Annotated in this window: 49 protein-coding genes, 1 tRNA gene and 1 pseudogene (2 of these 51 cut by a window edge); 28 read left to right on the top strand and 23 right to left on the bottom strand. The window is 69.4% G+C overall.

Annotated elements, in window-relative coordinates; all coding sequences use genetic code 11:
- The 4 genes in view from ACFP1K_RS02000 to ACFP1K_RS01985 are tightly spaced (at most 8 nt apart) and all read left to right on the top strand, a layout consistent with a single transcriptional unit that may run on beyond the window.
- Positions 1-326 carry the 3' portion of a hypothetical protein gene (locus ACFP1K_RS02000; RefSeq protein ID WP_380746431.1) on the top strand. Its footprint begins 178 nt before the window's first position, so 326 of the gene's 504 nt are visible here — the last part of the coding sequence; its start codon lies off the left edge, out of view; it ends in the stop codon at positions 324-326.
- An 8-nt stretch (positions 327-334) separates the two neighbouring features.
- Positions 335-1,390, top strand: coding sequence for a peptidoglycan-binding protein (locus tag ACFP1K_RS01995; RefSeq protein WP_380746429.1), 1,056 nt, complete (start codon positions 335-337; stop codon positions 1,388-1,390).
- Positions 1,387-2,094: an ABC transporter ATP-binding protein gene (locus ACFP1K_RS01990; RefSeq protein ID WP_380746427.1), complete on the top strand. Its 708-nt coding sequence runs from the start codon at positions 1,387-1,389 to the stop codon at positions 2,092-2,094. The genes ACFP1K_RS01995 and ACFP1K_RS01990 overlap by 4 nt, the downstream gene beginning before the upstream one ends.
- Positions 2,091-3,284 carry an ABC transporter permease gene (locus ACFP1K_RS01985; RefSeq protein WP_380746425.1) on the top strand — a complete coding sequence of 398 codons (1,194 nt, stop codon included), beginning with the start codon at positions 2,091-2,093 and terminating at the stop codon, positions 3,282-3,284. Before ACFP1K_RS01990 ends, ACFP1K_RS01985 begins: the two co-directional genes overlap by 4 nt.
- 88 nt (positions 3,285-3,372) lie before the next feature.
- Here ACFP1K_RS01985 and ACFP1K_RS01980 read toward each other — a convergent pair whose 3' ends face one another.
- Both ACFP1K_RS01980 and ACFP1K_RS01975 read right to left on the bottom strand, forming a co-directional pair.
- On the bottom strand, positions 3,373-4,029 hold the full coding sequence (locus tag ACFP1K_RS01980; RefSeq protein WP_380746423.1) for a response regulator: 657 nt from the start codon (positions 4,027-4,029) through the stop codon (positions 3,373-3,375).
- On the bottom strand, positions 4,026-5,537 hold the full coding sequence (locus ACFP1K_RS01975) for a sensor histidine kinase (protein ID WP_380746421.1): 1,512 nt from the start codon (positions 5,535-5,537) through the stop codon (positions 4,026-4,028). The genes ACFP1K_RS01980 and ACFP1K_RS01975 overlap by 4 nt, the downstream gene beginning before the upstream one ends.
- Positions 5,538-5,612: 75 nt before the next feature.
- Here ACFP1K_RS01975 and ACFP1K_RS01970 point away from each other — a divergent pair, with 75 nt between their 5' ends.
- The 7 genes from ACFP1K_RS01970 (at position 5,613) to ACFP1K_RS01940 (ending at position 9,031) form a co-directional block, all read left to right on the top strand.
- Entirely contained in the window at positions 5,613-5,843 is a 231-nt protein-coding gene (locus tag ACFP1K_RS01970; RefSeq protein ID WP_380746419.1) for a DUF1918 domain-containing protein, read from the top strand.
- Between the two features lie 10 nt (positions 5,844-5,853).
- Entirely contained in the window at positions 5,854-6,261 is a 408-nt protein-coding gene (locus ACFP1K_RS01965; RefSeq protein WP_380746417.1) for a secondary thiamine-phosphate synthase enzyme YjbQ, read from the top strand.
- A 135-nt stretch (positions 6,262-6,396) separates the two neighbouring features.
- Positions 6,397-6,825 carry a DUF3052 domain-containing protein gene (locus ACFP1K_RS01960; RefSeq protein ID WP_380746415.1) on the top strand — a complete coding sequence of 143 codons (429 nt, stop codon included), beginning with the start codon at positions 6,397-6,399 and terminating at the stop codon, positions 6,823-6,825.
- Positions 6,826-6,929: 104 nt separating this feature from the next.
- Positions 6,930-7,388 carry a peroxiredoxin gene (locus tag ACFP1K_RS01955; RefSeq protein ID WP_380746413.1) on the top strand — a complete coding sequence of 153 codons (459 nt, stop codon included), beginning with the start codon at positions 6,930-6,932 and terminating at the stop codon, positions 7,386-7,388.
- Positions 7,389-7,437: 49 nt separating this feature from the next.
- Positions 7,438-7,752, top strand: coding sequence for a hypothetical protein (locus ACFP1K_RS01950; protein WP_380746726.1), 315 nt, complete (start codon positions 7,438-7,440; stop codon positions 7,750-7,752).
- Between the two features lie 198 nt (positions 7,753-7,950).
- Positions 7,951-8,934, top strand: coding sequence for an ROK family protein (locus tag ACFP1K_RS01945; RefSeq protein ID WP_380746411.1), 984 nt, complete (start codon positions 7,951-7,953; stop codon positions 8,932-8,934).
- A gap of 22 nt (positions 8,935-8,956) precedes the next feature.
- Positions 8,957-9,031 (top strand) — tRNA-Val (locus tag ACFP1K_RS01940).
- A gap of 64 nt (positions 9,032-9,095) precedes the next feature.
- Here the strand turns inward: ACFP1K_RS01940 and ACFP1K_RS01935 are convergent.
- Positions 9,096-9,443 carry a tyrosine-type recombinase/integrase gene (locus ACFP1K_RS01935; protein ID WP_380746409.1) on the bottom strand — a complete coding sequence of 116 codons (348 nt, stop codon included), beginning with the start codon at positions 9,441-9,443 and terminating at the stop codon, positions 9,096-9,098.
- 67 nt (positions 9,444-9,510) lie between these two features.
- Here ACFP1K_RS01935 and ACFP1K_RS01930 point away from each other — a divergent pair, with 67 nt between their 5' ends.
- From ACFP1K_RS01930 to ACFP1K_RS01920, 3 genes and pseudogenes are all read left to right on the top strand, one after another.
- On the top strand, positions 9,511-9,939 hold the full coding sequence (locus ACFP1K_RS01930; protein ID WP_380746406.1) for an NUDIX hydrolase: 429 nt from the start codon (positions 9,511-9,513) through the stop codon (positions 9,937-9,939).
- 1,990 nt (positions 9,940-11,929) lie between these two features.
- A pseudogene (locus tag ACFP1K_RS01925) lies at positions 11,930-12,388 on the top strand (DUF6221 family protein).
- 91 nt (positions 12,389-12,479) lie between these two features.
- Positions 12,480-12,893, top strand: coding sequence for a helix-turn-helix domain-containing protein (locus ACFP1K_RS01920; protein ID WP_380746404.1), 414 nt, complete (start codon positions 12,480-12,482; stop codon positions 12,891-12,893).
- Between the two features lie 602 nt (positions 12,894-13,495).
- Here the strand turns inward: ACFP1K_RS01920 and ACFP1K_RS01915 are convergent.
- The 9 genes from ACFP1K_RS01915 to ACFP1K_RS01875 form a co-directional block, all read right to left on the bottom strand.
- Positions 13,496-13,651: a hypothetical protein gene (locus ACFP1K_RS01915; RefSeq protein ID WP_380746402.1), complete on the bottom strand. Its 156-nt coding sequence runs from the start codon at positions 13,649-13,651 to the stop codon at positions 13,496-13,498.
- Complete coding sequence (locus ACFP1K_RS01910; RefSeq protein ID WP_380746400.1) at positions 13,630-13,866, bottom strand: hypothetical protein; 237 nt, start codon at positions 13,864-13,866, stop codon at positions 13,630-13,632. The genes ACFP1K_RS01915 and ACFP1K_RS01910 overlap by 22 nt, the downstream gene beginning before the upstream one ends.
- 435 nt (positions 13,867-14,301) lie before the next feature.
- Positions 14,302-15,540: an iron-containing alcohol dehydrogenase gene (locus ACFP1K_RS01905; protein ID WP_380746398.1), complete on the bottom strand. Its 1,239-nt coding sequence runs from the start codon at positions 15,538-15,540 to the stop codon at positions 14,302-14,304.
- Positions 15,541-15,725: 185 nt separating this feature from the next.
- Positions 15,726-17,186: an NAD-dependent succinate-semialdehyde dehydrogenase gene (locus ACFP1K_RS01900; RefSeq protein WP_380746396.1), complete on the bottom strand. Its 1,461-nt coding sequence runs from the start codon at positions 17,184-17,186 to the stop codon at positions 15,726-15,728.
- Between the two features lie 192 nt (positions 17,187-17,378).
- On the bottom strand, positions 17,379-18,455 hold the full coding sequence (locus tag ACFP1K_RS01895) for an ABC transporter ATP-binding protein (protein WP_380746394.1): 1,077 nt from the start codon (positions 18,453-18,455) through the stop codon (positions 17,379-17,381).
- Entirely contained in the window at positions 18,455-19,522 is a 1,068-nt protein-coding gene (locus ACFP1K_RS01890) for an ABC transporter ATP-binding protein (RefSeq protein ID WP_380746392.1), read from the bottom strand. The genes ACFP1K_RS01895 and ACFP1K_RS01890 overlap by 1 nt, the downstream gene beginning before the upstream one ends.
- Entirely contained in the window at positions 19,522-20,433 is a 912-nt protein-coding gene (locus ACFP1K_RS01885) for a carbohydrate ABC transporter permease (RefSeq protein WP_380746390.1), read from the bottom strand. Before ACFP1K_RS01885 ends, ACFP1K_RS01890 begins: the two co-directional genes overlap by 1 nt.
- A complete protein-coding gene (locus ACFP1K_RS01880; protein WP_380746388.1) occupies positions 20,433-21,299 on the bottom strand; it encodes a carbohydrate ABC transporter permease in 867 nt (288 codons plus the stop codon). Before ACFP1K_RS01880 ends, ACFP1K_RS01885 begins: the two co-directional genes overlap by 1 nt.
- Before the next feature lie 80 nt (positions 21,300-21,379).
- The gene (locus ACFP1K_RS01875) at positions 21,380-22,723 is read right to left on the bottom strand and encodes an extracellular solute-binding protein (RefSeq protein ID WP_380746386.1); all 1,344 of its coding nucleotides are present in this window, start codon (positions 22,721-22,723) and stop codon (positions 21,380-21,382) included.
- Between the two features lie 349 nt (positions 22,724-23,072).
- Between ACFP1K_RS01875 and ACFP1K_RS01870 the strand changes: the two genes are divergently transcribed.
- The 3 genes from ACFP1K_RS01870 to ACFP1K_RS01860 all read left to right on the top strand — a co-directional run bounded on the left by ACFP1K_RS01870 (position 23,073) and on the right by ACFP1K_RS01860 (position 25,313).
- A complete protein-coding gene (locus ACFP1K_RS01870) occupies positions 23,073-23,807 on the top strand; it encodes a GntR family transcriptional regulator (RefSeq protein WP_380746384.1) in 735 nt (244 codons plus the stop codon).
- A 95-nt stretch (positions 23,808-23,902) separates the two neighbouring features.
- Positions 23,903-24,472 carry a DJ-1/PfpI family protein gene (locus ACFP1K_RS01865; RefSeq protein WP_350738673.1) on the top strand — a complete coding sequence of 190 codons (570 nt, stop codon included), beginning with the start codon at positions 23,903-23,905 and terminating at the stop codon, positions 24,470-24,472.
- A 19-nt stretch (positions 24,473-24,491) separates the two neighbouring features.
- Positions 24,492-25,313 carry an alpha/beta fold hydrolase gene (locus tag ACFP1K_RS01860; RefSeq protein WP_380746381.1) on the top strand — a complete coding sequence of 274 codons (822 nt, stop codon included), beginning with the start codon at positions 24,492-24,494 and terminating at the stop codon, positions 25,311-25,313.
- A gap of 46 nt (positions 25,314-25,359) precedes the next feature.
- Here ACFP1K_RS01860 and ACFP1K_RS01855 read toward each other — a convergent pair whose 3' ends face one another.
- From ACFP1K_RS01855 to ACFP1K_RS01835, 5 genes are read right to left on the bottom strand one after another with little or no spacing between them, the layout of a single operon-like run.
- A complete protein-coding gene (locus tag ACFP1K_RS01855) occupies positions 25,360-25,974 on the bottom strand; it encodes a dihydrofolate reductase family protein (RefSeq protein ID WP_380746379.1) in 615 nt (204 codons plus the stop codon).
- The gene (locus ACFP1K_RS01850) at positions 25,971-26,102 is read right to left on the bottom strand and encodes a hypothetical protein (RefSeq protein ID WP_380746377.1); all 132 of its coding nucleotides are present in this window, start codon (positions 26,100-26,102) and stop codon (positions 25,971-25,973) included. Before ACFP1K_RS01850 ends, ACFP1K_RS01855 begins: the two co-directional genes overlap by 4 nt.
- Positions 26,103-26,110: 8 nt before the next feature.
- A complete protein-coding gene (locus ACFP1K_RS01845) occupies positions 26,111-26,575 on the bottom strand; it encodes a pyridoxamine 5'-phosphate oxidase family protein (RefSeq protein WP_380746375.1) in 465 nt (154 codons plus the stop codon).
- Between the two features lie 5 nt (positions 26,576-26,580).
- The gene (locus ACFP1K_RS01840; protein WP_380746373.1) at positions 26,581-28,077 is read right to left on the bottom strand and encodes a DUF6298 domain-containing protein; all 1,497 of its coding nucleotides are present in this window, start codon (positions 28,075-28,077) and stop codon (positions 26,581-26,583) included.
- Positions 28,078-28,104: 27 nt separating this feature from the next.
- Complete coding sequence (locus ACFP1K_RS01835) at positions 28,105-28,641, bottom strand: dihydrofolate reductase family protein (protein ID WP_380746371.1); 537 nt, start codon at positions 28,639-28,641, stop codon at positions 28,105-28,107.
- A 152-nt stretch (positions 28,642-28,793) separates the two neighbouring features.
- On the opposite strand from ACFP1K_RS01835, the gene ACFP1K_RS01830 reads away from it, so the two are divergent.
- The 6 genes from ACFP1K_RS01830 to ACFP1K_RS01805 all read left to right on the top strand — a co-directional run bounded on the left by ACFP1K_RS01830 (position 28,794) and on the right by ACFP1K_RS01805 (position 39,627).
- Positions 28,794-31,481, top strand: coding sequence for a helix-turn-helix transcriptional regulator (locus ACFP1K_RS01830; protein ID WP_380746369.1), 2,688 nt, complete (start codon positions 28,794-28,796; stop codon positions 31,479-31,481).
- A gap of 60 nt (positions 31,482-31,541) precedes the next feature.
- Complete coding sequence (locus tag ACFP1K_RS01825) at positions 31,542-32,273, top strand: DUF7873 family protein (protein WP_380746367.1); 732 nt, start codon at positions 31,542-31,544, stop codon at positions 32,271-32,273.
- A gap of 755 nt (positions 32,274-33,028) precedes the next feature.
- A complete protein-coding gene (locus ACFP1K_RS01820) occupies positions 33,029-34,066 on the top strand; it encodes an endonuclease domain-containing protein (protein WP_380746724.1) in 1,038 nt (345 codons plus the stop codon).
- Entirely contained in the window at positions 34,015-34,641 is a 627-nt protein-coding gene (locus ACFP1K_RS01815) for a hypothetical protein (RefSeq protein ID WP_380746365.1), read from the top strand. Before ACFP1K_RS01820 ends, ACFP1K_RS01815 begins: the two co-directional genes overlap by 52 nt.
- 2 nt (positions 34,642-34,643) lie before the next feature.
- On the top strand, positions 34,644-37,802 hold the full coding sequence (locus ACFP1K_RS01810; protein WP_380746363.1) for an ATP-binding protein: 3,159 nt from the start codon (positions 34,644-34,646) through the stop codon (positions 37,800-37,802).
- A gap of 385 nt (positions 37,803-38,187) precedes the next feature.
- A complete protein-coding gene (locus ACFP1K_RS01805) occupies positions 38,188-39,627 on the top strand; it encodes an alpha/beta hydrolase-fold protein (protein ID WP_380746361.1) in 1,440 nt (479 codons plus the stop codon).
- A 125-nt stretch (positions 39,628-39,752) separates the two neighbouring features.
- Here the strand turns inward: ACFP1K_RS01805 and ACFP1K_RS01800 are convergent, their stop codons facing one another.
- Positions 39,753-40,529, bottom strand: coding sequence for an IclR family transcriptional regulator (locus tag ACFP1K_RS01800; RefSeq protein ID WP_380746359.1), 777 nt, complete (start codon positions 40,527-40,529; stop codon positions 39,753-39,755).
- Positions 40,530-40,799: 270 nt separating this feature from the next.
- On the opposite strand from ACFP1K_RS01800, the gene ACFP1K_RS01795 reads away from it, so the two are divergent.
- The 5 genes from ACFP1K_RS01795 (at position 40,800) to ACFP1K_RS01775 (ending at position 46,174) form a co-directional block, all read left to right on the top strand.
- Positions 40,800-41,939: an ABC transporter substrate-binding protein gene (locus tag ACFP1K_RS01795; protein ID WP_380746357.1), complete on the top strand. Its 1,140-nt coding sequence runs from the start codon at positions 40,800-40,802 to the stop codon at positions 41,937-41,939.
- Between the two features lie 62 nt (positions 41,940-42,001).
- Entirely contained in the window at positions 42,002-42,946 is a 945-nt protein-coding gene (locus ACFP1K_RS01790) for a carbohydrate ABC transporter permease (RefSeq protein WP_380746355.1), read from the top strand.
- Positions 42,946-43,776, top strand: a complete 831-nt coding sequence (locus tag ACFP1K_RS01785; RefSeq protein WP_380746353.1) for a carbohydrate ABC transporter permease — start codon at positions 42,946-42,948, stop codon at positions 43,774-43,776. Before ACFP1K_RS01790 ends, ACFP1K_RS01785 begins: the two co-directional genes overlap by 1 nt.
- An 8-nt stretch (positions 43,777-43,784) precedes the next feature.
- A complete protein-coding gene (locus ACFP1K_RS01780) occupies positions 43,785-44,966 on the top strand; it encodes a mandelate racemase/muconate lactonizing enzyme family protein (protein WP_380746352.1) in 1,182 nt (393 codons plus the stop codon).
- Complete coding sequence (locus ACFP1K_RS01775) at positions 44,963-46,174, top strand: fumarylacetoacetate hydrolase family protein (protein ID WP_380746351.1); 1,212 nt, start codon at positions 44,963-44,965, stop codon at positions 46,172-46,174. The genes ACFP1K_RS01780 and ACFP1K_RS01775 overlap by 4 nt, the downstream gene beginning before the upstream one ends.
- Before the next feature lie 49 nt (positions 46,175-46,223).
- Here ACFP1K_RS01775 and ACFP1K_RS01770 read toward each other — a convergent pair whose 3' ends face one another.
- From ACFP1K_RS01770 to ACFP1K_RS01750, 5 genes are all read right to left on the bottom strand, one after another.
- Positions 46,224-46,703, bottom strand: coding sequence for a hypothetical protein (locus ACFP1K_RS01770; protein WP_380746350.1), 480 nt, complete (start codon positions 46,701-46,703; stop codon positions 46,224-46,226).
- A gap of 265 nt (positions 46,704-46,968) precedes the next feature.
- Positions 46,969-48,624, bottom strand: coding sequence for a M28 family peptidase (locus tag ACFP1K_RS01765; RefSeq protein WP_380746349.1), 1,656 nt, complete (start codon positions 48,622-48,624; stop codon positions 46,969-46,971).
- Between the two features lie 250 nt (positions 48,625-48,874).
- Positions 48,875-49,534, bottom strand: coding sequence for a response regulator (locus ACFP1K_RS01760; RefSeq protein ID WP_380746348.1), 660 nt, complete (start codon positions 49,532-49,534; stop codon positions 48,875-48,877).
- 14 nt (positions 49,535-49,548) lie between these two features.
- Entirely contained in the window at positions 49,549-50,757 is a 1,209-nt protein-coding gene (locus ACFP1K_RS01755) for a sensor histidine kinase (RefSeq protein WP_380746346.1), read from the bottom strand.
- A gap of 34 nt (positions 50,758-50,791) precedes the next feature.
- Positions 50,792-57,074 carry the 3' portion of an RHS repeat-associated core domain-containing protein gene (locus ACFP1K_RS01750; RefSeq protein WP_380746344.1) on the bottom strand. Its footprint extends 2,879 nt past the window's final position, so only the last 6,283 of its 9,162 coding nucleotides appear in the window; the start codon falls outside the window, past its right edge; its stop codon occupies positions 50,792-50,794.

Below are 57,074 nucleotides of genomic sequence, written 5' to 3'. Positions count from 1 at the left end.
AGGCCAACGGCAGGCTCAGCTTCCCGGTCCCGGAAGGCGAGGGCAAAGTGCCGTCCAACAAGGCGACGGAAGCCTGCAAATCCATCCTGCGCAGGATCCCCGGGATGAAGGGGGAGACGATCCCGGCCGCCGAGCTGGCGAAGATGCGCGAGTTCTCCAAGTGCATGCGGGACAACGGCCTGCGCGACTGGCCCGACCCCACCACCGAGGGCGCCTTCCCGCTGTCCAAACGACTGCGCGACCTCGGCAAGCGGGGATTCGTCGAGCAACTGCGGAAATGCCGGAGCATCCTGCCCGGCAAGGGCATCCAGATCACGGAAGGATGACCCCGGCGATGACGAGAACCGTCGGCGTCTCCCTGGCCGGCATCGTGGTCCTGGCCGCCGCGGGCGGCGGCTGGGTCCTGCTGCGCGAACCGCCCCCGGCGCCCCCCGCCGCGCCTCCCGCGGGCGGCACCGTCCCGGTCACGGCCGGCGACGTGGTGCAGCGGCAGCAGGTCAACGGCACCCTCACCTACGACGGCGCGTACGCGGTCACCGGCCACGGGGGCACGGTCACCCGGCTGCCCAGGATCGGCGCCACGATCAAGCGGGGCCGCGCCCTGTACGAGGCGGACGGTCGGCGGGTGCCCCTGATGTACGGCGGGCGCCCCGCCTGGCGGCCCCTCGGGCTCGGCATGACCGACGGCGCGGACGTGCTTCAGCTGGAACGCAACCTCCGGGCCCTCGGCGAACGCGGCTTCACCGTGGACCGCCACTACGACCTCGGCACCTACTACGCCGTCCGGCGCTGGCAGCGGGACAGCCACCTGCCGATCACCGGCACCGTCCCCCTCGGGCAGGTGGTCTTCCTGCCGGGGGCCATCCGGGTCACCGGCCACGACGTCAAGACCGGGGAGTCCGCGGGGGGCCAGGTGCTGCACGGCACCGGCACGGCGCCCGTGGTGACCGCCGAGCTCGACCCGGCCTCGTCGCCGCCGGTACGCAGAGGCGACAAGGTGCGCGTCGTGCTGCCCGACGGCGCCACCCGCCAGGGCCGGATCACGCGGATCAGCCCGGTCGCGCAGACCGCGCAGGCCGAGCCGGGCCAGGGCCCCGGCGAGGCGCCGTCCACCATCCCGATCACCATCCGGCTCACCGGCAAACCGTTCCGGATGCTGGACCAGGCGCTCGTCCAGGTGGACATCACCTCAGAGGAACGCAAGAACGTTCTCACCGTGCCCGTCGTCGCCCTGCTCGCCCAGCCCGGCGGCAAGTACGCCCTCGTGACCGTGGACGGGACGCGCCGCACCACGGTGCCGGTCGAGACGGGCCTGTTCGACGAGGTCGACGGGACCGTCGAGGTCACCGGCGTGCCCGAGGGCACCCTGGTGGAGGTGCCGGCCGGATGACCGTGACAGACGACGACCCGGAGGTGCTGCGGCTCTCCGAGGTCTGGAAGGTGTACCCGGGGGAGCCGCCCGTGGAGTCGGTCCGCGGCGTGTCGCTCACCGTCCGGCCCGGCGAGATGGTGGCCCTGCTCGGGCCGTCCGGCTCGGGCAAGAGCACCCTGCTCCACCTCATGGCCGCCCTGGACCGCCCTACCTCGGGGTCGGTGCGCCTCGCCGGGCACGATGTCGGGCGGTACCGCGACCGGCGGCTGGCCGGGCTGCGGGCCCACCACGTCGGGGTGGTGTTCCAGCAGTTCTTCCTGCTGGACGCCCTCACCGCCCTGGAGAACGTGGCGACCGGCCTGCTGTACCGCGGGATGCCCCGCGCCGAGCGGCGGCGCCGGGCCACGGCGGCGCTCGCCGGGGTCGGGCTCGCCCACCGCGCCGGGCACCGCTCGGCCAAGCTGTCCGGCGGCGAACGGCAGCGGGTCGCCATCGCCCGCGCCCTGGTCGGCGGCCCCGACATCGTGCTGGCCGACGAACCCACCGGCAACCTCGACTCGGTGAGCGGGGCGGGGATCATCGCGCTGCTGCACGAGCTGAACGACCAGGGCGCGACCCTGGTGATCGTCACGCACGACACGCAGGTCGCGGACGCCTGCCCGCGCCGGGTGGAACTGCGCGACGGCCGCGTCGTCGGCGACTCCGGGGCGGTGGGCCGATGAACGAGCTCAGCAGGATGCGCGTGGCCGACCTGCTGGCGGCCGGGACGCTCGGGCTGCGGTCACGGCCCCTGCGCGCCGTGCTGTCCGCGCTCGGCATCGCGATCGGGGTCGCCTCGATCGTCGCGGTGCTCGGGGTGACCCGGTCCAGCCAGTCGGCCCTGCTGGATCAGATCGACCGGCTCGGCACCAACCTGCTCACCGTCGCCAACGGCAGGGACATGGGCGGCGCCGAGGCGGCGCTGCCGCAGACCGCGAGCAGGATGATCCGGCGGCTGCCCGGGGTGGACCACGTCGCCCCCACGACCCGGCTGAACGGGCCCAGCGTCTACCGCAACGACATGATCCCCGTGGGGCAGACCGGCGGGCTGGACGTGCGGGCCTGCGACACGGCCCTGCTGGCCACGCTGGACGCGCGGGTGGCGACGGGGCGGTTCCTGGACGCCGCGAGCGCCGAGTACCCCGTCGCGGTGCTCGGCCACGAGGCGGCCCGCATGCTCGGGATCACCCGGGTGGACGCGACGACCCGGGTGCGGCTCGGCGACCACTGGTTCGGCGTCGCCGGCGTCCTGGAGCCGCTGACACTGGCGCCGGAGATCGATCGCGCCGCGCTGGTCGGGTTCCCCGTCGCCGCGCGGCTGCTCGGCTACGCCGGGTACCCGAGCCGGCTTTACGTGCGGACCGCCCAGGACCGCGTGGCGGCCGTCGCCGCGCTGCTCGCCCCCACCACCAACCCGGCGTTTCCCGAGCAGGTGGACGTGAGCCGCCCCTCGGACGCGCTCACCGTCCGCCTGTCGGTCGCGGAGGCCGGCGCCGCGCTGTTCCTCGGCCTCGGCGCCATCGCGCTGCTCGTGGGCGGCATCGGCGTCGGGAACATCATGGTGATCTCCGTCCTGGAACGCCGCGGCGAGATCGGCCTGCGCCGGGCACTCGGCGCCGGGCGGCGGCACGTGGCCGCGCAGTTCCTCGCCGAGTCGTTCCTGCTGGCGTCGGTGGGCGGCGTCGCCGGGGTGCTCGCGGGATGCGCGGTGACGCTGGGACTGGCCCGGTCCCGGGGCTGGGCCGCGCTGATCCCGCCGGAGGCGCTCTGGGGCGGCCTCGGCGTCGCCGTGGTCGTCGGCGCACTGGCGGGCCTGTATCCCGCCCTGCGCGCCGCCCGCCTCCCACCCACCGAGGCGCTGCGCGCGGTGTAGCCCACCGGGCCGGTCCCGCACCGCGGGGCCGGCCCTCCTGTTTCCGGGCGGGCTCGTCGCGCGGGCCGTGGCCTCCGGATGGGCCGGGTCAGCCGTCGGTGTCCAGCAGGGCCTCGTCCAACGGGACGAGGCCCTGCTGCAGTCCCACGATGGCGGCCTGGGTGCGGTCGGTCACCCCGAGCTTGGCGAGGATGCTCGACACGTGGGTCTTCACCGTCTCCTTGCCCAGGGACAGCGTCCGGGCGATCTCGCCGTTGGAGCGGCCCCTGGCCAGCGCGGTCAGCACCTCGCGCTCGCGGGGTGTGAGCACGTCCAGCGGGTCGCGCCGCTCGCCCTGGCGCATCCGGCGCACCAGCATTCCCGCGATGCCCGGCTCCAGCACACTGCCGCCGTGCGCCGCGGCCCGCACCGCCTCCACCACCTGGTCCACCGCCGTGGTCTTCGGCAGGTACGACAACGCCCCGAGGCGGATGGCCTCGACGATCCGCTCGTCCTCGTGGAACGACGTGAGCACGATCACCGCGGGCCGGTCCGCGCCGAGCCGCCGCAGCACCTCCAGGCCGTCCAAGCCGGGCATCACCATGTCCAGCAGCATCACCGCCGGGCGCAGCGCCGGGACGACCGCGAGGGCCCGTTCCCCGTTGGCGCACTCGCCGACCACCTCGATGCCGTCCTCCTGGTCCAGCACGAAGCGCAGCCCCTGCCGTACGACCTCGTGGTCGTCGACGATCAGTACGCGGATCACGTGACCGCCGCCCGGACCGGCAGCGGGACCGAGGCCGTGACGACCGTGCCCCCGGCCGGGCCGCTGGTCACCGAGAAGACGCCGCCGAGCTCCTCCACCCGCTCCCGCATGAGCCGCAGGCCCATCCCGTGGCTCGGCGGAGGGTGAGACGGGTCGAACCCCCGGCCGTCGTCGGCGATCCGGAGCCGCACCTCGCCGGGGGTGCCGTGCAGGCGGACGTCGACGGTGCCGGGCGCGCCGTGCTTGACCGCGTTGCCGAGGGCCTCCTGGGTGAGGCGCAGCAGCGCGTGCTCGGCGGCGGGCGGCAGGCACACCTCCTCAAGCGCGGTGCGCACGGTGATGCCGAGCCTGGACTCGTACGCCCGGCACAGTTCCTCCAGGGCGGGGATCAGCCCGGCGTCCTCCAGGGCCACCGGGCGCAGCTCCAGCAGCAGGGCCTGCATCTCGCGCAGGGTGCGCGCGGCCGTCCGCTCCATGATCTCGGACTCGCGGCCGAGCTCGGCGGGCGCGGCCCGGCGCATGCCCGCGGCGAGGAGGCTCAGGGAGAACAGGTCCTGCGAGATGGAGTCGTGCAGCTCGCGGGCGATCCTGGCCCGCTCGGCGTGACGGGCGTCCGCCCGCGCCGCGTGACGCTCGGCCTCCACGGCGGCGCCGAGCCTGCCGGTCATCCGGTTGAACCCGTCCTCCAGGCGGCTCACCTCGTCGTCGCCCCGCACGGGGACCCTGCGGGTGAAGTCGCCCCCGGCCACCGCCGTCGTCATCTCGGCCAGCCGGGTGATCCGGGAGATCAGGCCGCGGGTGCTGAGCATCCCGAACACCAGGCCCACCGGGACCACCAGCGCGAGCACCAGCGCCCCCGGGGACAGCAGCGGGCCGACGGAGTCCATGAGCGGGCCCAACCGGAGCTCCGGCGGCGCCTCGACGTATATGTAGCCGATCACCACGAGGCCCTTGGCCGCCGTCTTGCCCTGAATCTTTCCTTGAACGATCGGGTCGTCGGCGCCCGCCGCGAGGATCGGGCTGACCCACCAGAGGGCCGTGCCCAACGGCGTCAAGCCCTTCCCGCCGGTGCCCTGCGCCTCGGACGGGAGGGCGACGGGCAGGGCGGTGCCGGGAGCGTAGACGTCCGGGGAGGTGCTGCTCACGATGCGCCCGTGGGAGTCGATCAGCACCTCCACCGCCCCCGGATCCAGTTCGGTCCGGAAGGGCACTTCCTGCGCCTTCTTGTCCGTCCTGCCGAAGCCGGTCTCCGGGTTGGAGGCCTTCATCGCCGCGAGCAGGGTCTGCCACGGGTCGAGTTCCGGCATGCTGCGGGAGATCTTGTCCGTCGTCGCGCCGAGGATCTTCGCGTCCTTGCCGGCCTGGTTCTGCACCCGGCGCACCAGGTCGGATCCGCTGGCCGAGGTGATCACCAGCCCGAGAAGCACGCCTTCCACGATCAGCACCGCCGCCGCGGTGACCAGCACGTAGGACGCCGCCGTCCGTGTCCTCAGCCCGAACCGCCACATCTTCGCAGAGTAACGTTTCAGTACTTATTTCCCCTCCCTCCGCCGGGGGAGGGTCCCCCCCTCTTCTCGCCGGGCATGAGGTCGTACGAACCTGGAGGAAGGAGGGAGACTGTGTACGCGACCATAGGGGATCGGCTCGTCGTGCATGGAACGACCGTGGGGGACAGGGACCGGCCAGGCTTGATCATCGAGGTCCGCGGCCCGGACGGATGCCCGCCCTACGTCGTCCGTTTCGACGACGGGCATGTCGGATTGGTGTTCCCCGGGCCGGACGCGATTGTCGTCCCAGCTCAGCGGGGATCATAAGATCCGTTAAGTGAGATCTCAGACGTTCGAGGTGAACACCGGGAGTACGGAAAGGGTGCACGACATCACCCGGCGGTGCGAGGAGTTCGCCCGGGCCTGCGGGGGAGACGGGCTGTTGCACGTGTTCGTCCCGCACGCTACGGCGGGCGTTGCGGTGCTGGAGCTCGGGTCCGGCAGCGACGACGATCTCCTCGCCCAGCTGCGGGAACTGCTGCCGGCGGACGACCGGTGGCGGCACGCCCACGGCTCGCGCGGCCACGGCAGATCACACGTCATGCCGGCGCTGATCCCGCCGTACGCGACCATTCCGGTCATCGACGGCCGGCTGGCGCTCGGCACTTGGCAGTCCGTCGCGATCGTGGACCTCAATATCGACAACCCGGAACGACGTGTTCGTTTGTCGTTTTTGTCGAACTAACAGATAACGGTGCGGGTCACCGGCCGTGGCGACCGTTGACGACGATGGGTCACAGCGTGTGGACTGTGCCGAAGCGGCCTCGCGGAGGCCGGTAAGCCGCATACGTGCGGGGCCATCAAAGCAGGAGGGACAAACGTGAGCGCGACCGCGGGTCAGGCGCAGGGCGAGCGCGGCCTGGCCGAGCGACTCGGTCTGAAGCCGGGTCAGGTGGTGCAGGAGATCGGCTGGGACGAGGACGCCGACGAGGAGCTCCGGCAGTCGATAGAAGAGCTCACCGGTAACGAGCTGCTCGATGAGGACGCGGAAGACGTCGTCGACGTGGTGCTCATGTGGTGGCGGGACGGCGACGGGGACCTGTTCGACGCACTGAGCAACGCGACGACCGGGCTGGCCGACGGCGGCCAGATCTGGCTTCTCACGCCGAAGGTGGGCCGGGACGGCCACGTTGAACCCAGCGACATCGGGGAGGACGCCGCCACCGCGGGCCTCTCGCAGACCAGCAGTGTCAGTGCGGCCCGGGACTGGTCGGGGACGCGGCTCGTCACGCCAAAGGGACGCCGCTAGAGACTTCACTCCTTCGCCGCCATCCCTGCCGTACGGCTGACCTGGGCCGTACGGCAGCCGGATGTGCCCGGTCCGTGGTTCATATCGTGTGGGGAGAGAACGGTATGGCGGTCGACGTGGGCGACAAGGCCCCGGACTTCGAGCTGAGGGACCAGCACGGCGCGCCCGTCCGGCTCGCCGACTTCCGAGGCAAGCGCGTCGTGCTCATGTTCTACCCGCTGGCTTTCAGCGGGGGTTGTCACGGGGAACTCTGCGCCATCCGCGACGATTTCCTGGTCGCCGCGCCCTCGGACGTGCAGGTGCTGACGGTCTCCGTCGACTCCATGTTCAGCCATCGGGCCTGGGCGGACCGGGAGAAGTTCACCTTCCCCCTGCTCTCCGACTTCTGGCCGCACGGCGCGGTGGCTCAGGCATACGGTGTCTTCGATGTGGAGAAGGGCTTCGCGGTGCGGGGCACCTTCGTCATCGACGGCGAGGGCGTGGTCCGCTGGAAAGCGGTGAACCCCGTCGCCACGCCGCGCGACATCTCCGAGTACCTCCAGGTACTCGACGAAATCTCGTAGTGAAGGCCGCCCTGGGGGCGGTCAGGCGAGGATGAAGGCGGTGGCGACGATGCCCTGCTACCGATGCGGGATCCGCCAGACGGACCCGATCCGCGGCGCGAGCCCCTGGCGACGTGCCGTACACCACGACTCCCAGGTCCTGATCTGCCCCAACTGCCAGCGCGAACACGACCTGGACCTGGACCGCTGCGCCAACTGCAACTCCACGACCCTGATCTGCCGCCTGGGCGAAATAGAATGCCGCACCTGCGGCACCACCCGGAGCGCCACCCCCCCACCCCCCACCGACCCCACCCCTCCCGGCCTCTCCGAAGAGGTGGCCGCCGCCCTGACCCGAGTTCTGGGCACCCACCCCACCCCCTGATCCCTCTCACCACTCCGGTCCACGTGATCCAGCCCGATCGCGTTTCGTCCTGTAACGAGCCACACCTGGGCTGCTTTGACGTGCGCGCTCCCATCCGCGACACTGCGCGGGTAAAAAGCGCGACCCGCGGCAAGGGAGAAGAACTTCGGTGCACCGCTCCACCCACTGCGGTTCCTCCGGCAAGACGAGGCCACACGCATGAGCACCTACGTCGTGGCCCTCGACGTCGGCGGCACCTCCATGAAGGGCGGCCTGGTGACCGCCGAAGGCGAGATCCTCCTGACGGACCGCCGCCCCACCTCCCGCACCGAAGGCCCCCTGAGGGTCATCGAGAAGATCCGCGATTTCGTCGAAGACCTCTCCGCGGCGGGCAAAGGCACCACCGCGGCCGTAGGCATCGTCGTCCCCGGCCCCGTGGCCGGCAACACCGCCGTCTACTCCGCCAACATCGGCTGGAAGAACGTCCCCGCCACCGACTTCTCCCCCCTGAACGTCCCCGTCAGCCTGGGCCACGACGTCCGCACCGCCGGCCTGGCCGAAAGCGTCCTAGGCGCCGCCCGCTCCCAGCCCGACTTCCTCTTCCTCTCCATAGGCACCGGCATAGCCGCCGCCCTGATCCTCCAAGGCGACCCCTACGCGGGCTCCACCGGCTGGAGCGGCGAAATAGGCCACATCCCCGTGATCCCCACCGGCGAACGCTGCACCTGCGGCCAGATCGGCTGCCTGGAAACCTACGCCTCCGCCGCCTCCATAGCCCGCCGCTACACCGAACACCTGACCCGCGCCAGCTCCATAACCCCCACCCCCCACATCACCGCCCCCCTGACCGCCGAAGACGTAATAGCCCGAGCCATGCGAGGCGACCCCCAAGCGGCCCTAGTCTGGGACGAGGCCCTAGAAGCCCTCTCCCTGGCCCTGGCCACCTACACCCTCCTCATGGACCCCTCCTCCATAGTCCTAGGCGGCGGCCTGGCCGAAGCCGGCCACCCCCTCTACTCCCCCCTGGCAGAACGCCTCCAAGAAAAACTGACCTGGCGCCAAGCCCCACCCCTCCACCACGCCGCCCTAGGCATGAACGCCGGAATGCTAGGCGCCGCCCTACTGGCCTGGCAGTCAGCAGGCCACCAAAACCCCGGCACCACCTGGCCACTCGATGCACCCACCCCCCCACCTGTACCGTAAGGTTATGGTCCACCCCCACAGGGGGCGCTTAGCTCAGCGGTAGAGCACTCGCCTTACAAGCGAGGGGTCACTGGTTCGAACCCAGTAGCGCCCACCAGCCCAAACAGCCCCGTCTCCCACCTCGGAAAACGGGGCTCGTGCCATTACCGTGCCACTAGCACTCATCGATGATCTCGCTCGGTGAGCACTCGCCTTGGCGGAACCACACTCGCGATCTTGCTGTCCATCACATCGGCGATCTTCCGGTCCGCCTCCGCCGTACTGTGCTGATAGATCATCGCGGCCCGCACGCTGTCATGCCCCATCCGCTCCATGAGGTCCCGCAGGCTCGCCCCCGAGCCGGCCGCGAGCGTGTTGCCGGTATGCCGGAGATCATGGAAATGCGGATCCGGGAAACCAGCCTTGCGCGTGACGCTCGCCCACTTGGCCGCCCGCCGAAAGTTGCACGGAACACTGCCCGATCGCTGGTCGGGTCCAGATCCGGCAACGGCAGCTCGGCCACGACCCAACTCCTCGACTCGTACATACGTGTATCGCCGACGAGAATAGCGACCAGCACCGCCGGAGGTAATCCCGATGGATCACCACAACACGCACTCCGTCAGCGTGGCAGGCGTGATCATCGACGACCGAGGCCGAGCCCTCCTCAGCCAACGCCGCGACAACGGCCACTGGGAAGCCCCCGGCGGCATCCTCGAACACCACGAAGACATCCACACCGGCCTACGCCGCGAAATCCGCGAAGAAACCGGCCTCGACGTCGACCCCATCACCCTCACCGGCGTCTACAAGAACATGAGCCGCAGCATCATCGCCCTGGTCTTCCGCTGCAAGGTCATCGGCGGCACCCTCACCCAGACCGACGAGGCCCGCTCATACCGCTGGGTCACCGCAGACGAGGTCCGCACCCTCGCATCCGAAGCATTCGCCGTCCGGGTCCTAGACGCCATGCGCGACGACCAGACGCCAGCCATCCGCCACCACAACGGCACACACTTGCTTTGAAGCAGTTGCCCCGATGGGCACACTGGATCTTGCCGAATTTCGCTATTCAGTATCAAGGGCGGCGCTCCGCGCCGCTGTGCGGCCCGAGCCCAGGCCGCACGCTGCGCGTGCGGCCTGGGGGCCGTTCTCGCGCGCGCCTGTGCTCGGGCCGCACACTGATAGTTACTTCGATCGCAAGGGACTGCTATCGGCTAGATGGAGCTCCTGAGTCGCCAAAACACACCGGACTTCTTGTAGGGAGGCATGGTTTTGTGCTTAGCGATGAAGATGACCACGGTCGGGTAGCCGCCAGGCTCCCAGTGACCAGTCTCGGGGCATCGTTGCCCCGTCTTAGCCGTTATGTCGCTATCCCGGCACACGTTGCCTCCAGTAGTCGATCGGGTGAAAGCGCTTTTCGCCCGTGACCACGCTGGAGCCTGACCAGTCGCACCCCTTATAGCAGAATGCGTCGCTTAGCTGCTAGAGTCGCCAACTGCCAAGTATGACAAGCCCCGGCTGCTGCGATGGTCAGGCACCGCCCCGGCCTCCTGTAGCCGGGTTTTTGCGTTGCAGAAACTCTAGTGGTGCGCAGGGTGGTAGTTGGGCGAGGGTGAAATGAGTGACACTCACATTTTCGCCGGAGTGGAATCCTGTGACCTGCGGGTTTGCTTAATTCCATGATCATCACAATGTCGGAATTAGGCGTATCGCTACGATTTGCGACAAGTGTGGCGTTACCAATTCGTTGTAAGAATTCACTTTGAAGCGCCATCTTCGAGAGGCGAACGTTCGCGTATGCCTCCAAAAGCAGCCAATATGCGCAGTGTGTGAGTGTATACAGCTTGGCCTTTTTGTCCTCCTCGCTGGTCGAGTGTCCCGGTTGAGGCCATCGAGTCAATGGGTGCCTTCGGCGTCGCTTCGCGATCAACTTTGTTGACCCTTGACACGATGACCTCGCCCTGGGGTTGGCAGCTACGAGGAGGACGGGGGAGGAGCAGGGGACGAGCGGATACTGCAATGCGTACTGCGACAGCCCTCACGCAACCACCCACGATCGCGCTGTCGGCCGTCGTAGCGAGGCAGATCGCAGGTCCAGGACAACGGGCGGGCAGTTTTAACAGAGAAGTAGTTACCTGGCCGATCCTGCATGTTGGGGCACTCCGGAATGCCATTCGTGTGCCTGAGTCCGTGCCGCAGCGTGCCATTCAGAGTGATTGGATAGCAGATTACGGCCGTGATCACCGTGCCATTAGTGTGCCATTAGGTCGGGTCGGGGATGGTGGTTCACGGTTTGCGTACTGTGGCGCGCCGCAGGTTGGAGGACCAGCGAGACGAGCATGGCTCCCTTACAAGCGAGGGGTCACTGGTTCGAGCCCAGTAGCGCCCACGCAGGTCAGCCCGTCTTCTTGAGTCTGTCCCGAAGATCGGTAACAGCGGCTTGGGAGAGATTCGGGAGATCAACTCTCCCGGGCGCTTCCCGGAGCGGTCGTAGCAACTCGTCGAGCATGGCGACGGGAGAGTGCGGAGCCATCGCGAACCGCTCCGCTGGTGACGTCTCCCACCGGTCCTGAAGGCGGCCGACGATCCTGCGGAGCATCCCCTCGGACGTGTGCGAGTAGGTGCCGATGATCCCATGCAGATCGTGACCGAGACGCTCCTCGGACGCGACGGTCCTCCCGGCCACCGCAGAGGCGAGGCACTGCGTCGGTGAGCATGTTGGATCCTGGCTTCGGAAACGCCGGCGGGGTACCACTGGGAATTTTGACCGTCGGCGCCTTGTGGGATGCGGTGATGGAACAAGGGTGAGGATCGGCGTTTTTCGCGGTACTAGCCGCCATTTCGTTCTACGTGGGCGTGGAATGGCTGCGCGAGCGCTGGGGTGTGACGGTTAAGGGCCGTCAGCGCGCTGCCGGGCGCGGCTGAAGGCTGAGGTTGGGATCGTGGTCATGAAGCCCAAGGAAGCCGTACAAGCAGCCCACCAGGCGGCAGAAACCGATCCCGGGACGGACGTGTGAGCGCCGACACAGAGGCCCTCGTGGCGTTCCTCCGGGCACGACTCGGCGCCGACGAGCAGGTTGCGCTGGACTGGCAGCGCCACAAGCGCGCCTTGACTGATGCGTACCTGGCCGATCCACGCAGACAGCATGTCCGCACGTTGCGTAAGCCCGTAGAGGCCGCCCAGGTGGCAGAGTTCGCGTACAAGAGCCGGTTCGACCCGCCCCGTACGCTGCGTGAAGTCGAGTTCATGCGGTGGTTGCTGAGCGAGCGTGAGCAGTAACCGATCACCGACCCGGACGGGCGTGAGCGCCCGGACTGGCCGGAGCGGGTGTGCTCGATCGACGGTGATCAGTGGATGGGCACGCCTGGATGGGCAATGGAGGGTGAGGCGGAGTCCGCGTACTGCGCGCTCCGCCGGCTGGCCCTTGTCTACGCCGGCCACGAGGACTACCAGGAGGCGTGGTGCCCATGAGCGAGGTCCCGGCCTGGCCGCTGTCCGGCGGCGAGGAGCGGCAGCCTCCTGGCCCATCAATGGCGCCGGTGGCCGTACCTGAGGAGGAGCATTGAGCGACGAGTTGTCTGGGCCCGCTGCGGCGTTCGCCCAGCGGGTGGAACGCGAACGAGTCAACAAGGGCCTGTCCAAGACGCTGCTCGTCGAGCGGGCCGGGATCGGCCGTGTGACCCTGGACCGGCTTGGCACCCGAACAAGAGAGCCGCGTCCTTCGACGGTGATCGGTCTAGCGGACGCACTGGACATCGACCACGACGAGGCGTTCGAACTCGCCGGGCTGGCTACCCATGCCGAGCACCAGCGCGAGGCTTCGGACCCGTCCAGTTTGGCGGAGGTGCTCGCCCGGCGGATGCCCGACGTCGACGAGGAAATCCTCGCCCGTGTGGTACTCAACCTGGCGGACATCGTGCGGGAGGTAGCCGAGGAGTTGTTCGACCGCGCGAAGAAGGGCCGGGAGGATGCGTGAGCACCAGCTCGGCGGGTCCAGGCGGGGTGACTAGTCGGTGCCGGAGCCGGCGCGACGGCATGCGACCGCCGCGTCATCAGAATTCACCCCAGTGCCGACCAGGTCGCTTATGCAAGCCCAGAAGCCGTACCCGTGTGGCCTGGCGCCCACTTGGCACGCCAAGGTACGAGGGCCGGTGATGGCGTAGGGCAGATATGTTCACGATGTCCGTACGTTTGAGCGCTGTACAGGGCCCGTGCATGACCAGAAGCGGTCAAATAAGGTCATCAAGGAAGTGGAGCGGGAGGACGTGTGAGCAACGCCCGGTCCCGGTGTTCGAGACTCTCGATTACCTCGTCTTTCTGCTGATAGCAGCCCAGGCCAAGCGGATAGCTCGTTGACGGGCGCTCAGCCCGTGGGGTGACGACGGCAACGAGTGGTCGGGCAACCGCCGTTGGACATCCGCATCGTCCACGCTGGAAATCTCCTGGCCTGACATCGACGACGTCGACATCACTGTCCTGGTGGACCCCATCACCAAGGCCGACCAGACGCAGCATCTCCCACCGCTCGTGGTCGCCCGTCTCCTCCTCGAAGAACTCACTGATGATCAAGGCAGGTTCTTACCAGCCGGCGGAGGTGGAGGAGGAGCGGGACAGGCGGCTGTGGATGCGTTTCGGCGCGGCGAGGAACCGGCGGGCGCGGTCGGTGGCGGCGGGAAGCCCGACCTGGACGAGCCCGCTGAGCCTGCGGTCGCCTAGGAGACCTGGTAGACCCACAGGCCCCAGTAGTACCTCTGATCGACGGTGTCCCACACCGACTGACTGCAGTAGTACGACGAGAACTGAGGGCTTTGGGTCAGGCTGTTGCCGAAATACTGGCAGGCGCTCAAGGTGTAGTACACGCCGAACCGCCACCAGCCGAGGGCTGCGACTTTGGTGACGGTGGAGCGGTCCGCGGGCGCGGCGGCCTGGGCCGGGGTCCCCAGGCCCATCAGCAGTCCGGTGGCGATGCCGGCAATTGCAACAGCCGTGCGAAGTCGACGCATCATGTCCCCTCGGTTAAGGTCTACGACCTGCCGAGCAGGACCCTAGGAGCGACGCCGGCGCGATGGCGATGATCGCCGCTCGGGACAGCGGCGCTTCCTCACGGAGCTCGGCCACATCCGCAGTCCTTATTTCACGCGCTCCCCCGTGCGTCAACTTCACCGGACAGTCCAGGAGGAATCCCCACGACAGCCGTGAAAACTTCAGCACAGCCCCTAGTACGTCGGGCAGACGAACCGACGCAAGGATCTTCGCCGACTTGGCCCTGCCGAACCCCTCGGGATGGTCCGGCGAGGGGAGAACCGCTGGGCGGTGAGGTCCACCAGCCTGGCCTCCGGTACTCAGGGTGGGGCGGGGAACTCGTCGGTATGTGAGAGGCCCGGTCACTGTCTCTGCTTCGGAGTCAGGGGGTGTCGGGTTCGGTCGCCGGTCCAGGCTGCTTCGAGGATTGCGGTCAGGCTGGCGGGGTCGGTTGGGCCTGGATGGTTTTGGATCAAGCGGGTGACGCCGCTGGCCATCTCTGCGAAGCGTGGGAGGTCGGCGCGTGCGACGCCGATGTCCGCCAAGGTGGTGGGGATGCCGATGTCGGCGAGGAGTTCGTCGAGCCAGGTGAGGAATATATCTGCGGCCTCGGCATCTGAGGCGTCGGCCACGTCGAGGCCGCACACCCTGGCGAGGATGGTCAACCGGTCGCCGATGGCATCCCTGGCCGCGTCCAGCGCGTAGGGCAGCAGCAGGCCGACGCCGAGGCCGTGTGGTGTGTGGGTGGCTGCGCCGATGGGGTACTGGAGGGCGTGCGGAGCCGCGTTGCCCGCGTGGGAGAACGCGAGCCCGGCCAGCATGGACCCGTAGGACATGTCCGCGCGCGCGTCCTTGTCGCCTCCGTCCCTGACGACATGGGGCAGGCTGCGGGCGATCCGCTCCGCGGCAAGGAGCGCGTAGTGATCGGTGATCGGGTTGCGGCCGAGGAAGACCTGCTCCACCGGGTCGCGCGGTCCGTGGGGCCGGGGTCGCGCGGTGTAGCTCTCCACGGCGTGACAGAACGCGTCGATGCCGGAGTGGGCAGTGACGGTCGCGGGGCAGGTGTAGGTGAGCTCGGGGTCGACGATGGCGAAGTCGGGCACGATGTGGACGCTGGAGACCCCCACCTTCAGCTCGCGGTCCGGGTCGGTCAGCACCGAGACGGGCGTGAGCTCGGAGCCGGTGCCTGACGTCGTCGGGACCGCGACGAGAGGAATCGTCGGCCCCGGCACCTTCGACTCGCCGTAGAAGTCGCGCGGCGTCCCGCCGTGGCGCCGGATGACGCCGACGATTTTGGCGAGGTCGATCACCGTGCCACCCCCGATGGCGAGGATCACGTCGGCGTCCACCTCTGCGGCGACCGAGACGGCCAGGTCGACATCGGCGAGTGGCACGTCCGGAGTCGCGTCGGCGAACACCCCGACGACTTCGACCTTCTCCCGCACGGCGGCCACGATCTCGGCCACGCCCGGCTGCCCCAGAAGAACCCGGTCGGTCACGATGAGGACTCGCGAGCCACACTCGGCCACCACTCGCGGGATGTTCTGCGCGACCCCTTCGCCCACTATCAGCTGGCGTGGTCCGCGGACGGTCTCAAGCATGTCAGTGCCTCTCTGGAACGTCGGCGGTGAGTTGCCGGGCGGACATCCAGGTCACCTGCGAGACCGGGACGGCGTCGGCGAGGTTGGCTGCCGGGTGGCGCAGGCGCGCGCGCCGGCGGAGTCGACGGCGTCCCCGGCTGCCAGCGTGACCATGGCCCGGGTCCCGCCCCACGGGTGGAGGCCGGTCACGGTAGGTCGATCGCCACGTAGGTGACGTCGAGATACTCAAGGACGCCCTCGTGCGACCCCTCCTTGCCGATCCCGGACTGCTTCACGCCTCCGAACGGAGCCGACGGGTCCGAGATCAGCCCACGGTTGATGCCGAGCATCCCCGTCTCCAGCCCCTCGCTGAACCGGAGCGCCCGCTGGAGGTCACGGGTGAAGACGTATCCGGCCAGGCCGTGCTCGGTGTCGTTGGCCTTCGCCATCACCTCGTCGTCGGACGTGAACGAGATGATCGGCGCCACCGGGCCGAAGATTTCCGTCTCCAGCATCCGCGCGTCTTCCGGCACGTCGACGAGGACCGTGGGCGGGTAGAAGTGGCCCGGCCCATCCGGACGCTCGCCGCCCACCAGGACACGGGCGCCGCGATCGACCGCGTCGGCGACGAGCTCGTCGATCTTGGTGACCGAGGCCTCGTCGATCAACGCCCCGACATCCACGCCGTCGTCGAGACCATGGCCCACCGAGAGCGCGCCCATCCGCTTGGCGAAGCGCGCCGCGAACTCCTCGCGCACCGGCTCCTCGACGTAGATTCGGTTGGCCGCGATGCAGGACTCCCCGATGTTGCGCATCTTGGCCACCATGGCACCGTCGAGCGCGACGTCCAGGTCCGCGTCGGCGCACACGATCAGGGCCGCGTTGCCGCCCAGTTCCATGGAGGTGCGCAGCACGTTGTCCGCCGCCTGTCGTAGCAGCACGCGCCCGACCTCGGTCGACCCGGTGAACGAAAGCTTGCGGGTCCGGCGGTCGGCCAGCAGTGCTGAGACCACCTCGCCGGCACGCTTGGTCGTCACGACGTTGACGACGCCCGGCGGAACGCCGACCTCCTCCATGATGCGGGCCAGGAACAGCATGGTGAGCGGCGTCTGGGCCGCCGGCTTGGTGATCGTCGTGCAGCCCGCCGCCAGCGCAGGAGCGATCTTGCGGGCACCCATGGCCAACGGAAAGTTCCAGGGCGTCACGAAGACGCACGGTCCGACCGGCTTCGGCACGGTGAGGATGCGATATCCACCAGCGGGAGCGGTGTTGAAGCGCCCCTCGACGCGGACCGCCTCCTCGGCGAACCAACGGAAGAACTCGGCGCCGTAGGCCACCTCTCCCCGAGCCTCGGCGAGCGGCTTGCCCATCTCGAGCGTTATCAGCCGGGCGACCTCCTCGGATCGCTCGGTCAGTGCCCGGTACGTCGCGGTCAGCAACTCCGACCGTTTCCGCGGCGGGGTCGCCGCCCACTCCGCCATAGCCTTGCTCGCCGCCTCCAGAGCGGCGAGCCCGTCAGCGACGCCGGCGTCCGCCACCTCGGCGATGGTCTTTCCGGTGGCCGGGTCCTCGACGGCAAAGGTGGCTCCGCCGGCGGCGTCGCGCCAGGCGTCGCCGATCCGGAGCCGCCGGTGCTCGGGGGCCAGGACGTTCATCGGGTCACTCATCGCGTCGCCTCCTGTGATGTTCTTGGTGATGTCCCGTGGCCTCGGCCATGGCCGCAGGGCGACGCCCCGCGCCACCGATCGCCTTCTCGGGCCATGGCTGCTTCCGCGTCGTCAGGCCGTGCTCACCGGTGACGGTCCGCCGAGGGGCGATCGCCACGTGCGGGCGCATGTCGACGTCGCCGCCCCGCGCGGTTACCTCCCGGCTTCGGACAGCGCCAGCCCGGTGCTCGCGTCGAACAGGTGCGCACGGTCCAGGTCGACCGTGACAAGCAGCCGCTCGCCCGGCGTACCGGTGACGGTGGGTCGTGCCTTGACCTTGATGATCTCCGTCCCCACTCGGACGTCGACCACCGTCCGGTCACCGAGCGGCTCAAGGCCGTAGAGCTCCCCCGACAACGACGCGTCCCCACGCCGCTCGACGGACAGGTCCTCCGCGCGCAGGCCCAGCAGCAGCGGACGACCGTCCTCGGCCGTGGTCCAGCGGGGCCGCGGCAGCGTCCAGTCTTCCGCCCCGACGAGACGGTCTCCCTCGGCGTGGCAGGCGAGCAGGCTGATCGGCGGGCTCCCGACGAAGCCCGCGACCCACTGGTTGGCCGGACGCTCGTACACCTCGGTCGGCGTTCCGACCTGTTGCACCTTCCCCTCCTTGAGGACCGCGACCTGGTCGGCCATGGACAGGGCCTCGACCTGGTCGTTGGTCACGTAGACGAAGGTTCCGCCGAGGCTCCGGTGGATGCGGGTGAGCTCGGTGCGCATCTCGACGCGGAGCTTGAGGTCGAGGTTCGTCAGCGGCTCGTCCATGAGGAACGCGCGCGGGCGGCGGACCAGAGCCCGGGCCAGGGCGACACGCTGCATCTCACCGCCCGACAACTGCGCGGGACGACGCTGCAACAGACGTTCGATGTGCAGCAGGCTCGATATCTGCTCGACGGCGGCGGCGACCTCGCTCGAAGAACAGCGGCGTGCCCGCAGCGGCGAGGCGATGTTCTCGTACGCCGTGTGTCGCGGGTAGAGGGCGTAGCTCTGGAAGACCATGGCCAGGTCGCGTGCGGCCGGGGTGTCACCGGTCGCGTCCCTGCCGTCCAGATGCACCGACCCGGCGTCGAGCTTCTCAAGGCCGGCGATCGCTCGCAGGGTCGTCGTCTTGCCTGCTCCGGAGGGTCCGAGCACGACGAAGAACGAGCCGTCCGGCACGTCCAGCGTCACCCCGTCCAGGGCCTGGACTTTGCCGAAGGACTTGCACAGCCCGTGCGCTGCCACGGTTCCCATCAGGCCACCAGCTCTTCCGTGCTCACGTCGTAGACCGCCGGGGTCCCACCGGTGTGCCGCAGCCCGACCGGTGCGTCAGCGGCGAAACGGACAGTCGGTGGCATCCGGACCCGTACGTCGCGCTGGCCGCCGTGGTCGACCACGTAGATGATCTCGTCGCCCAGCCACTCCGCCGAGACCACGCGGGCCGGGACCGAATGTTCCGCTCCTGGTTCTGTGACTTCCAGCGCCTCCGGCCGGACGCCCGCGACCAGGCGACGGTCGCGCGGCAGGCCTGGCGGTGGCGCGAGGGCCAGTCCGCTCTGACTGCGCAGCTTCCCGTCGGCCACCTCCACCTCGATCAGGTTCATCGGCGGGGAGCCGATGAACGCGGCGCAGAAAAGACTCGCCGGACGGTCGTAGACCTCCAGCGGCGTGCCGATCTGCTCGACGCGGCCCTTGTTGAGGATGGCGATTCTGTGACCGAGCGACATCGCCTCGACCTGGTCGTGGGTGACGTAGACCATCGTCGTCCCCAGCTCCCCCTGCAGGTGCTTGATCTCCGTGCGCATGTCCGCCCTCAGCTCCGCGTCCAGATTGGTGAGAGGTTCGTCCATGAGGAAGGCGCGCGGTCGTCGCACCAGGGCGCGAGCAAGCGCGACGCGCTGCTGCTCCCCGCCGGACAGCCGGCGCGGTCGCCGGTCCAGCAGCGGACCAAGCCGCATCAGCCGGGCGGCCTCGTCGACCCGCTCCTGCACCTCCGCCTTGGGCAGTCCCTCGGCCCGCAGGGGGAACGCCAGGTTGTCGCGGGTTCTCAGATGCGGGTAGAGAGCGTAGAACTGGAACACCATGGCGATGTCGCGCTCGGCGGGCGGCAGGTCGTTGACCAGCGTGTCGCCGATGCGGATGTCGCCCGTCGTCTGCCTCTCCAGGCCGGCTATGGCCCGCAGCGTGGTCGTCTTGCCGCAACCCGAAGGGCCGAGCATCACGAACAGCTCGCCGTCGCCGATGGACAGGTCCACGTGATCGACGGCGACCGTGCCGTCCGGGTAGCGCTTGTGCAGGGCGCTCACCTCGATGCCCGCCATCAGCGTCGCACCGCCCCGAGCGTCACACCGGCGACGAGGTGCTTGCGCACCAGGTAGGCGAAGACGAGCACCGGCAGGGCGAACACTATGGACGCGGCGGCCACGAGACCCCAGTCCACGGTGGTTCCACCGATGAGGCCGGCGATGGCGGGTGGGGCCGTCCGTACGCTGTCGCTGGAGGTGAGGAAGATGGCGAACACGAACTCGTTCCACGAGAAGATGAGTGCGAAGACCGCCGTCGCGGCGATGCCGGGCACGAGCAGGGGAAGGGTGAATCGCCAGAACGCCTGCAAGCGGGTGTAGCCGTCGAGCATGGCGGCATCCTCGTACTCGGCGGGCACCTCGTCGACGAACCCCTTCATCATCCAGATCGTGAACGGGACGTTGAACGCGGCGTAGATGAGGATCAGGCCGAGCTTGTTGTCGATGAGTCCGACCTGGCGATACATGAGGAAGATCGGGATCACGACCACCACGGGCGGCATGAAGCGGGTGGACAGGATGAAGAACAGCTGGTCCTTCTTGGCCTTCACGGCGAAACGTGAATAGGCCCAGGCCGCCGGGACCCCCAGCACGGTGGCCAGCACCGTGGAGACCCCGGCGACCACGACGGAGTTGAGAAACGAGACGGACAAGGCCGAGCGGCCGCCGCCGGAGCCGACGAACACGTCCTTGAAATGGTCCAGGGTGACCTTGAAGTCGAAGAACTTGGCCGGGATGGCGTAGACGTCCCGGTTCTCCTTGATGGACGTCTCGATCATCCACAGCACCGGAAAGAGCATCACGACGGCCAGCACGGCCAGCAGCACGACCTCCAGCGCGGAGCGGCCCCGGCCGCCGAAGCGGCGCGCGGGGGGCGTGTGATCCCGGACAGGACCAGGGGACACGGCCTCGTCGACGGAGATGGCCATCAGTCCTCCTTGAGCTTGTTCAAGTAGCGCAGGTAGAGCTGCGTGAGGACCATGACGACCAGGACCATGAGGATCCCGTACGCCGAGGCGGTTCCGGTGTTGAAGCCCAGGAACGCGACCTTGTAGACGTGGAACGACAACGTCTCGGTGGAGACCCCCGGACCTCCGCTGGTGAGGATGTAGACCAGGTCGAACAGCCGGAAGGCCTCGATGGCCCTGAACAACACGGCGATGAGGAGCAGCGGCCACACCAGCGGAAGAGTGATGGTGCGGAACCGGAACCACTCGGACGCACGGTCGATCGAGGCGGCCTCGTACAAGTACTTGGGGACCGCGGTGAGGCCCGCGAGTGCGATGAGCATGATGAACGGCGTCCATTGCCAGGTGTCGACCACGATCAGGGAGATCAATGCCGTCCGCTGCCGGGTGAGCCACTCCACCTGCCCCAGGCCGAGCGAGCCGAGCATGCTGTTGATCACGCCGAACTGCGCGTCGAGCATGAATCGCCAGAACAGCCCGACCACGACCGGCGACAGCATCATCGGAACCAGGAACAGAGTGGTCAGCAGTCCTCGCCCGTGCGTGCGCCGCGAGATCAGGTAGGCGATGCCGAAACCGAGCACGGTCTGCAGGGCGACCGCGCCGACCACGTAGATCAACGTCGTCAAGGTCCTCAGGTGGACCTGCGCCGACGCCAGGATGGCGGTGTAGTTCCCGAACCAGATGAAATTGGCGGGCCCCCCGCGGGTGGCCGAGTAGTCGGTGAAAGACAGGTACAACGCCCACAGCAACGGGAACACCGACATCGCGAGCAACAGCAGCAACGCGGGGGAGATGAAGGCCACGGCGAGCCGGCGGTCGCTCAAGCGGCGGGACCAGCCCGGTGCAGGCGGCGTCGCGGACGCCACCTGCCCGGGGTGGTCGGTCGTCAGAGGGACGGGGTCACTCACAATCCGCCGCCGCCCTTGCGGCCGCTGGAGTCGAGCACGCCCTGCTGCTCCTTGGCGATGTCGTCGAGCGCGGCCTTCGGCTGCTTCGCGCCGTTGAGAGCCGCGTTCACGTTGGTGTTCTCAATGTCGACGAGGCGCGCGTACTCCGGCACATTCCACATGTCCCGCATCCGCGGAACCGAGTCGGCGTACACCTTGTTGAACGGGCCGGCGTTGAGGAACTCGGGCGACGCCAGGGCGTCCGTACGCGACGGCACGCCACCGGCCGCGGCCCACTTCTTCTGGATGTCGGCCCCCTCGAACCACTTCATGAAGTTCAGGGCTTCCGCCTGGTTCGCCTCGGAGGAGTAGGCCGACACGTGCATCCCCATGCCGCCGAGAGGCACCAGGTTCGTCTTCTGGGTCGGCAGGGTGGCGAAACCCAGCTTGCCGAGAATCTCCTCCCGCGTGGTGCCGAGCGTCGACTGCTTGGGGTCGAGCAGGCCGCCGCTCGCGGCGATCCAGTTGAACGCGATGCACGCCTTGCCCTGGGCGACCGCCGCGTTCACCTCGTCGATGAACCAGTTGCCGGAACCCTTGGCGGTCAACGGCTTCATCTTGTTGACCAGGACGTTCATCGCCTCCTGGCCCGCGGCGTCGTTGAGGACGCCCTGGATCTTGCGCGCCTTGGGGTCCCAGAGGTTGCCGCCGTAGACGCCGTTGACCGTGTTGTAGGTCACGGCCGCGGCGTCGGAGCCGTTGGCCTGGTGGAAAGCCAGCCCGCTGACGCCGGGATTCTCCGCCTGGCACTTCTCGGCGGCTGAGATCATCTCGTCCCAGGTCTGCGGTGGCTTGTCGCCGATCAGGTCCTTACGGTAGATCATCGTCCAGGTGTCGCCGAGCAGCGGCAGTCCGTACAGGCTGGCGTTCTCGTCGCGCTTGCCGGTCTCCGCCTGGGGGAACTGGCCGTAGGCCGCCAGGAGGTACGGGTTGTAGGCCGAGACGTCGATGTTCTTCTTGACGAAGTCGGTGAGGTCGAGGATGTTGCCGTTCGTCACCGCCTCGCCGATGTGCTGCGAGTCCAGGATCGCGATGTCGAAGTCGGTCTTGTGCGCGGCGAACTGGGTGAACATCGCGTCGTGCCAGTTCGCGTTCGGCACGGTCTTGACCTTGATGGTCACATTCGGCCGCTCTTTTTTGTACTCCGCGTTCGCGAAGGCTTCCAGCGCCTGGGCGGGGGGCCACTCGAACCAGATGAAGCTGAGGGTCAGCGGGTCCTTGGTGAGCTCCGGGATGGTCGCCGGTGCTTTGGGGGCGCTCGTCTGCGCGTCGCCGCCGCAAGCCACCACGGTCGTGGCCATTAACATGGCCGCCGTCGCCAGCTGCACCTTTCGACCGGGAACGGACAGTCGTCCTATTCGCTTTGGAGACCGCATCTTCTTGCCTGCTTTCTGGGGGGGGACTTCTGGAGCCTTGCCGCGTGCTTCGCCGAGCAGTTGCTGGGTTGTTCAGGCGAGTAGGACGTCGAGCATGCTCATGGGAGCTCCTACTGGCTGAAGCGGAGCGATGGCGGGCGGTTCCGCGATGGGTGAAGGATGGCCGGCATCCGTCACCTTTCCTATACGATCCGGGTGGCGGCGTCAGCATCCCGCAGCGTTGCGACCGATGTCAACAGGTTCCCGAAGACGCAAGAAAGGACCTCACGCCACGATGGACGACGAAGCGATGATCGCGCGGCGCCGTGGGGCCATGACGGACGGAATGCCGGCGGGAAGATCTCGCGGCCGGCTTGCCGACGAGGTGTACGACACGCTGCTCGGACAGCTGATGTCGCTACGGATCGAGCCTGGCTCCCGCGTCACGATCGACGTCCTGGCGCGAGAGCTGGGGGTCTCGCAGACGCCGATCCGAGACGCTCTGAACCGCATGGAGGCCGAGGGTCTGGTCGTGCGTGTGCCCCATGCCGGCTATCGCATTCCCCCCCAGATCACACGTGACCGATTCGAGGACATGCTTGAGGTCCGCCTGCTCCTCGAGCCGGCGGCGGCGCGCAGATCCGCCGAACGCGCATCCTCGAAGCAGGTGGCCGGTCTGCGGCGAATGCTGGAGGAGATGGCGGAGCTGGAGGGGGGCGACGGGCCCATGGCTTATGGCGCCTTCGGGCTACGCGACGCCGCTTTCCACGATCTCGTCGCCCTGAGCGCGGAGAACCAGGTCATCCGCGAAGCGCTCGCTCGCCTGCACGCGCACGTGCACCTTTTCCGGCTTCTCCACGACAACCAGGTCACTCACCTGGCCATGGCCGAGCACGAAGAAGTCGTGGCCGCGATCGCCGCGCGTGACCCCGACGCCGCCGCGTACGCCATGCGTCGGCACATCCTGCTGTCCGGCGAGCGGTTCCGGCGATTGTTCGACGAGGTCAAGGACGCGGACGGAATGGCGTAAAGGCTTGACGGGCGGGCTGGGCGGGGGAATGCTAACTCAATCGGATTGGATCGGATTGGATCCACCTCACCCGCCCCAGATGCGAGGAGAAGCAGGTGCCCAGAGCGCTACTCCTGACCGGCGACGCCGCCGAGGAGCTCGACACCATGTATCCCTACTATCGCGTGCAGGAGGGCGGCTGGGACGTCGACGTCTCGTCACGGACGATGCGTGACGTTCAGCTGGTCATCCACGAGTTCGACCCCAACTCCGACGCCTACGTGGAGAAGAACGGCCGGAAGTTGCCGGTCGACGTGCCCTGGGCCGAGGTCGACGTCGAGCGCTATGACGCCCTCATCATCCCCGGGGGACGTGCCCCCGAGTGGATCCGGGTCGACGCCGACGTCAGGCGCATCACCGAGCACTTCTTCGCGCGCGACCTCCCGATCGCGCTGGTGTGCCACGGCGCGCAGGTGCCGGCTGTGTACGGGCTGCTGAAGGGGCGGAAGACCGCGTGCTTCCCCCCCATCACCGGTGACATGGAGAACGCGGGCGCGACGGTCATCGACGCTCCCGACGTCGTGGACGGCAACCTCGTCTCCTGCCGGGGGTGGCCGGACATGCCGCAGTTCGGCAGGGCGATGATGGAGCTCTTCTCGAAGTCCATCAACTCCGCGTCGGCATGAGCACACCTGACCTGTCTCGATGACGGCACTTCGGACTGTCACGGTCGACGGCTCCCCCGTCCACGTCCTGGAGAGCGGCACCGGACCCGCGGTGCTGATGCTGCACGGCTCCGGACCCGGCACGACCGGATCCGGCGCCTGGGCGACGACGGCACAGGCGCTGGGCACGTCCTGGCACGTGGTGGCTCCTGACCAGGCGGGGTTCGGCCGTACACCAGTCCCTGCGGGCTCCAGGGGTGGGCTCCGGCTGTGGACGGAGCAGGCCGCGGGCCTGATGGATGCCCTCGGTGTCGAGAACTACGCCGTGGTGGGCCACTCCATGGGCGGTGCCGTGGCGCTGGCGCTGGCGGCCGCGCGTCCCCGGCAGGTCACCCATGTCGTGGCGGTCGCGACGATGGGTGCCCCCGGGGCGCCGCTGTCCGCCGGGCTCGACGCGGTCTGGGCCGCCCCCGCCGGCCCGCTCGGGGCACGAGACATGTTGAGTCGCCTCCTCCACGACCAGGCGCTCGTGACCGAGTCGGCCGTCGCCGCCCGTGCGGCTGCGATGGAAGCGGGGGCGGCCGCGTTCGCGTCGTTGTTCCCTCCACCCAGGGCACGTTGGGCCGACGATCTCACCCTCTCGGCGCAGACGCTGGCAGGGGTCCGCGCGCCCGTGCTGCTCGTCCACGGCGCCGAGGACCGAGTCACCCCGCTCGGGACGGCGGCCCTGCCCCTGCTCGAACACCTGGCCGATGTCCGTCTGTTCGTGCTCGGCCGATGCGGGCACGTGCCGCCGGTCGAGCACCCGCACGACTTCAGGCGACTCCTGTCGTGCTTCCTCGGCCGGGAACGAGATCACTGATTCCTGCGACAGGTCCGCGGCCGTGCTCAGGCAGATCAGCACGTCGTCAGAGGATGTCGTAGGTCAGGTGGGTCGCGGTCGATGTCGGGGTCACGCTCCGCTGCACCAGCGTGCGCGGCGTCGCGCCGGTGAACAGCGGGGTCCCGGCGCCTAGGACGACGGGCGCGAGGTGCAGCGTCAGCGTGTCGACCAGCCCGGCGTCGATGGCGGAGGCGATGGTGGCGCCGCCGCCCATCAGGACGACGTCGAGGTCCTGGCCGCGCTGTGCCGATGCCGCTTCGGCGCGCTCGCGGGCGGCGGCGACCGCGTCGGGCAGGCCGGTGGTGACGAACGTCCAGTCGAGGCCGGTGAGCCGTACCGACTTCGGTGGCGAGTTCGTCACGACGACGAACGCGGGCTTGCCGACCTCGCGGGCACCGTAGCCGGAGTCGTCGTTCCAGCCTTTCGGCCCGTCGATCACGTCGAAGAGCCGCCGGCCGAGGATGACGGCGCCGGAGCGGGCGGTCGCCTCGCGCAGGATCCGGCGGTCATCGGGGTCGTCGGAGAACGCCCAGGTGTGCAGGGCCTCGCCGCCGATGCCCAGGCCGTTGTCCGGGCCGGGATCGGATCCGGTGACGAAGCCGTCGAGGGAGAGCGAGATGTCGGCGATGATGCGGGTCATGCCTGCTCCTGGGGGTCGGTCGAGCCGCTGCCGTTCGTGTCGTTCATGTGGCCGGCGAGTGAGGTGATGATCGGGTGGATGGGCTCATCTACGGCGGGTCTCCTTGCCCGTGGGGTGTCCGCGGTCATGATGGGGGTCACTCCTGAGGGCGTGTGACGCGCAGCCGTGCGTCGGTGACGTTGTCGAAGCGCGCGTCTCCTCCCCGGATCAGGATGAAATGCCGTCGTATGTCGGCGCGGTAGGCCAGCAGGGGGCCGGACGGCGCGAGGTCGTCGCCGCTGAGTTCCTTGCCTGGGGGGACGCGGGCGTTGAGCACGGTCAGCGCCGCGGCGGGATCGCCGGCGGGGCCGGCGGTCGCCTCCAGGTAGAGCGCTTCGGCGCCACCTATGGGTGCGTGGGAGTCGAAGACCGTGATGGCCACGTCCGGGCGTTCGGCGATGTTACGGGAATGCCTGCTGTCCGGTGCCGACACCCAGAAGAGGTGGTCCTCGTCACCGGCGGCGAAGAAGACGGGGGTGGCCCACGGCCGCCCTTGGCGATCGGCGGTGGCGAGCACCAGGTAACGGTTGCCGGCGAGCAGCCGGGGAACCAGGTCCCACATGCCGGTCACCGGTCTCGGATGGTGGTGGCCGTCAGATGCAGCACGGCCGGGCCGTGGATCGTGGCCGGGACGGTGAACTCGACCAGGCCGTCGCTCGGCACCGTGACCTTGTCGTCGGCCAGGGATGTCCGCTCGTCGATGGCGTACCAGTCGGCTGTGTAGCCGCCGGCCGGCAGCTCGGCGGTGAACACGTCGCCGGTCCCGTCCGGCTGCAGGATGAGGTACTCCTTGCCGGGGTGTGCGAGCGCGTAGCCGGTGGAGCTGAGGTCGCCGCGAGGGGGCATGCCGTTGAGGTCGATCCGCTCGGCGAAGCGCCGGGTGTCGCCCATCGCCTGGCGGGCCGGTTCGAAGGCGTCGGGTGAGGACGGGACACCGTCGATGAGGCCGTAGTCCATCAAGATCGGGTTGTGGCCGCGCAGGAACGCCTTCCACACCCAGAGAGCGTCGCCCTGGCCGGGGGCGAAGTGGTCGGTGTCGCTGAGCAGCACCTTCCGGCCGTCGGCGGGCGGCGGGCTGTCCAGCCACCGCGACGGCGAGCCGCCCGGGGCCGACGGGTGACCGCCCTCGCGGAAGATCTCGTCATCGTAGCCAGGCGAGATCCAGTCGGCGGGCCCGTCGAACAGGGGCGCGTTGACCAGAGTCTGGTCGGCCACCGGGAACTGCATGGTCATGCCGATCGGGCGCGGGTCGTATCCCTGCCGCCGCTGGTACTGCCGGACGAACTCGATCACCCAGTACTGCCAGCCGGTCGAGTCACCCCACTCGGTCTCCAGCGGCACGCCGAGCACGTCGGCCATCTCCGGGCTGACGGCGCCGCCTCCGCTCGACTCGTTGGAGACTTCGTACAGGACGTTGGGCAGGTCGTGCAGGGTGTCGACGACCTGCCGGATGTAGCGTTCCTGCAGGGCCTGTACGGCGGGGTCGAGCGGCAGGACCTGGTGGTCGAGGATCGAGGTGATCGCGATGCCGTTGATGTTGTTGCCGCCGTGGAAGGGATGGCCCTCGACGCTGTCGGGCGCCGGGCTGAGGTGCAGCGCCCAGCCGTCGAACAGCATCACGGCCACGTACATGCCGCGTTCGCCGGCCGCGGTGACCCGCTCGTGGAGCCGCTGGAAATAAGCCGGGTCGAACCGGGACAGGTCGAACTTCGCGTCGCCGTCCTTGGCCGTTCCCTGTCCCGTGCGCGGCCATGGCTGCGGGCTCATGTTCAGGTGGTACGCGCCGCCCGCGGCCTGCGACTGGAACTGTTCCCAGCGCCACAGCCGGATGAAGTTGTGCCCGCGGGCGGCGAGGAAGTCCAGGTAGGCGCTGTAGTCCATCTTCTCGGGCTCGGCTGGTGCGGTCGCGCCGGGCCCCATGCCGTCGTGGAAGTTGTTCCAGATGTGCGAACCGGTGAGATACACCGCCCGGCCGCCCGAACGTTCGGTGAAGTAACGCGGGTTGTCCGCGGATATCTCCAGCGGGCCGGGCATCCGATCCCGGTATGTCGATATCTCCGACATTATGTGTCCTTTCGAGTCGTAGCTGTGTCAGTGGTGGACCGGATAGCGCAGGTGCGTGACGCCCCTGCCCTCGACGACCGCCGGGGTGCCCAGCTCGACCGGCGCCCTGGCGAGCCCGGCGAGGAGCGGGATGCCCTGTCCCAGCAGGACGGGCACGAGGTCCACCGCGAGCATGTCGACCAGTCCCAGGTCGAGACACTGCTGGGTGATGGCAGGGGTGGCGATCGCGATATCGCGTCTGCCGGCGAGATCCTTGGCCTGCCGCACCGCACTGGCCACACCGTCGGTGACGAACGTGAACGGCCTGTCCTCGCGCGGCCAGGCGTCCGGCACGCTGTGGGTGACGACGAAGACGTGCACGCCCATCGGGTGCCTGCCACCCCACGCGTTGGTCAGCTCGAACAGCCTGCGGCCACAGACCAGCGAGCCCAGCGCGCCGGGCGGGAACACCTCATCGCCGGCCCGCCCCGCGTCGTACCAGGCGAACAGGTGATCCACCTCGTCGTTCGGACCGGCGACGAAGCCGTCGAGAGACATGGACATGCTGGCGATGACGGATCCCATCACGTCGCTCCCTGGTGCTCGGATTCGGCTGTTCGCGGCAAGCCTGCCTTCGGGGGCCGGGCGGAACATCGGCCAAGTGGCCGAGGCCAGGACTCTCCGGTGGCCGTTTTCGACGCTTGGATGGCAGACTGAGCCCTGCCATGACGCCCGTAATGCCCCCTGACCTGCCCGTCCAGCTCGCCACCTTCGTGGGCAGGCGGTCCGAGCTGGCCACGGTGCGCGCGCTGCTGGCCACCGGGCGGCTGGTCACACTGACCGGCCCCGGCGGCGTCGGTAAGACCCGGCTCGCCGCACAGATCGCCGCCGCCGAGGCCCCGCGCCGGCCGGACGGCGTCTGGTGGATCGAGCTGGCGGCCGTCGGCGACCAGGCGCAGCTCGCCGAGCTGGTCGCGGCGAGGCTCGGCGTGCTCGTCGAACCTGTCCAGGGCCCCGTACGGTCGATGAAGGCGCAGCTGCGCGGCCGCCGCGCGCTGCTCTGCCTGGACAACTGCGAGCACGTCGTCGACGGTGCCGCCGAGCTGACCGGCGCGCTGCTGTCGTCGTGCCCGGAGCTGTCGGTGCTCGTCACCAGCCGCGAGCCGCTTGCCGTGCCGGGCGAGGTGGTCTGGCGGGTGCCGTCGCTGGCGCCGGACGAGGCGTTGGAGCTGTTCGTCGAACGGGGCCGCCAGGTCCGGCAGCAGTTCGGCCTGGACCGGGCGGGCGAGGCCGCCGCGCGGGTGATGTGTTCCAGGCTCGACGGCATCCCGCTGGCCATCGAGCTCGCGGCCGCGTGGCTGGGCTCGCTCACCCCGCAACAGATCGAGCACGGCCTGGACGACCGGTTCGGCCTGCTCGTCCGCAGCCCCCGCGGTGTCGCCGCGCGGCAACAGACTCTGGCGGCGTCCATCGCCTGGAGCCACGACCTGCTCGACGAGCCGGACCGGGCGGTGTTTCGCCGCCTGGCGGTGTTTCCCTCCGGGTTCGATCTGGACGCCGTACGGGCGGTCTGTGCGGGCGGGGTTGTCGCTCGCGACGACGTGCTGGGCAGCATCGGCCGGCTGGTGGACAAGTCGCTGGTGGTCGCGGAGGCACGCGGCGGCGTGTCCCGTTTCCTGCTGCTGGAGAGCATTCGCGACTACGCCGCTGATCGGTTGCGTGAGGCCGGAGAGGTCCACCTCGTCCGCGACCGTCATCTCGGCCACTTCCTCGCCTTCGCCGCCGGCGGGCCCGAGCGGGCCGCCGATCTCGACGCCTGGCGGGCCCGGCTCGAGGGTGAGTACGACAACCTGCGCGCCGCCCTGGAGCTGGGGCTGGCCGCCGCCGATCCCGGCAGGGGACGCCGCCTCGCCGCTGAACTGTCGTGGTTGTGGCATCTGGACCGGCGCGGGCACGAGGGCATCGCGTTCCTGCGCCGAGCGATCGACCGCGTGCCGGCGGACCGATCGCTGCTGCAGGCGCGGTTGCTCGCCGGGTTGGCGCTGGTCGCGGATACCACGAGCCCGCTGGGCATGGAGTACGACGTGGCACAGCAGGCCCTGGAGCTGGCCGTCGCGCACGGTGACGAGAGCCTGCGCGGCCAGTGCCTTTCGCTGGCCGCGGTCGGCCGGTTCTACACCGACTTCGGCGCCGCCTGGGACCTGACCGTCGAGGGGATCCGCTCCGCCGACCTCGCGGGCGACGAGTTGTTCAGGCATGCTCAGCTGGCGCTGCAGGGCATGATCAGACAGTTGCAGGACCGGCACGACGAGGCCCGCCCGCTGCTGGAAGCCGCACTCGGCGGCCTGCGCCACCGTCACCGCGGCATAGCGTCGACCACGCTGGCGTACCTGTCGGGAGGAGCGCTCGTGAGCGGCCGGCCGGCCGAGGCCCGCCGCCTGGCCGAGCAGTCGCTCGAACTCGCCGAGCCGCTCGGCGACTACTTGCGCGTCGGCATGGCACGCGCCGCCCTGGCCGCGGCGCACACCGCGTCCGGGGACGTGAGCGCGGCACTGGAGGCGATGCGGCCCCTGCTGCCGCTCATGGACAACGCCGAAGCGGCCGTCTTCGTGCCCGGCGTGGGGTCGGCACTCGCCCACGTGCTGGTGGCGAGCGGTGATCTCGACGGGGCGCTGCGCTGGTTCGAGCACGACGTGCGTCAGGCCGAGCACGTCGCGCCGACCTACCTCGCGGCGCAGGTGCACGCCGGCTACGGAGAGGCCCTACGGCGCGCCGGCCGGTCCGAAGACGCCCGCGCCGAGCTCGACCGGGCGGCGGTCATCGCACGCAAGCTCGGCATGCCACGCGTCCTCGCGGACGTGCTGCAGCAACAGGCCCGTCTCACCGGTGATCCCGACCTGCACCAGGAGGCGCTGGCCATTCGCGTCGCCCACGGACTGCGCACGTTCTGGGTGGACAGCCTGGACGCGATCGCCGCCTCGCTGGCCCCGCCGAACGCGGTGCGGACGCTGGCCGCGAGCACCACGGCACGCGCGGCCCTGGAATATCCCCGGCCTGTGGCGGAACGCCGTGAGTACGACGAACTACTCGCCCGGCTCAGGCAGCGGCTTGGTGAAGAGTTCGCGACGGCATGGGCGGCGGGCGCCGAGCTGTCCCTCGACGACGCGGTCGCCTATGTCCGCCGTAGCCGGGGTGCCCGCGACCGGCCGGCCGCCGGTTGGGACAGCCTCACCCCGACCGAGCTGAGCGTGGCACGGCTGGCCGCCGCCGGCCTCACCAACCCGCGGATCGGAGCACGGCTTTTCATGAGCCGCAGCACCGTCAAGACCCACCTCTCCAACGTCTACGCCAAGCTTGGCGTCGCCAACCGCACCGAACTCGCCGCAGCCGCGTCCTTCGGCCGGATCCGATCACTTTTCTCATGACATGTCGGCGAGGGCCGATATTCAGGTGTGACGCGTCACGGTCGGCCCTACGCTCAGAGAGTGACGAAGCTGAACCAGATCCTCGCTGTCGAGAAGGGCGTCAAGAGTGACGTCCAGCGTAAGGTGACCGACGCTTACCACCGTATTCAGAAGACGCCGCTACTGTCCGGCATCTCCCGTACGTATCAGCCGATCGACGACGAGGGTGAGCAGCTTCCGCCGGAGTCGACCCGGGTCCAGGTGCAGGCCGAACAGGTCCTCAAGGAAGTCGCGGGGGCCCTTACCCGGCTGTTCGACGTCACCGCGACCAAGGACGTCGCGAACTGCTCGGCGACCGCGGACGTCAAGGTCGACGGTGCCGTTCTGCTGCCGTCCGTCCCGGTGACGTACCTGCTGTTCCTGGAGAAGCAGCTCGTCGATCTGCACACGCTGATCTCCAAGCTGCCGACCCTGGACCCGTCGGAGGCCTGGGCGCTGGACGAGAACACCGACACCTGGCGTACCGAGCCGGTGAAGACGACCCGGACCAAGAAGGTGCCCCGCAACCACGTCCTCGCGGAGGCGACCGACAAGCACCCGGCGCAGGTGCAGGTGTTCACCGAGGACGTCGTGGTCGGCTACTGGACGAAGGTCGCGTTCTCCGGCGCCCTGCCGCAGCGCCGCGTCAACGAGCTGCTCGCCCGCGTCGGCAAGCTCCAGGACGCGGTGAAGTACGCCCGCGAGGAGGCCAACGGCACCCAGGTCACCGATCAGCAGATCGGTGACGCGGTGTTCGCCTACCTGCTGGCGTAACCCCCAGACCCCCCGGCCCTGGTGCCGGGGTGCGCAAGGAGCGCAAGCTGAGAATGAAGCTCAGACTGATCAACGGCCCAAGCGGAGGTTCGAGCCCTCCTCCCGGTACTCGTGCCGGGGTAGCCCAGATGGCAGAGGCAGCCGGTCAAGTTCAGGCTCTCGCTCCAGACTCAGCATCGCCGTCGAGTGTCGGATCAACCGGGTGAAGGCAGTGATCGTTGAGATGCGGGTTCGACCCCCGCTGGGCCCTCCACACGGGCCCATGGCTTAATGGCAAAGCGCGACATCGTAATGTCTGACCTCCACCCTTAAACGCCGCCGGCACCACGATGTGACGGCTCACAGACCCCCGGGATTTAGGGCATTTCCCGGGGGTCGCTCCGTTCCCGGAGGCTCCGGAGCGCCCCGTTGCCGGTGTGACCCCAGCTCGACGTGGCCCAGGCGGAGTTCAAGACCCGCGAGCACGAGCACTTCGGCGCCTGAGCTTTCCCCGGTTACGCATCCCGGCTCGCTCGCTGTGACATGAATGGTGATGTGAAGACTTGCCAGGATAACCGTTTGGATGTTTTTGTAACCTCCGAAACGGACGATATCTCTGGAGTTCCTGCTCGTCACCTCACGTGCCCTATACCCTTCGCAAAGTCACGTTTCGGAGGTGTTCAGAGGGAGCCGGTGTGCCATTGTCGTGGGGCGAGCTTCCGGTCGGGAGGGTGCTCCGGCTTGCTGGAGTCGACTCTGGTATTGACGCCAATGTGATGGAATTGTTGTTGGATCCCTTGCCTGAGACCGGGCCCGCTGTCATCACCTACGCCGCGGGTGAGGGGGATTCGGTCTCGGAGTTGGTGGAGGCCATCCTCGGCGATCTGGAAATACTGGCCATTGGGCTTTTTCCGGGGTGGTTGCCCGAGGGGGAGAGGCTCTCCGGGCCCGGTGGTGGCGGAGTGGCGGCGGCGAGGGTCCTTGCCGGGCGGCTGGCGGCGAGCACTCGTCATTTCGGGCCGTTTCTGGCGGACCTTGCCGAGCGGGCCATCCGGCACCGCGGTCCATTGGTCTTCGGGCGGAGTGGTCCGGAGGGGCGATCGTTTCCGGCGGAGGTGCGGGCGGCCGGCCTGGCCCGGGTCATCGCTTCCACGTTCGGCCGCGCGTCGGCGGCGCTGGTGATCTATGTGCCGGAGAAGCTGACCTCCCACGGAGAGACGGTCCTGGTCGCCGGATGTGAGTGGTTGGCGCACCGGAGTGGCATGGGGATCTGGCTCGTGGGCCCTGAGCTGCGCCGCGTCGAGACCCTCCATCTGGAGGTGCCCGCGGCGGTCAGGAGGTTGGCCGGAGAGATGACGGCGCCGCCGCTCACCGCGACGGTGGGGGTGCCGCCCGTCGCGGGAAGGCCGCACGCGGGGAGTGTGGTGGAGCAGGCGATGGAGGCGGCTCTGGCGGGGTGCGACTGGGCTCATGGCCGGAGCTGGAATCAGATGTACCAGTCCAAGGATCCGTTGTTCGTCATGATTCGCACGGATCTCATGTGGGTCCGGGAGAAGTGTGTCGTGGAATTCGACGGGCCGGAGCACGAGACGTCGGCTCACATGGAGCGTGACCGGATTCGTGACCGGCACCTGGAACGTGACGGGTTCACGGTTTTGCGATTCACCAACCAGCAGGTGATGGGTGACCTGCGCGGGGTTTTGCGCCACATCGATGAGTTCCTCCGGGCGCGACGCCTCGGAATGAGCGAAGGAGCAGGCTGGTGTCCGAAGAAAGACTCACGTACCGGCAGGTCGCGGCATTGCTTGTGTTGAGGGAGCTTGGAACCGCGTTGGCCCACGGGAACCTGAAGGATGAATGGGGCGTGGAGCTCGATGCCAAGAACCGTGTGGGTCTCATCGACGCCAAGTTGATCGAGTCGGAGACCAGAGCCAGACGAGCTCTGTGGTACACGATCACGCCGGCTGGTGAAGATCGCGCGATCGAGGAAGTAGGCAAGGGAGTCCCAGTGACGTCCCGTTCGGGCAAAGCGCTGGCTCTTCTGTATCTGCGGTCCCTATTGGCGCCCAAAGCAACGATCCCCGTCGTCGAGGAACCCGTTCGGACACCGGTCGCGACGGTGTCGCCGGAGGAAGTGGAAGGACGGATTCGCGAGGCCTATGCGAAGATCACGCCTGGCGCCGGCCGGTGGGCCTCGATGACCAGGCTGCGAACCCTTTTGACGGACATCGACCGGGATCTCCAGGACGACGTTCTGCGCACCATGCTGCTGGCGGGGCGTGTGGACATCGTGCCCGTTGCGATCTTGGGGGACCTGAAGCCCGAAGACCACGCTGCCGCGATCATCATCGGCAGCAAGCCCAACCATCAGTTCCGCGTCGGAGCGTGACGATGGTTACCGAATGGTATGCGCTGGAGAGTCTCAAGATCTTCTCGACCGTCAACGCCAGTGGGGATGTGTGGCAGCCGGTTCCGTTCCATGTCCGCGAGATGCACCCGGCGGCTTCCTCCGCTCTCAGCTCGGGACTGGACGCCGCCGCCGGCTCTCCTGTGACCAGCCCGGTCGGGGTGGTCCTTGAAGGGGGCGCCGGAAGCGGGAAGACGCACCTGATGAGCTGGCTTCGTGAGCAGGTCATCCAGCGCGACGGTTACTTCTTCCTCATGAGCGTTCTCGATGCCCGCAACTTCTGGGAGAGCGCCGTCGTGTCCATCCAGGACGGGCTTGCTCGGGTGGGCACGGATGAGGAGACCCAGCTCAAACGATTTCTTCGCAATCTGACGGGCCTGATGCCGCTCCCTCGAAAAAGCCAGCAGGCGATCATCGGTAATCAGATGGTCACCCGCGAAGATCTCGATCTGTTCATCGAGGCGCTGTACAGAATCGATCGCAGGGTGGGAAGGGAATCACAGGACGTCGCTCGGGCTCTGGTGCTTCTCGGGGCCGGTCATCACGCGCTGGCGGACCTCGGAGAGTCCTACATCTGCTCGATCGAGGACGACGAAAGCTCCCGCCTGAGCTGGGGCTTCCGGAAGGTTCACAAATCTCCGCAGGAGATCGTCCATGACATCTCGCAGTTGCTTGCGTTGGCCGGCCCGAGTGTCATGGCCTTCGACCAACTCGACGCGTTCATCGCGCAGAGCGGCCTCTATGCCGAGGGCAGCCTCAACAGATCGGCGGCCTCGGCGGTTCTTCGGTTCGCTCACGGGCTGACCAACCTTCGTGAGGTGACCAGTAGAACCCTGACGGTTCTGTCCTGCCTGCCGGAGACGTGGACGCTGCTTGAGCAACTGGCTGTCGAGAGCTTCAAGGACCGCTTCCAGAAGGCCACGTACCTTCGGCGCATTCCGACTCCCGAGGTTGGGGCGGAGCTCGTCACCATGCGACTCGCGGAGCACTTCAAGGACATCGGATTCGACCGGCCATATCCAACGTGGCCGATCAAGCCGGAGGCCTTCGCGCAGGCTCCCTTCTACACTCCGCGTGAGGTCCTGGAATGTCTGTCCAGGCACATCCAGAAGTGTCTGCTCCAGGGCGAGATCACCGAGCTGGACAGCCTCGATGCCTCCTCGACCGCGATCGGTCGAGTCGGAGGGCGTGACTCCTGCGAGGAAGAGCTTCAGGGGATCGACACCAAGTTCGCGATGCTGGCGGATTCGGCGGACGTCAGTGGAGCGCTGGATGCCGAGCTGGAGGACACGGTTCTTCCCGGCCTGATCTCGGCGGGCCTGCGGGCCTGGATCGTGGAGCGGCGCGAGACGTCCGTGCGCTACCGGGTCGACCCGCCGATGGGCCAGAAGACGTCTCTTCACGCGGGTCTCAAGCAAGTCCTGAACGAGGCGACCGAGGACGAGATCCACTGGGCGTTCCGCGGGATCGCCGCCAAGCACCATCTCGCGGCGTTGACCCGGCTTCGAAAGGCGGTGCTCAAAGCCGGTCTCGCGGAGGAGAGTCCCAAGCGCCGGTTGATCATCATCCGGAACATTCCGTGGAACTCCGGGCCGGTGACCCGCGAAGCGGTCGCCGGGTTCCACGCCAGGGGCGGACGGGTGATCGCGGCCGGCGAAGAGGATCTCAAAGTGCTGTGCGCCCTGCGGGATCTCTTCGCGGAGAGCCTCCCGCACCTCGACCAGTGGATCGCCAGCAGGAAACCCACCGCCGACCTCAAGCTCTTCAAGGACGCCCTGGATGATTGGCCGGACCCGGCCGCTCCGCGGGAGCCGCAGGTCCCAGAAGAGCCTGAGGGGCCGCCCGCGCAGGCGAGGACTCTGCCGGCTCGTGAGCCCGGTACCTCGAACCACTCTCCGGGACACCGGGCGGTCGGGGTGCCGTCGTTGGTCGTGGGGCGTTCGTACGATCGCGGGTATCGGGTCTCGGTCGAGTTGGAGGCGCTGCGTAAGCACGTTGCGATCTTCGCGGGATCGGGCTCGGGGAAGACCGTTCTGATCAGGCGGATCATCGAGGAGTGCGCCCTTCAGGGGGTGTCCTCGATCGTGCTCGACCCGAACAACGACCTCGCCCGGCTCGGTGACGCGTGGCCGGAGGAGCCTTCCGCGTGGGGGCCCGGTGATGGGGGCCGGGCGGCTCGGTACATCGCGGACACCGATGTCGTGGTCTGGACACCGCGCAGGGAGAAGGGGCGTCCGCTGGCATTCCAGCCTTTGCCTGACTTCTCCAGCGTCCGGGACGATGTCGACGAGTTCAACGAAGCCGTCCATGCCGCCATGGCGGCACTCACCCCGCGGGCGAAGGCGGAAGGTACTAGCAGCAAGGCCCAGGTCGCTCGGGCGGTGCTCATGGAGGCGGTCGTCCACTTCGGGAAGTACAAGAGGGGCGGCCTCGACGGGCTGATCAATCTGCTCGCGGACTTTCCCGAGGACGTCAGTCAGATCAGCGGCGCGGCGAAGATCGCGGATGGGCTCGCCCAGGTGCTCCGGGCTGCTGTGGTGACCGATCCGCTGTTCGGCGGGGAGGGGGAGCCGGTCGATCCGGGGCGGCTTCTCACTCCGGCCGCGGGAAAGCGGGCTCGGGTTTCGGTCATCAGCTTCGTGGGGCTGCAGAGTGACTCCGAGCGGCAGTCCTTCGTGAACCAGTTGCAGATGGCGCTGTTCGCCTGGATCAAGAAGAACCCCGCCGGTGACCTGCCCCTCGGTGGGCTCTTCGTCATGGACGAAGCGCAGACCTTCGCCCCCTCGGGGGCCATGACCGCGTGCACGCAGAGCACACTCGCGTTGGCTTCCCAGGCACGGAAATACGGGCTCGGGCTGGTGTTCGCGACGCAGGCGCCGAAGGGCCTGCACAACCGGATCCCGGGCAACGCCGCGACCCAGTTCTACGGCCTGCTCAACGCGGATGTGCAGATCGAGGCCGCCAAGGCGATGGCCCGCGTCAAGGGCGGCAGTGCCGACGACATCGGTTCGCTGCGCAGCGGGCAGTTCTACGTCGCACCTGAGGGCGGGAGCTTCACGAAGGTGCGTACACCTCTGTGCCTGACCCATCACCCCAGGGCGCCGCTGACGACCGAGGAGGTCATCGCCCGAGCGAACCGATGAGCTCGCGGGCCGGCCGCGCTCGCCCGGAGCGTGGTCGACCTCGGTGATCGCCGTACCCGTCCCTCCCGCGTGCGGCCTGTTCGGTCCGCCGGTTGTTGCATATGGTGCAACGATGTAGACGTGATATGCAATTGTCTATTGACATCGTTGCATATGTTTCTACGATCGTTGCAACTCCAACAACGGTCGGACCGAAACTTCGGCCGGCTCTCGTCCCCTGGAGGGAAGCAGCATGCCCGTGGCGTATCCCCGTCGTTCGTCGAGATTCCAATGGAGCAGACGGCTGAGGTCGGTCCTCGCCTGCCTGACGGTCGCGGCCGGTGTCACGACCGGAGCGTTAGCGGCTCCGGCGTCGGCGGCTCCGGCCGCCCCCCTGGGGCCGGTCGTGGTCAGGACCGATGCCCCGCCGACCGGGTACGCGGTGAAGTTCCGGTACCAGGCGCCCGCCGGGGTCAACGCCGTTCATGTCTACGGCGACTGGTTCTTCTCCCGGCCGGAGAACGTCCTGTGCAACGACTGCGGCGACGGCCGTCCCCCCTCGGAGTGGCAGCCGGGCGACATCCAGGCGACTCCGTGGCGCATTCTTCCCATGGTGAAGGGTGCGGACGGGGTGTGGGAGACCACGGTCCCGCTGCCCGCCGGCACGTTCCGCTACGCCTTCACGCACGACTGCGCGAGCCCGGTGGCCACGGGCTGCGCTCTGTACGACGACCCGGTCAACCGGTGGGAGGTGCCGCCGCCGTATCCGGGCGCTCCGGGTGCGGTGCGTAGCCGGGTGTACGTACCGGTCAGCAAGAAGTTCCCCACCTACGACACCGGCTACCAGGCGCCGGTCGGTCCCGCCAAGCTCGGCAAGCTGGAGGCGCGGCGGTATCCGTCGCCGCTGTCGGCCAACCCGGCCGGTGTGCACGACATCGTCGTCTACACGCCGCACGGCTACGACCCGAACCGGGCCACGCCGTACCCGACCCTGTATCTGAGCCATGGTTCCGGTGACCATTCGACGGCGTGGACGATGCAGGGTGTGGCGCACCACATTCTGGAGAACGCGATCCGGGACGGTGCGGCGCAGCCGATGGTCGTGGTGTCGACCGACTTCAACGGCCTGCCCGGTGGCAACCAGGGTTACGCCGACGAACTGCGGAACAACGTCATCCCGTTCGTGGAGCAGAACTACCGAGTCTCCACCCGTTCGCAGGACCGCGCGTTCGCCGGGTTCTCGGCGGGCGGGAGCCGCGCCTTCACCATCATGTACGACAACACCGACCTGTTCGCCTACCACGCCGCTTGGAGCTCGGGCGGACCGGCGGCCTCGCAGGCGCAGATCGACCGGCTGAAGGCGGTGCCCGGCGGCATCTACATCGGCACCGGCCTCCAGGACCGCCTGGGCAACATCGCCCAGAACTCGCAGCTGCGGGCCGCCGCTCTCCGGGACGCCGGTGTCGACGTCACCGAGCACAACGTCGACGGCGTCCACACGTGGCATGTCTGGCGTCCCCTGCTGAACTTCTACCTGCGGAACCTCGCGTTCCGCACGACCACGACGGGCCTGGACGTCGACGCCGAGCCCGCCGGGAAGTCGCACAAGGTCAAGCTCACCGCGACCGCGACGGTGGGTGCCGTTACCGCCGGCGTCGCCGCGCCGAAGGGCAAGGTGGAGTTCTACGCGGGTGACGCCTACCTCGGATCCGCGCCGGTCAAGAATGGTGTCGCCACCTTCAAGAAGGCCGTCGACGGCGCTCTTCTCGACGGTCCCGTGAGCGCCCGCTACCAGGGCGACAAACTGTTCAACGCATCGCGGAGCGCGCAGGTGGACGCCGGCTGATCCCGTCCCTGCCCGGCCCGGTGGGCCCTTGCCGTGGCACCTCCCATCCGGAGGCGCCACGGCTAGGTGCCCGTCCGCGGCTGAGACCCCGGCGGGTGCCGCAGGAGGGCGCGGGGTGCCGGGTCTCAGCCCGCCGGTGGCACGGCCAAGGGCTCGGGTGTGTATCCGAGTTCCTGCGAGATCAGTGCCGAGGTCTCCAGCAGGAGGGGAAGCTTCTCCTTCAGCTGGTCCAGGCTGGCGATCACCTCGATCGCGGTGAGGGATACGGCCGCGATGACCTGCCCACGCGAATCCCTGACCGGTGCGGCGACGCACATGACGTAGGCGTCGTGCTCGCCGTCGTCGATGGCCCAGCCACGCTCGGCGACGCGGGCGAGCTCGGCGTCGAGGGAGTCGCGGTCGGTGAAGGTCGTGTCGGTGTACCGCTCGAAGGTGACGTGCGAGAGCAGGCGATCGCGTTCCTCCTGGGAGAGGTGGGCCAGGATCAGTTTGCCCACGGCGCTCGCGTAGATCGAGACGGCACGGCCGATCCGGGAGGGCAGCTTCACCGCGTCGAACGCGGGGCTGTCCACCTTGTCGACGTAGACGATCTCGTCGCCGGTCAGCTGTGCGAGGTGCACGGTGTGGCCCGTCTGCCGCTGGAGCCGGCGCAGGTGCGCGGACGCGAACTGACGCAGGTCCATGGAGCCGAGCGCCAGTTCCGACAGTTCGATGAGCCCGCTGCCGAACACATATGTCCCCGCCCCGGTCTTGCGGACGAATCGCGCGGCCTCCAGCGTCTGGAGGATCCGGAGGGCGGTGGATTTGTGGACGCCGAGCACGTCCGAGGCTTCCGTGAGTGTCAGCGGATGTTCCGCCGCCAGCCGGATCAGGTTGATCGCACGCTGGATCGATTGCGCCAACTCATCATCCTCCTTTGGGTGTTGCGTATTATGCAATATCCCCTATGACGTGCGCAACAACCACTTGACATCGTTGCACATGTCGCTACGATCGTTGCAATTCGCCCATAGGTTTCGGGGAAGTAACCGGTTACTACTCGGGAGTAACAATTGAGGCTGCAACGTGTTCGCCGCGGCGTGGTGGCGGCGGCGGCCGTCACAGGTATGGCCGTCGCCCTCTTGACCGGCTGTGGCTCCGACGGTGGATCCGGAGACGGATCCGGAGGCGGTGTGACCAAGCTGACGTTCGCCGCGTCGACCCTCGGCGATCCAGGCCGCGGGCCGCTGCTCACAAAGTGGCTCGAGGAGTTCAACAAGAGCCAGACCGCGGTGCAGGTCTCCCCCGCGGCGGTGCCGTACCCGACCTTCGGGCAGACCATCCTGACCCAGATGGGCAGTGGTAAAGGGCCCGACTTGATCCGCTTCGACATGCCGGAGTTCGAGTCCGCCTCGGAGGCCGGTCTCATCGCACCGCTGGACGACCTGATCGACGTCGGCAAGTACGACCTGCTCAAGCAGCCGGACCAGTTCATGGTCCACGACGGCACGCGTCACGGGATCATCTTCGAGGCGTCGAACTACGCGATGTTCTACAACGCCGATCTGATCTCCAAGCCCCCGACAAGCTACGAGGAGTTCGTCGACACCGCCAAGTCGCTGACCAAGGGCGACACCTACGGCCTGGCGTTCCGTCAGACGGAGGCCGAGGAAGCCGGTGTGTGGCAGGACATCTTCAACTACGTTTACGGCTTCGGCGGCGCGTGGTCGGACGGGCAGAAGCTGACGATCAACTCGCCCGAGAACCTCAAGGGCCTGCAGGCGTACAAGGACCTGTACGACGCCAAGGTGATCCCGCGTGGCGCGGACGCGGCGACGTTCCGCCGCATGTTCGCCGAGGGCAAGGTCGGCATGGAGCTCAACAACGGCGGCTACGTGACGGCGACCCGCGGTCAGAACGCCGATCTGAACTTCAGCGTCGCACCCATCCCGTTCCCGGTCCGCAAGCAGGGCGCGATCCTCGCCCCCATCGTCATCAACGAGGCGAGCCCGGCGAAGGAGGCGGCGGCCACCTTCATCCGGTGGGCGCTCGAGCCGGCCAACCAGGCCAAGCTGCAGGGGATCCTCGGCGCCAGCAGCGTGGCGACCGTCACCCAGCGAAGCCCCGAGCAGCTCGAGAAGACGCCCTTCCTCACCGTCTTCGACGGCCTCACCGAGACGAGCCTGCCGCAGATCGTCCAGGGGTTCGAGGCGAAGACGCCGGACATCCGCAAGATCGTCGTGCAGAACGTCGTCGCGGCCCTCCAGGGCACGGTCGAACTCAAGGCCGCGCTGGACCGCGCCCAGCAACAGGCGACCGAACTGACCGGTTGACCGGATGACGCCGCCGGCGGGAACCTCCCGCCGGCGGCGCACTACTCGAAGGACCGAACTCGATGACCGTGCTGGAACAACAGCAGAGCGCAGGGCCTCGATCCGGGAGCCGGCGTCGAGGCAGCCCGCTGGGAAGCAAATGGACCCCGTACTTCTTCCTGGCCCCCGCAGCCCTCTTCATCCTGGTGTTCCAGGTCGTTCCGCTCGCGCAGGAGATCTTCCTGAGCTTCACGCGGACGTCGCTGCTGAACCCCACACGCAGCACCTGGGTGGGGTTCGACAATTTCACCCGCATCTTCGGTGACGAGGACTTCCGCCATACCCTCCTCATCACCCTCGTCTACGTCGTCATATGCGTGGCCGGCGCCGTGGGAACCGGGCTCGCGGTCGCCCTGCTCCTGAACAAGGGCTTCCGCGGCCGGGGGGTGGCGCGCGCGCTCGTGACCATTCCGTGGGCGGCGCCGGGCATCGCGGTCGCGCTCATCGCGATGTGGATGCTCAACCCGGATTACGGGATCGTGAACCGGCTCCTGGAGACGGTCGGCCTCGGCGTCCCGGGTGGTGCCATCCTCGACAGCCCGCGGTACGCCCTCCCGGCGGTCCTCGCGACGACCATCTGGCAGCTGTTCCCGTTCACCTCCGTGGTGCTGCTGTCCGCGCTGCAGACCGTGCCCCAGCACCTCACCGAGGCCGCGACGATGGACGGGGCGGGGAGGTGGTGGACGTTCCGGGCCGTCACCTGGCAGGCCATCAAGCCGACCGTCGGCCTGCTCGCCCTCCTCATGACCATCTGGTCGCTGCGGCGATTCGAGCTCATCTGGCTCATGACGAAGGGGGGACCGGTCGGCGCGACCGAGACGCTGGTCATCGACCTCTACTCACAGGCCTTCGACTCCAAGCAGCTCGGCTCGGCGGCGGCGATCGGCATGGTCGGCGTCGTCATCTCGCTCATCGTCATCGCCGGCAGCCGGTTCGTCGCCCGTGCCGTCGAAAGGGAGGCTCGCTGATGAGACTGCCCCGCATCGGTCTGACCCTGCGGATCACCGCCGTCCTCGTCGTGCTCGGGATCGCGGTCTTCCCGTTGTACTGGATGTTCGTCACCGCGCTGTCGAGCAACTCGGACCTCTTCGCCCAGAAGGCCCGGCTCGTGCCCGACCTCTCGCAGTTCGGGGTCTTCATCGACGCGCTGGCCGAAGGCAAGGCGACGACCTGGCTGCTCAACAGCCTGGTGATCGCGGTCGGCACGACAGTCCTCTCGATCGGCCTCGGCATCCCGCTCGGCTACGCGCTCTCGCGGTTCTCGTTCCGGGGCAAGGTCGTCGTGACCGTCGTGCTGCTGTTCACGCAGATGCTTCCCGAGGCTCTCATGGTGGTGCCGCTCTTCGCGCTCTTCCGGCGATTCGACCTCCTCGACTCCCTCAGCGGCCTCATCCTGGTCAACTCCGCGTTCGTCCTGCCGATCGTCGCCCTCATCCTCAAGGGCGCGATCGACGGCCTGCCTCGCGAGCTGGAGGAGTCGGCGCGGGTCGACGGAGCACGGCCGCTCACCGTGCTGACCCGCATCAACATGCCGCTGATCGCTCCGTCGCTCGCCGCCACGGCCGTCATCGCGTTCTTCCACGCCTGGAACGAGTACGTGTTCGCCGTGACGTTCATCTTCACCCCCGGGATGCAGCCGGCGTCGGTCGGCATCGCCAACTTCATCGGTGAGCTCGGCACGCCGATCCAGACGGTCATGGCGGTGGCCTTCATGTTCACGCTGCCCGCCGTCGTCTTCTATCTGTTCGCGCAGAAGCACGTGGTGGCCGGCATGACCGCCGGCGCCGTGAAGGGCTGATCTGGAGCATGAAGATCACGTCGGTCGACACCTTCGTCGTCGACTTCTACCGCACCAACCTGGTGATCGTCCGTGTCTCGACGGACGAAGGAATCGTCGGGCTCGGCGAAGCGACGCTGGAGGGCAAGGAACGCGCGGTCCTCGGCGCCATCGCCGAAATGGCCGAAGCCGTGACCGGGATGGATCCCACCCGTATATCCGGCACCCTGTACGAGCTGGGGAGAGACTGGTACTGGCGGGGCGGCCCGGTCATCATGACCGCGCTGAGCTCGCTGGAGATGGCGCTGTGGGACATCTCGGCACGAGAGCTCGGCGTCCCGGTCTCCCGGCTGCTCGGCGGTGCCACCCGCGACCGGGTTCGTGCCTACGCCAACGGCTGGTTCTCGGGAGCCGTCACGGCCGAGGACTACGCGGCCGCCGCGAGGAGGACCGTCGACAGCGGCTTTCGCGGCCTCAAGTGGGATCCCTTCGAGAACTACGACCTCACGATCACCTCCGGGCAGCTGGACCGCGTGGTCGCGCAGATCGACGCCGTCCGCTCCGCCGTCGGGCGCGACGTCGAGCTGTTCATCGAGGGCCACGGCCGGTTCGACGTCAACCACGCCATCAAGGTCGCGCGGGAGATCGCGCAGTTCGAACCGGTGTGGTTCGAGGAGCCGTGCCCCCCGGACAACCTCGACGCCCTCGTCGACATCCGCCGGGCGTCGCCGGTGCCCATCGCCGCCGGGGAACGATGGTTCGGACGGCAGGGTTTCGCGCCGGCGCTCGCCCGTCAGGCGGTCGACTTCGTCCAGCCCGACGTGACGCACGCCGGCGGCATCGCCGAGCTGGCCTTCATCTCGACGCTCGCCGCGACCGGCTACGTCGGTTTCGCGCCGCACAATCCCAGCGGGCCGCTGAGCACCGCGGCGACGCTGCAGCTCGGGGCCGCCCTGCCCAACTTCCGGTACCTGGAGATCATGGCCACCGACGTCCCTTGGCGCCCGGAGATCACCAACGAGAGACTCGTACTGACGAAGGAGGGAGACGTCGTCATCCCGACCGGAGCAGGTCTCGGCATCGAGCTCGACCTCGACGCGATCGCGCGGTATCCCTTCACACCCCACCCGCTGCGGATGTTCCGGGACACCGTCTTCGACGTCCGGCCCGCGGACGAGCGGTCCTACTTCAATCTGGGAGACGGCGAATGATCCGGCCGTCGCCCGATGAGCTCGCCGCCGGGGCCGGCTGGTTCGGGACGGCCGCCGAAGCCCTGCCGGACGACGCCGCGGACAGTGTCCTGATCGGCCGGATCTGGGATCCCCTCGCCGGAGGGCCGTCACCCGTGGTCGTCCGCGACGGGGAGGTCATCGACCTCAGCGCGGAGTTCCCGACGGTCCGCGACATCTGCGAGCTGCCGGAACCCGCCGCCGTGGTCGCCGGGCTCGACGGCCCGCGTGCCGGCGCCTTCCGGGACGTGCTGGCCAACACCGGCGCCGCGGACCGGGACCGTACCCGGCCCTGGCTCCTCGCACCGGTCGACCTCCAGGCGCTCAAGGCCGCCGGGGTGACCTTCGCCGTCTCGATGATCGAGCGCGTCATCGAGGAGCAGGCCCGCGGCGACATGGCACTCGCGGCGGACATCCGCGCGCGGATGGTCGCCGGCCTCGGCGCCGACCTTCACGACCTGTCGCCGGGCTCCGAGGAGGCGGCGCGGCTGAAGGACCTGCTCGTCGCCGAGGGCGTCTGGAGCCAGTATCTGGAGGTCGGGATCGGCCCGGATGCCGAGATCTTCACCAAGGGTCAGATCCTCTCCGCCGTGGGAACCGCGGTGCCCGTCGGGGTGCTCGCCGTCTCGACCTGGAACAACCCGGAGCCCGAGGTGGCGCTCGTCGTCCAGTCGAGCGGCCGGATCGTGGGGGCGACCCTCGGCAACGACGTGAACCTCCGGGATGTCGAGGGCCGGTCCGCGCTCCTGCTGGGGAGGGCGAAGGACAACAACGCGTCGTGCGCGCTCGGCCCCCTCGTCCGGCTCTTCGACGAGGGGTTCGACCTGGAACGGGTACGCGGTCTCTCGGTGCGCCTGGACATCGAAGGCGTGGACGGCTTCCGCCTCGAGGCGGTCTCGGAGATGGCGCGGATGTCACGCGACCCGGAAGCGCTGGTGCGGCAACTGATCGGCCCGCACCATCAGTATCCGGACGGCGCGGTCCTGATGCTCGGCACGATGTTCGCGCCCATCCAGGACCGCGACCACCCGGGCGAGGGGTTCACGCACAAGGCCGGCGACGTCGTGCGGATCGGTTCCTCCGCGCTCGGCACCCTGGTCAACCGCGTCCGGCACGCCGAGGACTGCGCACCCTGGGATTTCGGGGTCCGCGACCTCATGGGAAATCTCGCGAGGAGAGGGCTGCTGTGAGACCCGGGAGTACCGTCGTCACCCGGGACGACCGGGTGACGACGCGCGCTCAGCTGTAGGAGACCGACTGCAGAGTGCAGTTGGTGACCCACGGGCCGGGGTAGACGGGGGCGGTGTAGCAGCCCCATGCGGCGGTCACGGTGGTGGTTCCCGCGGGGATGCTCGTCCACCCGCCCGTCCAGCCGAAGTCGCCGTACTGATGGCCGCTGCTGCACAGGGCGGAGACCCCCACGGACGTGTCAGTGCTCGGCACCGTCAGGTCGAACTGCCACGCGTGCGTGGCCGGGATCGCGGTCATGGAGCTTCGTGTCACCGACGTACCCGAGGGCGAGGTGACTCCCGAGGCCTCGTACGCGTACCAGTCCCTGGTGTCCCCGTAGTAGTTGTTGTTGGTGCAGTCGATCGTGCCCCGCACCGTGACGGTGGCGGCGGCGGCGGGTTGTTGTGTGGCCACCACGAGCAACGCGCAGCTCGTGACGAGTGCCGAACCGAGCGCCAGTACTCGCCGGACCAATCCATCGGTAACCATGGCGACCCTCTCCTGCGGCTGCGACTCCATTCACAGGGAATCAGGCCACACCCTCCGGCGAGCGTCAACGTGGCCGTTGTTTCGCCGGGCCGAAACGCTCGGCCGGCCATGACGGAAATGAGCGCGCGGCGCGCGGGCCTGGTCTTGTACGCGGAACCGCGGCCGGCGGCGGAATGAAAGATCACGCGGGCGGCGCCGTGCCGCCGCCGGGAACGCCCCGCCAGAGATCTTCTGACGGGGCGTTCCCGGGCCTGCCCGGGGTCGCTCAGACGGTGATGGTCCAGGAGTCGAGGAAGCCGGTGTCGATGAAGTAGTCGTCGGTCACCTGGAGGGTCCAGGTCCCGGAGGCCTGCTGGCTGACCGGGACGGAGTAGGTGCGGGTGCCGTAGGAGGTGCAGGACGAGCCGCCGCTGCTGTCGATGGTGTAGTACGTGCCGTTCGGGCCGCGCAGGCGGATGCGCAGGTCCTCGGCGCAGGTGTGGGAGATGGTCACGCTCACCTGGACGGGGGAGACGGCGCTGCCGGTCGCGGTGGAGGTGACGGGGCTGTTGATGGTGGACAGGTCGTTGATCGTGTAGTTGGTGTCGTTGGTGAAGGTGCGGTTGCCGCCGGTGCCGGTGACCGTCAGGGTCCAGGTCGTGGCGTGGGACGTGGTCTCACCGGTGCCGGTGACGGTGACCGCGTAGGTGCCGGGCGGCGTCGACGCCGAGGTGGAGAGGGTGAGCGTCGAGGAGCCGCCCGAGGTCACCGAGGACGGGCTGAAGGTCGCCGTGGCGCCGCTCGGGACGCCGGACGTCGCGCTGAGGCTCACCGTCTGGGCGGTGCCCGACGTCGTCGTGGTGCTGATCGTGGTCGTGGCCGACTGGCCCGCCTGGGCGGAGCCCGACGCGGGGCTGGCGCCGATCGAGAAGTCCCTGCTGTTGGGGGTGCCCACGGCCTGGGTCCAGATCGCGTACGCCAGGGCGTCGCCCGACCGGTCCAGGTGGGCGTCGCTGATGTTGGCCGTGGTGTCGCACGACCGGTGGTAGCAGGGGTCGTACGCCCGTCCCGCCGTGCCGCCCCACTTGGTGGCCTGGGCCGAGGTCTTGGTGGCGCTGGCGCCGGCCGCGACGCCGGAGGTGGCGATGCCCGCGTTGCGGAAGGAGGCGTCGTCGGAGCGGTTGGCGCCCTCGGTGTTCTCCTCCGGTGCCAGGCCGAGGTTGGTGTAGAACGCGCGCAGGTCGGCGGCGGCCGTGGTGGTGATGTTGTTGATGAAGTAGCCGCCGTTGACGGAGCCGACCATGTCGAAGTTGAGGTACTGCTTGATCTTTGTGCGGTCGGCGGAGCTGAGCGAGCTGACGTAGGCGCGGGAGCCGAGAAGCCCCTGCTCCTCGTCGCTCCACCAGCCGAACCGCACGTGCTTGGTCATCGCCGGGTTCTGCGCGGCCAGGGTCAGCGCGACCTCCAGCAGCATCGACGACCCCGAGCCGTTGTCGTTGATGCCGGGACCGGCCGAGACGCTGTCCAGGTGGGCGCCGGCCATGATGACCTGGTTCTCGTCCCCGCCCGGCCAGTCGGCGATCAGGTTGGGCCCGGCTCCGCTCGTGCACCCCGGCGTGCAGGTCCCGCGCCGGGTGGTGTAGCCGGCGGCCTGCAGTCTCTGCTCGACGTAGGAGACCGACGCGGTGTAGCCGGCGGTGGTCGACCTGCGGGTGCCGCCGTTGGAGTTGGCGATGCTCTGGAGCTGGTTCAGATGGGCCTTGATGTTCGTCAGGCTGACGTCGGGCGGCGCCAGGGCGGTGAGGGATGCGCTCCGGGGCGCGCCGCGGGACGTGTCGTCCCTGGTGCTTCCCGGCGGCTGCGCGATCGCGGGTGTCGCGGACGCGAGCAGGCCCGTCAGGGCCATGGCGACGGTCGCTGCGAGGACGGCTGTGCGCCTCATGCGCGCTTCCTTTCTCGGCATCCCGCGCTTGCGCCCTGTACGCGGGCAGCGCTCAGCGCGCCGTCGCGGGTCGCGGGACGGCGCGATGATGTGGGACTGGGGGGTGTGGAGAAATGAATGCTCACACGCCGGACGGTAGGGCCACCGGACGGCGCCGTATATACGTAGCAACATCCGTAGATGTACCGAAAATCACGATAGGTCCGTGGCCCCCGGGACCCGGCCGGCGAGCCTCGCCGCCATGGCTCCCTCAGTGGGAGGCGGGCTTGACCAGGCCGCAGTCGTAGGACAGCACGACCACCTGGGCACGGCTGTTCAGGCCCAGTTTGGCCATCAGGCGGTTGAGATGGGTCTTGACGGTGCCCTCGCTCACCGACAGCCGCTCGGCGATCTCCTTGTTGGACAGTCCGTGGCCGACCTGGCGCAGCACCTCGGTCTCGCGGGCGGTCAGCGCGTCGAGGGCGGGAGTGGGAGGGCCGGGGGCGGGCGGGGGGACGAAGGCCTCGATCAGGCGTCTGGTCACGGCCGGGGCCAGCAGGACGTCGCCCGACGCGACGGTGTGGATCGCGGCGATCAGGCGCTCGGGAGGGGTGTCCTTGAGCAGGAAGCCGCTGGCGCCGAGGCGCAGTGCGTTGTAGACGTACTCGTCCAGGTCGAACGTGGTCAGGATGAGCACTTTGGGCGGCGGGCCCGTGGCGGCGGACAGGATGCGCTCGGTGGCGGCGATGCCGTTCACGCCGGGCATGCGGATGTCCATGAGGATCACGTCCGGTCCGAGGTCGGCCGCCAGGCGGACGGCCTGCTCGCCGTCGGCGGCCTCGCCCACCACCTCCAGCCCCGAGGCGCGCAGCAACGCGGCCAGGCCGGCCCGGATGAGCACTTGGTCGTCCACGACCAGGACCTTGATCATCTCTCCGCCTCGGGTCAGTCCGGCGACCGTTCGCCCTCCTCGGAAGGGGAGAGCGGGAAGGTCACCAGGACCTCGAATCCGCCGTGCGGGAGAGGGCCGGCGGTGATCGTTCCCCGGTAGAGCCTGACACGTTCGGTCATGCCGATCAACCCGTGCCCGCCGGGACGGGGGATGAGGACCTGGCCCGCGCCGTCGTCGGTGACGCGCAGCGTCAGCGCGTCCGGCGCGTAGGTCAGGCCGATGTCCACGCCGGCGGGGCCGGCGTGCTTGAGGACGTTGGTCAGCGACTCCTGGACGACGCGGTAGGCGCACAGGTCCAGCCCCGGAGGCAGCGGCCGGGCCCGCCCCCGGACGTCCACCCGGACGGCCAGCCCCGCCGCCCGCATCCGCTCGACCAGCGGGTCGAGGCCGCGCAGGCCGGGCATCGTCGAGTAGAGCTCCTCGTCCTCGTCGTTGCCCTCGATGCGAAGGATCGGCAGCAGGCGCCGCATCTCGGTCAGCGCCTCGTGGCTGGTGTCGGCGATGACGCCGAGCGTGGCGTGCGCGGTGGCCGGGTCGGACAGGGCGACGTAACGGCCGAGCCCGGCCTGCACGGAGATGACCGACATGTGGTGGGCGACGACGTCGTGCAGCTCGCGGGCGATGCGCACCCGCTCGCGGGTGACCGCCTGGCGGGCGGCCGCGTCCCGCTCCCTGGCCAGTTGCTCGGCCAGACCGGCCAGTTGCCTGCCGCGCTCGCCCAGCAGCCGCACGCTGGTGCCGCTCCCGACCGCGCAGGCGGCCACGATGACCGACTGGCCGAGGGCCGACCACAGCGCGACGCCGGGCTGGTGCGCCGAGGCGTGCGTCCACTCGGCGACCACCAGCGCCGTCCCGGCCACGCAGGCCGTCCGTGAGCCGTACACGGCCACGGAGTACAGGGCCAGCAGGGGGCCGATGCTGTTGAGCCCCAGGTGGTAGCCCAGCGTGTGGTAGGTCAGCGACGCCCCGGCCGAGACGGCCAGCACGGCGAACGGCGCCCGCCTGCGCAGCGCCAGCGGCGCGTTCACCAGCGCGATCAGCGTCAGCGACAGGGCGTCGGTGGGACGGCCCTTGCCCGGCTCCCACGCCTCCCACAGCCAGGTCCCGGCGACCAGCGCCACGGCCAGCGTGCCGTCGAGCAGCGACGGGTGCGCCGTGGACAGCCGCCGGGCGAGCGAGGCGGGACCCGCAGGCGTCGTCACGCTCACCCCGGAGCCTCGTGGGACCGGGCGGGGCTCATGGGCCGCCCTTCAGGAAGGGGATCTTCGGCTCCACCATGCCCGGCTGCGGCAGCCGTGGCAACAGGCCGGTGCCGTAGGGCACCTGCTGGTACTGCACGTACGCGCGCGGATCGACGTAGGAGCGGCCCACGTGGTTGAAGAACGCCGACGTCGAGTTGGTCGTCACCTCGTACATGCGCATCGTCCGGAGGGCCACGAAGTCCGGCATCTTCCCGCCGCCAATCACGTGGAAGTGCTGGGCCACGTCCGGATGCCTGGCGGCGGCCCGCTCCACCGCCTTGCCGACGTTCGGCCGCCCGAGCCAGCTCTGCCCGGGTTCGCGCGCGGCCCTGATCTCGCCCGGCTTCAGGTACCGGCGTATCTCATCGGGGTTTCTGACGAAGCGGTCGCGGATGTCGTTCACCACACGCTGGAGGGTGTCGAGCGGGTCCTCGCAGCCGACGGAGGTGAGGATCTCGTCGTCGTCGCACATGTCCCCCGCCACCCGCAGCGACCCCGGTGGCCGCGCGCCGCCGCCCTGGGCGTCGGAGACGGGCTGGGGCTCGGACGTCCGCACCTTGACCGGCGCGGAGACGGACGGCTCCGCGACGCCTGGCACGGTCACCGGCATCGCCTCGGGCGGCGCGACGGCGGCGGGGGTGGACGGGTGGACGACCTGGCCGGCGTCGCGCACCGCCCCGTCGCGCATCTGCCACAACGTCCGGGTGGTGTCGTCGACGACGTCGCGCGTGCCCGAGGTGACGGTGGCCGGGTGGCGGATGCCGTCGGATATGTGCTGCCGGGGATCGGCGTACCGGGGCCTGCGCAGACCGTCGTCGATGGTGCGCGCGTTCCTGGTGGCGTCCTGCTCGGCCCGCCGTTTGGCCGCCGCCGTCCTGGCACGGGCCGCGGCGATGGCACGAGCGCGCGCGGCCGCCTCCCGCTCCGCCTGGGTCGGGCCGGAGCCGCCTCCTACGCCTGTCCCACCTGCTCCGCCGCTCCCGCCGCCTGAGCCGCCGCTTCCGCCGCTTCCGCCGTCGAACCAGTCCCCGATCGGGGGCAGCCCGAGGACACCCATACCGCCGGAGTAGTAGTACCAGGTGTAGAGGTCGGCGAATTGCTTGTTGCTGGGGCAGGAGCGCAGCGCCGCCAGCAAACGGGACAGGCAGTCGGAGCCCCCCAGGCTGTGGATGCTGCACGCCGCGTGGCCCGAGGGGTCGGCGCCGTCGAGGGGCCCGCCGCCTGCGTAGGTGTAGCGGTTGGCGCCGGTGGAGGCGGGCACCGGGTCGAGGGTCAGGCCGTCACGGCTGTCGAACGCGCCGGTCTGCGGGTCGTACCAGCGGGCCCCCATGATGACGTGGCCGGTGCCGGGGTCGGTCCATTCTCCCTGGAAGCCGAGGCCGGACCTTGCGCCGCGGCTGGCGGTGAGGCGGCCGAAGGGGTCGTAGGCGGCCGAGTCGTCCAGGCCGGTCAGGGACGTGCCGGGGGCGAAGCCGCCGACCTGGTCGCCGTGCTTGTCGGCGAGGGCCACCCGTCCGGCGGAGCCCTGGCCGTAGGCGAGCGCCTCCTCCGCCGGGCCGCGGGCGTAGCGGAAGGTCCCGTCGCCCACGGGTGCGTCGCCCTGACCGGAGTAGGTCATCCGCGCGCCGTCGCGGGTCGCCGGGCGGTCGAGCCCGTCGTAGGTGTAGGCGGTCGCACCGGCGACGGTCATGCGGTCGAAGGCGTCGAACTCGTAGGCCCGCCGCCCCTGCGGCCCCGACGTGGCGGCCAGGGTGCCTCTCGGCGTGTAGGCGTAGGTCGTCCCGCCGTCGGTGAGCCGCCGGTCGCGCTCGTCGAACGTGGCGGTGGCCCCGTCCGCCCCGGTGCGGTTGCCCGCGGCGTCCCAGGTGTAACGGGTGGTGGTGCCCTCGTGGGTCCAGGAGGTCAGGCGGCCGGCCTGGTCGTAGCCGTAGGCGTCGCTCCCGGCCCCCGCGAAGCCGGTCGTCACCTCGCCGGTGGTGTGGTCCTCCTTGTCGTAGGTGTACGCCGCGGAGGTGACGGTCCTGCCGGCGCCGTCGGTCAGCGTGTCGGAGGCGGCTCTGCCCAGCTCGTCGTAGCCGAAGCGGCGCGTCGCCTGCGTCCCGTAGCCGACGCTCTGCGGACGGCCCGCGGCGTCGTAGGCATAGGTCCTGGTCGTGCCGGTGATGCCGTCGCGGGCCGTCCGCAGCCGCCCGTCGAGGTAGGTGAAGGTGGAGGTGCCGGCCGCGTCGGTCCTGCTCGTGAGCCGCCCGTCGGCGTCGTAGGCCAGGCTCGCCGTGCCGGAGGGGCCCTGCGCGGACAGCAGCAGCCCGCGGTCGTCGTAGCCGTAGACGTCGGCGGCAGTCCCGGACGCGGCCCTGGTCAGGCGGCCGGCGAGGTCGTAGCCGAGGGTGCGCTCGGAGGTGGCGGCGCCGGAGCCGGTCTCCTTGACCAGGCGGTGCGCGGCGTCGAAGACCCGCTGCCGGACGACGCCGCCGGGCGCCGACTCCCTGACGGGGTTCCCGGCGGCGTCGTAGGCGGTGGTCCAGGTGCGGTCGGCCGCGGCGGGATGCGCGGCGGTGGCCGGTTCGATGATCGACTCGGGCAGCCGGAGGCTGTTCGTCGTGTAGATCGTCGCGTTGCCGCGGCCGTTCGTGACGCGGGTGCGGTTGCCGGCGGCGTCGTAACCGAAGCTCGTGGTGATCGACGTGCCGTCGCTCACCGGCTCGGCCTGCTCGACGATCCGCCCCCCGGCGTCGTAGGCGAAGGTGGTGGTGCGGCCGAGCGCGTCGGTCACCCCGGTGAGGTTCCCGGCGGGGTCGTAGGCATAGGCGCGCCCGCGCAGCTCGGTCCCGGCGGCGTCGAGGTCGGTCTCGGCGGCCAGGTGGCCGAGCGGGTGGTACCCGTGCCGGACGGTGCGGCCGAGCCCGTCGCTCTCCCGGACCAGCCGTCCCCGCTGGTCGTAGCCGAACCGGGTGACCACGCCCGCCGGGTCCGTCGTCCTGACGGGCTCGCCGGTGCCGTCGTAGGCGTGCGTCGTGGTCGCGCCGCCAGGTGTGGTCACCGACAGCAGGTCGCCCGCGTCGTCGTACGTGTAGCGCGTGGTGCGGGCGGCGGCCACGGGGTGGCGCTCGACCTCGGTGGTCGTGACGGGACGGGCCAGGTCGTCGTAGGTGCTCTCGGTGCGCGCCCCCGTCGGCCCGATCGCCGAGAGCACCTCGCCGGTGGTGGTGTAGGTGTACCGCCACACCGCCCGCTCGCCGTCGCCGCCGGGCGAGTCCTGCGCCCGCAACCGGCCCAGCCGGTCGTGGTCGTAGCGCGTCGCGTTGCCGAGAGGATCGGTGATCTCCTCGATGTCGCCGGTGGGGTCGTAGCGGACGCCGGTCACGGGGACGATCGGCGTGGCGGAGCCGGGCGGCGTGTAGGAGGGCGACAGGAGCCTGACGGGCTGACCGAGCGGGTCGTACTCGACGCGGTCGACGTTGCCCAGCGCGTCCTTGAGCTCGGTGGCCTCGCCGAACGCGTTGTAGCCGGTCAGCGTCCGCGGCCGGACCGTGGCCGGCGGCCCGCCGTCGCTCTCGGCCCGCACGGGCGGGCCGGTGACGGAGGTCTGCCTGCCCAGCGGGTCGTGGTCGAAGGTGGTGGTGTAGGCGGCCTTGTCCGCCCCGGCGACGTTGCCGCGGGGGTCGGTCGCGGCGGTCATCAGGTCACGCTGGTCGTAGGCGTAGGAGGTGGTCAGCGTGGTGACGCCGTCGGTGACGCTCTCGCTGACCATCCGACCGGCGGCGTCGTAGCCGTAGCCGGTGGTCTCGGGCGCGGCGGGCATGGGCCAGGGGACGTTGGACGGCGAGCCCGAGGAGGACACCTGGGTCACGTTGCCGCCGAGGTCGTACTGGTAGGCGGTGCGGCGCCTCAGCCCGGCGGGGTCCGCGGTGGCCGAGGCGACCCGGCCCATCGCGTCCACCGTGTACTCGGTGACTCTCGCGCCGTCGCCGGTGGTCTCCTTGACGGGGTTGCCGTCGCCGTCGTACTGGATCGACGACAACACGAGGTCGCGCACGGACCCGCCGGGGTCGTGGAAGCCCTTCAGCGTGGTGCTCTTGACGAGGCCGTCGCCGTAGTAGGCCGTCTCGACGCGGCGGCCCATCGCGTCCGTCCGGCTCACCGGCCGCCCGGCGTGGTCGTAGGCGTAGGAGCCCAGGACCAGGGTGCCGCCACCGGAGGCGCCGAGGTCGCCGTCCGCGTCGAGCAGCCGTGCCTCGGCCAGCTGGTTGCGCGCGGTGTAGGCGTACTCGTACCGGGTGCCGGCCGGGTCCACCACGACGGTGGCGTTGCCGAGCAGGTCGTAGCGGTAGGCGGTCTCGCCGCCGAGGGAGTCGGTGGCGCGCTCGACGTGGTTGTGGTCGTCGTAGTCGTAGGAGATCGTCCGCGGCTCCCCGCCGGAGGCGACGTCGGCGGACTGCCAGCGCACCAGGTTGCCGTCCGCGTCGTAGGTGTTGTCCACCCGCCGCCGGGTCGTGGCCCCGGTGACGGCGTTGACCGCCGCCGGGTAGGTGACGCTGGTGAGGTCGGACCGGTCGTCGTAGCCGTAGGAGGTCGTCACACCCGCCGGGACGCTGTCGGAGATCTCGGTCCTGGAGGTGAGGCGGCCGAGCGCGTCGGTGGTGTACTTCGTCACCAGCCCGGACGGCGCGGTGACCTGGGCCAGGTCACCGGTGGAGGTGTAGGCGTAGCGGGTGACGGCGCCGCGCGGGTCGGTCTCGGTCAGCGGCAGGCCGCTCGGCACGGTGCCGCCGCCGGCCGCGCCCTCGGTGCCGTTGGTGTAGGTGTACCTGATCTGGCCGCCGCCGTCGGGGAAGGTCCGCGTCAGCAGGTTGCCCGCGGTGCCGTAGGCGAACGAGGTGCGGTAACGGTTGTCGGCCGGGCCGGAGGAGCGGCCGTCGCGGACCTCGACGGGGCGGTCGCCGCGCGGGTCGGTGGGAACGGTGACCGCGGGATAGGTGTAGTAGGAGGTGTGGCAGTCGTCCGCCGCCCGGCACGTGGTCCGCGTGGTCGGGTTGCCGCGTTTGTCGTAGGTGAAGCGGACCGTGTCCCCGTTCTCGTCGGTGATCGCCGAGGGGTATCCCTGGTCGTCGTAGTCGAAGGTGCGGATGGCCATCCCGTCGAGGTTGTGCCGGATGAAGTCCGGGGCCTCGCCCGGTTCCCCGGGCAGCGTGGTGCAGAAGCCCGGGTCGCCGGGGTCGGGGGCGGTGCACGTGAAGGTGGGCGACGGCGCCGGGGCCGGGGTCACCAGGACGTCGTCGTCGCGGGCGCCGAGGCCGAGGGGGATGCCCTGGCGGACGACGCGCCCGGCCAGGGCGTCGTACTCATACAGGTAGGGCTGGTCGGCCGGGTCCCGCACCTCGACGGCCCGGCGGATGTCGTCGTCGCCGCCGTACACGGCCGGCGGGCCGATCCTCCAGGTGCCGCCGTTGCCGTCGGTGTACTCGGCGACGCGGTCCCGCGCCACGTCGTAGGCGGCCTCGGCGGCGACCTTGCCGCTGGGCAGCGTCACCTTCGCCAGCTGGTCGGCGGCGCGCAGCGCCTCCCGGTAGTGCGCGGCGACCGACTCGGGCCCGAGCGGGTGCAGGTAGAGGGCGACCTCGTCGATGGTCCCGGCGTAGTGGCGCCGGGGGGTCGTGCCCCAGCCGGGCCAGGAGGCCGGTGTGGTGGCGTACGCGGCCCCGGCCTGGCCATACGTCAGGGCCAGGTGGTCGGGGATGCGGCCGGTCAGCGTGCCGGCGACCTTGCCGTCCAGGTAGAGGGTCTGGGTGGAGCCCGACGCCGACAGGACCGCGTGGTGCCATCTGCCGTCGTTGACCGCGGCGGCGCTGGTGATCGGGGAGATCGCGCCGCCACCGGCGAACTGGCCGCGCAGCCTGCCGTCGGTGCCGACGTACAGGATGGGCACTCCGGTCCCGGAGGCGGCGTCGAGCGGCTTGTCCTGGTAGCCGAGCAGGGGGCCGCCGGAGCCGGTCGGCAGATTCTTGAACCACAGCTCGACCGCCGGCTCGTGGCTCCTCTTGATCGCTCCCGGCGGCAGCGTGAGGGAGGAGGAGGTCCCGTTGAACCCCGCCGCCGTGTCGCCGGTGCCGGTGACGGCGCCCGCGGCCGGCAGGGTGACGTCGCGGTAGGTGGCGGCGTCCTTCCCCAGGTTGACCGCGATCTGGCTGGCGGCGCTGCCGCTCTCGTCCTCGCCGAGCCGGTAGTAGGACTCCGGCCCGCTGTCCAGCACGGCGCTGCGGTAGTGGGAACCCGGGGTG

It is taken from the genome of Sphaerisporangium aureirubrum, from assembly GCF_042658925.1.
Classification (GTDB): Bacteria; Actinomycetota; Actinomycetes; order Streptosporangiales; family Streptosporangiaceae; genus Sphaerisporangium; species Sphaerisporangium aureirubrum.
This window is presented reverse-complemented; position numbering and strand designations above follow the sequence as displayed.

Bases quoted from the DNA above. Each gene is read 5' to 3' on its own strand.
- ACFP1K_RS01855 (WP_380746379.1), bottom strand. From the start codon at position 25,974: ATGACCCGCATCATCGCCGACATCTCGCTCTCCCTCGACGGCTTCGTC.
- ACFP1K_RS01950 (WP_380746726.1), top strand. From the start codon at position 7,438: ATGCCCTGCTACCGATGCGGGATCCGCCAGACGGACCCGATCCGCGGC.
- ACFP1K_RS01870 (WP_380746384.1), top strand. From the start codon at position 23,073: ATGGACGACGAAGCGATGATCGCGCGGCGCCGTGGGGCCATGACGGAC.
- ACFP1K_RS01810 (WP_380746363.1), top strand. From the start codon at position 34,644: ATGGTTACCGAATGGTATGCGCTGGAGAGTCTCAAGATCTTCTCGACC.
- ACFP1K_RS01975 (WP_380746421.1), bottom strand. From the start codon at position 5,537: ATGTGGCGGTTCGGGCTGAGGACACGGACGGCGGCGTCCTACGTGCTG.
- ACFP1K_RS01770 (WP_380746350.1), bottom strand. From the start codon at position 46,703: ATGGTTACCGATGGATTGGTCCGGCGAGTACTGGCGCTCGGTTCGGCA.
- ACFP1K_RS01765 (WP_380746349.1), bottom strand. From the start codon at position 48,624: ATGAGGCGCACAGCCGTCCTCGCAGCGACCGTCGCCATGGCCCTGACG.
- ACFP1K_RS01995 (WP_380746429.1), top strand. From the start codon at position 335: ATGACGAGAACCGTCGGCGTCTCCCTGGCCGGCATCGTGGTCCTGGCC.
- ACFP1K_RS01845 (WP_380746375.1), bottom strand. From the start codon at position 26,575: ATGTGGGACCTGGTTCCCCGGCTGCTCGCCGGCAACCGTTACCTGGTG.
- ACFP1K_RS01885 (WP_380746390.1), bottom strand. From the start codon at position 20,433: ATGGCCATCTCCGTCGACGAGGCCGTGTCCCCTGGTCCTGTCCGGGAT.
- ACFP1K_RS01930 (WP_380746406.1), top strand. From the start codon at position 9,511: ATGGATCACCACAACACGCACTCCGTCAGCGTGGCAGGCGTGATCATC.
- ACFP1K_RS01835 (WP_380746371.1), bottom strand. From the start codon at position 28,641: ATGGGATCCGTCATCGCCAGCATGTCCATGTCTCTCGACGGCTTCGTC.
- ACFP1K_RS01875 (WP_380746386.1), bottom strand. From the start codon at position 22,723: ATGGCCACGACCGTGGTGGCTTGCGGCGGCGACGCGCAGACGAGCGCC.
- ACFP1K_RS01895 (WP_380746394.1), bottom strand. From the start codon at position 18,455: ATGGGAACCGTGGCAGCGCACGGGCTGTGCAAGTCCTTCGGCAAAGTC.
- ACFP1K_RS01970 (WP_380746419.1), top strand. From the start codon at position 5,613: ATGAGGTCGTACGAACCTGGAGGAAGGAGGGAGACTGTGTACGCGACC.
- ACFP1K_RS01900 (WP_380746396.1), bottom strand. From the start codon at position 17,186: ATGAGTGACCCGATGAACGTCCTGGCCCCCGAGCACCGGCGGCTCCGG.
- ACFP1K_RS01890 (WP_380746392.1), bottom strand. From the start codon at position 19,522: ATGGCGGGCATCGAGGTGAGCGCCCTGCACAAGCGCTACCCGGACGGC.
- ACFP1K_RS01790 (WP_380746355.1), top strand. From the start codon at position 42,002: ATGACCGTGCTGGAACAACAGCAGAGCGCAGGGCCTCGATCCGGGAGC.
- ACFP1K_RS01840 (WP_380746373.1), bottom strand. From the start codon at position 28,077: ATGTCGGAGATATCGACATACCGGGATCGGATGCCCGGCCCGCTGGAG.
- ACFP1K_RS01955 (WP_380746413.1), top strand. From the start codon at position 6,930: ATGGCGGTCGACGTGGGCGACAAGGCCCCGGACTTCGAGCTGAGGGAC.
- ACFP1K_RS01990 (WP_380746427.1), top strand. From the start codon at position 1,387: ATGACCGTGACAGACGACGACCCGGAGGTGCTGCGGCTCTCCGAGGTC.
- ACFP1K_RS01910 (WP_380746400.1), bottom strand. From the start codon at position 13,866: ATGGGCCTGGGGACCCCGGCCCAGGCCGCCGCGCCCGCGGACCGCTCC.
- ACFP1K_RS01905 (WP_380746398.1), bottom strand. From the start codon at position 15,540: ATGCTTGAGACCGTCCGCGGACCACGCCAGCTGATAGTGGGCGAAGGG.
- ACFP1K_RS01860 (WP_380746381.1), top strand. From the start codon at position 24,492: ATGACGGCACTTCGGACTGTCACGGTCGACGGCTCCCCCGTCCACGTC.
- ACFP1K_RS01945 (WP_380746411.1), top strand. From the start codon at position 7,951: ATGAGCACCTACGTCGTGGCCCTCGACGTCGGCGGCACCTCCATGAAG.
- ACFP1K_RS01850 (WP_380746377.1), bottom strand. From the start codon at position 26,102: ATGACCGCGGACACCCCACGGGCAAGGAGACCCGCCGTAGATGAGCCC.
- ACFP1K_RS01785 (WP_380746353.1), top strand. From the start codon at position 42,946: ATGAGACTGCCCCGCATCGGTCTGACCCTGCGGATCACCGCCGTCCTC.
- ACFP1K_RS01830 (WP_380746369.1), top strand. From the start codon at position 28,794: ATGCCCCCTGACCTGCCCGTCCAGCTCGCCACCTTCGTGGGCAGGCGG.
- ACFP1K_RS01820 (WP_380746724.1), top strand. From the start codon at position 33,029: ATGGAATTGTTGTTGGATCCCTTGCCTGAGACCGGGCCCGCTGTCATC.
- ACFP1K_RS01760 (WP_380746348.1), bottom strand. From the start codon at position 49,534: ATGATCAAGGTCCTGGTCGTGGACGACCAAGTGCTCATCCGGGCCGGC.
- ACFP1K_RS01775 (WP_380746351.1), top strand. From the start codon at position 44,963: ATGATCCGGCCGTCGCCCGATGAGCTCGCCGCCGGGGCCGGCTGGTTC.
- ACFP1K_RS01780 (WP_380746352.1), top strand. From the start codon at position 43,785: ATGAAGATCACGTCGGTCGACACCTTCGTCGTCGACTTCTACCGCACC.
- ACFP1K_RS01985 (WP_380746425.1), top strand. From the start codon at position 2,091: ATGAACGAGCTCAGCAGGATGCGCGTGGCCGACCTGCTGGCGGCCGGG.